Origin of the sequence: Allobosea sp., from assembly GCF_048595345.1 — a bacterium.
Classification (GTDB): domain Bacteria; phylum Pseudomonadota; class Alphaproteobacteria; order Rhizobiales; family Beijerinckiaceae; genus Allobosea.
In genome coordinates, this window is record NZ_JBMDWH010000007.1 from 1 (window position 1) to 54,873 (window position 54,873).

General features: G+C 67.8%; 57 protein-coding genes and 1 tRNA gene (1 of these 58 only partly in view). 29 read left to right on the plus strand and 29 right to left on the minus strand.

Annotated features, from left to right (window positions below; all coding sequences use genetic code 11):
- Positions 1-589 precede the first annotated feature (589 nt).
- Positions 590-1,237, plus strand: coding sequence for a transglutaminase-like cysteine peptidase (locus tag ACOJTB_RS00795; RefSeq protein ID WP_420100608.1), 648 nt, complete (start codon positions 590-592; stop codon positions 1,235-1,237).
- Between the two features lie 152 nt (positions 1,238-1,389).
- Here the strand turns inward: ACOJTB_RS00795 and ACOJTB_RS00800 are convergent, their stop codons facing one another.
- Complete coding sequence (locus tag ACOJTB_RS00800) at positions 1,390-1,920, minus strand: gamma carbonic anhydrase family protein (protein ID WP_420100609.1); 531 nt, start codon at positions 1,918-1,920, stop codon at positions 1,390-1,392.
- Between the two features lie 78 nt (positions 1,921-1,998).
- Entirely contained in the window at positions 1,999-2,325 is a 327-nt protein-coding gene (locus ACOJTB_RS00805; protein ID WP_420100610.1) for a DUF6949 family protein, read from the minus strand.
- A gap of 244 nt (positions 2,326-2,569) precedes the next feature.
- Between ACOJTB_RS00805 and ACOJTB_RS00810 the strand changes: the two genes are divergently transcribed.
- Positions 2,570-3,883: a GGDEF domain-containing protein gene (locus ACOJTB_RS00810; RefSeq protein ID WP_420100611.1), complete on the plus strand. Its 1,314-nt coding sequence runs from the start codon at positions 2,570-2,572 to the stop codon at positions 3,881-3,883.
- Between the two features lie 82 nt (positions 3,884-3,965).
- A complete protein-coding gene (locus ACOJTB_RS00815) occupies positions 3,966-4,715 on the plus strand; it encodes a hypothetical protein (RefSeq protein WP_420100612.1) in 750 nt (249 codons plus the stop codon).
- 102 nt (positions 4,716-4,817) lie between these two features.
- Here ACOJTB_RS00815 and ACOJTB_RS00820 read toward each other — a convergent pair whose 3' ends face one another.
- On the minus strand, positions 4,818-5,030 hold the full coding sequence (locus tag ACOJTB_RS00820) for a DUF3126 family protein (protein ID WP_420100613.1): 213 nt from the start codon (positions 5,028-5,030) through the stop codon (positions 4,818-4,820).
- Between the two features lie 152 nt (positions 5,031-5,182).
- On the opposite strand from ACOJTB_RS00820, the gene ACOJTB_RS00825 reads away from it, so the two are divergent.
- The 3 genes from ACOJTB_RS00825 (at position 5,183) to prmB (ending at position 8,039) form a co-directional block, all read left to right on the plus strand.
- A complete protein-coding gene (locus ACOJTB_RS00825) occupies positions 5,183-6,562 on the plus strand; it encodes a serine hydrolase domain-containing protein (RefSeq protein WP_420100614.1) in 1,380 nt (459 codons plus the stop codon).
- 59 nt (positions 6,563-6,621) lie between these two features.
- A complete protein-coding gene (locus ACOJTB_RS00830) occupies positions 6,622-7,035 on the plus strand; it encodes a GFA family protein (protein WP_420100615.1) in 414 nt (137 codons plus the stop codon).
- Positions 7,036-7,136: 101 nt separating this feature from the next.
- Entirely contained in the window at positions 7,137-8,039 is a 903-nt protein-coding gene (gene prmB / locus ACOJTB_RS00835) for a 50S ribosomal protein L3 N(5)-glutamine methyltransferase (RefSeq protein ID WP_420100616.1), read from the plus strand.
- Between the two features lie 90 nt (positions 8,040-8,129).
- Here prmB and cysE read toward each other — a convergent pair whose 3' ends face one another.
- Both cysE and ACOJTB_RS00845 read right to left on the minus strand, forming a co-directional pair.
- On the minus strand, positions 8,130-8,978 hold the full coding sequence (gene cysE / locus ACOJTB_RS00840) for a serine O-acetyltransferase (RefSeq protein ID WP_420100618.1): 849 nt from the start codon (positions 8,976-8,978) through the stop codon (positions 8,130-8,132).
- Between the two features lie 186 nt (positions 8,979-9,164).
- Positions 9,165-9,932, minus strand: a complete 768-nt coding sequence (locus tag ACOJTB_RS00845; RefSeq protein ID WP_420100619.1) for an alpha/beta fold hydrolase — start codon at positions 9,930-9,932, stop codon at positions 9,165-9,167.
- 110 nt (positions 9,933-10,042) lie between these two features.
- Between ACOJTB_RS00845 and ACOJTB_RS00850 the strand changes: the two genes are divergently transcribed.
- The 4 genes from ACOJTB_RS00850 (at position 10,043) to ACOJTB_RS00865 (ending at position 13,003) form a co-directional block, all read left to right on the plus strand.
- Positions 10,043-11,032 carry a heparan-alpha-glucosaminide N-acetyltransferase gene (locus ACOJTB_RS00850; RefSeq protein WP_420100620.1) on the plus strand — a complete coding sequence of 330 codons (990 nt, stop codon included), beginning with the start codon at positions 10,043-10,045 and terminating at the stop codon, positions 11,030-11,032.
- Positions 11,033-11,099: 67 nt separating this feature from the next.
- Positions 11,100-11,351, plus strand: a complete 252-nt coding sequence (locus ACOJTB_RS00855; protein WP_420100621.1) for a zinc-finger domain-containing protein — start codon at positions 11,100-11,102, stop codon at positions 11,349-11,351.
- 98 nt (positions 11,352-11,449) lie between these two features.
- The gene (locus ACOJTB_RS00860) at positions 11,450-12,625 is read left to right on the plus strand and encodes an FAD-dependent oxidoreductase (protein WP_420100622.1); all 1,176 of its coding nucleotides are present in this window, start codon (positions 11,450-11,452) and stop codon (positions 12,623-12,625) included.
- 57 nt (positions 12,626-12,682) lie between these two features.
- A complete protein-coding gene (locus ACOJTB_RS00865) occupies positions 12,683-13,003 on the plus strand; it encodes a hypothetical protein (protein WP_420100623.1) in 321 nt (106 codons plus the stop codon).
- Between the two features lie 3 nt (positions 13,004-13,006).
- Here the strand turns inward: ACOJTB_RS00865 and chrA are convergent, their stop codons facing one another.
- Together chrA and ACOJTB_RS00875 are read right to left on the minus strand one after the other, a co-directional pair.
- The gene (gene chrA, locus ACOJTB_RS00870) at positions 13,007-14,395 is read right to left on the minus strand and encodes a chromate efflux transporter (RefSeq protein ID WP_420100624.1); all 1,389 of its coding nucleotides are present in this window, start codon (positions 14,393-14,395) and stop codon (positions 13,007-13,009) included.
- A complete protein-coding gene (locus ACOJTB_RS00875) occupies positions 14,395-15,660 on the minus strand; it encodes a hemolysin family protein (protein ID WP_420100695.1) in 1,266 nt (421 codons plus the stop codon). The genes chrA and ACOJTB_RS00875 overlap by 1 nt, the downstream gene beginning before the upstream one ends.
- Before the next feature lie 195 nt (positions 15,661-15,855).
- Here ACOJTB_RS00875 and ACOJTB_RS00880 point away from each other — a divergent pair, with 195 nt between their 5' ends.
- From ACOJTB_RS00880 to ACOJTB_RS00890, 3 genes are all read left to right on the plus strand, one after another.
- Positions 15,856-16,443 (plus strand): DUF938 domain-containing protein, encoded by a 588-nt coding sequence (locus tag ACOJTB_RS00880; protein ID WP_420100625.1) that lies wholly within the window; start codon positions 15,856-15,858, stop codon positions 16,441-16,443.
- Between the two features lie 43 nt (positions 16,444-16,486).
- A tRNA-Leu gene (locus ACOJTB_RS00885) sits at positions 16,487-16,572 on the plus strand.
- A gap of 107 nt (positions 16,573-16,679) precedes the next feature.
- On the plus strand, positions 16,680-16,925 hold the full coding sequence (locus ACOJTB_RS00890) for a hypothetical protein (protein WP_420100626.1): 246 nt from the start codon (positions 16,680-16,682) through the stop codon (positions 16,923-16,925).
- Positions 16,926-16,995: 70 nt separating this feature from the next.
- Here ACOJTB_RS00890 and ACOJTB_RS00895 read toward each other — a convergent pair whose 3' ends face one another.
- The 3 genes from ACOJTB_RS00895 to ACOJTB_RS00905 form a co-directional block, all read right to left on the minus strand.
- Complete coding sequence (locus ACOJTB_RS00895) at positions 16,996-17,670, minus strand: DUF1190 domain-containing protein (RefSeq protein WP_420100627.1); 675 nt, start codon at positions 17,668-17,670, stop codon at positions 16,996-16,998.
- 13 nt (positions 17,671-17,683) lie between these two features.
- The gene (locus ACOJTB_RS00900; RefSeq protein ID WP_420100628.1) at positions 17,684-19,249 is read right to left on the minus strand and encodes an AMP-binding protein; all 1,566 of its coding nucleotides are present in this window, start codon (positions 19,247-19,249) and stop codon (positions 17,684-17,686) included.
- Between the two features lie 71 nt (positions 19,250-19,320).
- Positions 19,321-22,131 (minus strand): phosphoenolpyruvate carboxylase, encoded by a 2,811-nt coding sequence (locus tag ACOJTB_RS00905; protein ID WP_420100696.1) that lies wholly within the window; start codon positions 22,129-22,131, stop codon positions 19,321-19,323.
- Positions 22,132-22,309: 178 nt separating this feature from the next.
- On the opposite strand from ACOJTB_RS00905, the gene ACOJTB_RS00910 reads away from it, so the two are divergent.
- Positions 22,310-23,203 carry a DMT family transporter gene (locus ACOJTB_RS00910; RefSeq protein ID WP_420100629.1) on the plus strand — a complete coding sequence of 298 codons (894 nt, stop codon included), beginning with the start codon at positions 22,310-22,312 and terminating at the stop codon, positions 23,201-23,203.
- Between the two features lie 13 nt (positions 23,204-23,216).
- Here ACOJTB_RS00910 and gpt read toward each other — a convergent pair whose 3' ends face one another.
- The 3 genes from gpt to ACOJTB_RS00925 form a co-directional block, all read right to left on the minus strand.
- Positions 23,217-23,726 (minus strand): xanthine phosphoribosyltransferase, encoded by a 510-nt coding sequence (gene gpt / locus ACOJTB_RS00915; RefSeq protein WP_420100630.1) that lies wholly within the window; start codon positions 23,724-23,726, stop codon positions 23,217-23,219.
- A 123-nt stretch (positions 23,727-23,849) separates the two neighbouring features.
- Positions 23,850-24,617 carry a competence/damage-inducible protein A gene (locus ACOJTB_RS00920; RefSeq protein WP_420100631.1) on the minus strand — a complete coding sequence of 256 codons (768 nt, stop codon included), beginning with the start codon at positions 24,615-24,617 and terminating at the stop codon, positions 23,850-23,852.
- Positions 24,618-24,713: 96 nt separating this feature from the next.
- Complete coding sequence (locus tag ACOJTB_RS00925) at positions 24,714-25,565, minus strand: FkbM family methyltransferase (protein WP_420100632.1); 852 nt, start codon at positions 25,563-25,565, stop codon at positions 24,714-24,716.
- 141 nt (positions 25,566-25,706) lie between these two features.
- On the opposite strand from ACOJTB_RS00925, the gene map reads away from it, so the two are divergent.
- The 7 genes from map to ACOJTB_RS00960 all read left to right on the plus strand — a co-directional run bounded on the left by map (position 25,707) and on the right by ACOJTB_RS00960 (position 34,011).
- Entirely contained in the window at positions 25,707-26,531 is an 825-nt protein-coding gene (gene map / locus ACOJTB_RS00930; protein ID WP_420100633.1) for a type I methionyl aminopeptidase, read from the plus strand.
- Complete coding sequence (gene radC / locus ACOJTB_RS00935; RefSeq protein ID WP_420100634.1) at positions 26,528-27,298, plus strand: RadC family protein; 771 nt, start codon at positions 26,528-26,530, stop codon at positions 27,296-27,298. Before map ends, radC begins: the two co-directional genes overlap by 4 nt.
- 160 nt (positions 27,299-27,458) lie before the next feature.
- The gene (locus ACOJTB_RS00940) at positions 27,459-28,874 is read left to right on the plus strand and encodes a circularly permuted type 2 ATP-grasp protein (RefSeq protein ID WP_420100635.1); all 1,416 of its coding nucleotides are present in this window, start codon (positions 27,459-27,461) and stop codon (positions 28,872-28,874) included.
- 73 nt (positions 28,875-28,947) lie between these two features.
- Complete coding sequence (locus ACOJTB_RS00945; protein ID WP_420100636.1) at positions 28,948-29,889, plus strand: alpha-E domain-containing protein; 942 nt, start codon at positions 28,948-28,950, stop codon at positions 29,887-29,889.
- A 63-nt stretch (positions 29,890-29,952) separates the two neighbouring features.
- Positions 29,953-30,780 carry a transglutaminase family protein gene (locus tag ACOJTB_RS00950; protein ID WP_420100637.1) on the plus strand — a complete coding sequence of 276 codons (828 nt, stop codon included), beginning with the start codon at positions 29,953-29,955 and terminating at the stop codon, positions 30,778-30,780.
- Between the two features lie 40 nt (positions 30,781-30,820).
- A complete protein-coding gene (locus ACOJTB_RS00955; RefSeq protein ID WP_420100638.1) occupies positions 30,821-31,570 on the plus strand; it encodes a proteasome-type protease in 750 nt (249 codons plus the stop codon).
- Positions 31,571-31,851: 281 nt separating this feature from the next.
- Positions 31,852-34,011, plus strand: coding sequence for a putative bifunctional diguanylate cyclase/phosphodiesterase (locus tag ACOJTB_RS00960; protein ID WP_420100639.1), 2,160 nt, complete (start codon positions 31,852-31,854; stop codon positions 34,009-34,011).
- Positions 34,012-34,057: 46 nt separating this feature from the next.
- Here ACOJTB_RS00960 and ACOJTB_RS00965 read toward each other — a convergent pair whose 3' ends face one another.
- Both ACOJTB_RS00965 and ACOJTB_RS00970 read right to left on the minus strand, forming a co-directional pair.
- Entirely contained in the window at positions 34,058-34,645 is a 588-nt protein-coding gene (locus ACOJTB_RS00965; RefSeq protein ID WP_420100640.1) for an exopolysaccharide biosynthesis protein, read from the minus strand.
- Between the two features lie 240 nt (positions 34,646-34,885).
- Positions 34,886-35,155: an usg protein gene (locus ACOJTB_RS00970; protein WP_420100641.1), complete on the minus strand. Its 270-nt coding sequence runs from the start codon at positions 35,153-35,155 to the stop codon at positions 34,886-34,888.
- 151 nt (positions 35,156-35,306) lie between these two features.
- On the opposite strand from ACOJTB_RS00970, the gene bcsS reads away from it, so the two are divergent.
- Both bcsS and ACOJTB_RS00980 read left to right on the plus strand, forming a co-directional pair.
- A complete protein-coding gene (gene bcsS / locus ACOJTB_RS00975) occupies positions 35,307-36,044 on the plus strand; it encodes a cellulose biosynthesis protein BcsS (RefSeq protein WP_420100642.1) in 738 nt (245 codons plus the stop codon).
- A gap of 88 nt (positions 36,045-36,132) precedes the next feature.
- Positions 36,133-37,104, plus strand: a complete 972-nt coding sequence (locus ACOJTB_RS00980; RefSeq protein WP_420100643.1) for an omptin family outer membrane protease — start codon at positions 36,133-36,135, stop codon at positions 37,102-37,104.
- A gap of 10 nt (positions 37,105-37,114) precedes the next feature.
- On the opposite strand, the gene ACOJTB_RS00985 is transcribed toward ACOJTB_RS00980, so the two are convergent.
- From ACOJTB_RS00985 to ACOJTB_RS01035, 11 genes are all read right to left on the minus strand, one after another.
- Positions 37,115-38,716 (minus strand): NTP transferase domain-containing protein, encoded by a 1,602-nt coding sequence (locus ACOJTB_RS00985; protein ID WP_420100644.1) that lies wholly within the window; start codon positions 38,714-38,716, stop codon positions 37,115-37,117.
- A 10-nt stretch (positions 38,717-38,726) separates the two neighbouring features.
- Positions 38,727-39,419: an XdhC family protein gene (locus ACOJTB_RS00990; RefSeq protein WP_420100645.1), complete on the minus strand. Its 693-nt coding sequence runs from the start codon at positions 39,417-39,419 to the stop codon at positions 38,727-38,729.
- A 1-nt stretch (position 39,420) separates the two neighbouring features.
- On the minus strand, positions 39,421-40,050 hold the full coding sequence (locus ACOJTB_RS00995) for a LysE family translocator (RefSeq protein WP_420100646.1): 630 nt from the start codon (positions 40,048-40,050) through the stop codon (positions 39,421-39,423).
- Positions 40,050-40,394: an XdhC family protein gene (locus ACOJTB_RS01000; RefSeq protein ID WP_420100647.1), complete on the minus strand. Its 345-nt coding sequence runs from the start codon at positions 40,392-40,394 to the stop codon at positions 40,050-40,052. The genes ACOJTB_RS00995 and ACOJTB_RS01000 overlap by 1 nt, the downstream gene beginning before the upstream one ends.
- 89 nt (positions 40,395-40,483) lie before the next feature.
- Positions 40,484-41,683, minus strand: a complete 1,200-nt coding sequence (locus tag ACOJTB_RS01005) for a vWA domain-containing protein (protein WP_420100648.1) — start codon at positions 41,681-41,683, stop codon at positions 40,484-40,486.
- Positions 41,680-42,060 carry a nuclear transport factor 2 family protein gene (locus ACOJTB_RS01010; RefSeq protein ID WP_420100649.1) on the minus strand — a complete coding sequence of 127 codons (381 nt, stop codon included), beginning with the start codon at positions 42,058-42,060 and terminating at the stop codon, positions 41,680-41,682. The genes ACOJTB_RS01005 and ACOJTB_RS01010 overlap by 4 nt, the downstream gene beginning before the upstream one ends.
- Positions 42,061-42,183: 123 nt before the next feature.
- Entirely contained in the window at positions 42,184-43,104 is a 921-nt protein-coding gene (locus tag ACOJTB_RS01015; RefSeq protein ID WP_420100650.1) for an AAA family ATPase, read from the minus strand.
- 36 nt (positions 43,105-43,140) lie between these two features.
- Positions 43,141-43,728, minus strand: a complete 588-nt coding sequence (locus tag ACOJTB_RS01020; RefSeq protein ID WP_420100651.1) for a LysE family translocator — start codon at positions 43,726-43,728, stop codon at positions 43,141-43,143.
- 14 nt (positions 43,729-43,742) lie between these two features.
- A complete protein-coding gene (locus ACOJTB_RS01025) occupies positions 43,743-44,546 on the minus strand; it encodes an FAD binding domain-containing protein (protein ID WP_420100652.1) in 804 nt (267 codons plus the stop codon).
- A gap of 17 nt (positions 44,547-44,563) precedes the next feature.
- A complete protein-coding gene (locus ACOJTB_RS01030; protein WP_420100653.1) occupies positions 44,564-46,927 on the minus strand; it encodes a xanthine dehydrogenase family protein molybdopterin-binding subunit in 2,364 nt (787 codons plus the stop codon).
- Between the two features lie 109 nt (positions 46,928-47,036).
- Positions 47,037-47,537 (minus strand): (2Fe-2S)-binding protein, encoded by a 501-nt coding sequence (locus tag ACOJTB_RS01035; protein WP_420100654.1) that lies wholly within the window; start codon positions 47,535-47,537, stop codon positions 47,037-47,039.
- Positions 47,538-47,845: 308 nt separating this feature from the next.
- Here ACOJTB_RS01035 and ACOJTB_RS01040 point away from each other — a divergent pair, with 308 nt between their 5' ends.
- Positions 47,846-49,204, plus strand: coding sequence for a methyl-accepting chemotaxis protein (locus ACOJTB_RS01040; protein WP_420100655.1), 1,359 nt, complete (start codon positions 47,846-47,848; stop codon positions 49,202-49,204).
- A 3-nt stretch (positions 49,205-49,207) separates the two neighbouring features.
- On the opposite strand, the gene ACOJTB_RS01045 is transcribed toward ACOJTB_RS01040, so the two are convergent.
- Positions 49,208-49,660 carry an SRPBCC family protein gene (locus ACOJTB_RS01045; protein ID WP_420100656.1) on the minus strand — a complete coding sequence of 151 codons (453 nt, stop codon included), beginning with the start codon at positions 49,658-49,660 and terminating at the stop codon, positions 49,208-49,210.
- Positions 49,661-49,806: 146 nt separating this feature from the next.
- On the opposite strand from ACOJTB_RS01045, the gene ACOJTB_RS01050 reads away from it, so the two are divergent.
- The 3 genes from ACOJTB_RS01050 to ACOJTB_RS01060 are packed head-to-tail and all read left to right on the plus strand — an operon-like array spanning position 49,807 to position 51,906.
- Entirely contained in the window at positions 49,807-51,060 is a 1,254-nt protein-coding gene (locus tag ACOJTB_RS01050; protein WP_420100657.1) for an aconitase X, read from the plus strand.
- Positions 51,051-51,497, plus strand: coding sequence for an aconitase X swivel domain-containing protein (locus ACOJTB_RS01055; RefSeq protein WP_420100658.1), 447 nt, complete (start codon positions 51,051-51,053; stop codon positions 51,495-51,497). The genes ACOJTB_RS01050 and ACOJTB_RS01055 overlap by 10 nt, the downstream gene beginning before the upstream one ends.
- A 16-nt stretch (positions 51,498-51,513) precedes the next feature.
- A complete protein-coding gene (locus ACOJTB_RS01060; RefSeq protein WP_420100659.1) occupies positions 51,514-51,906 on the plus strand; it encodes a carboxymuconolactone decarboxylase family protein in 393 nt (130 codons plus the stop codon).
- Between the two features lie 5 nt (positions 51,907-51,911).
- On the opposite strand, the gene ACOJTB_RS01065 is transcribed toward ACOJTB_RS01060, so the two are convergent.
- The gene (locus ACOJTB_RS01065) at positions 51,912-52,469 is read right to left on the minus strand and encodes a flavin reductase family protein (RefSeq protein ID WP_420100660.1); all 558 of its coding nucleotides are present in this window, start codon (positions 52,467-52,469) and stop codon (positions 51,912-51,914) included.
- A gap of 92 nt (positions 52,470-52,561) precedes the next feature.
- Entirely contained in the window at positions 52,562-53,242 is a 681-nt protein-coding gene (locus ACOJTB_RS01070) for a GntR family transcriptional regulator (protein WP_420100661.1), read from the minus strand.
- Positions 53,243-53,351: 109 nt separating this feature from the next.
- Here ACOJTB_RS01070 and ACOJTB_RS01075 point away from each other — a divergent pair, with 109 nt between their 5' ends.
- Together ACOJTB_RS01075 and ACOJTB_RS01080 are read left to right on the plus strand one after the other, a co-directional pair.
- Entirely contained in the window at positions 53,352-54,254 is a 903-nt protein-coding gene (locus tag ACOJTB_RS01075; RefSeq protein ID WP_420100662.1) for a dihydrodipicolinate synthase family protein, read from the plus strand.
- Positions 54,255-54,368: 114 nt separating this feature from the next.
- Positions 54,369-54,873 carry the 5' end (the start) of an NAD(P)/FAD-dependent oxidoreductase gene (locus ACOJTB_RS01080; protein ID WP_420100663.1) on the plus strand. It continues 728 nt past the right edge of the window, so only the first 505 of its 1,233 coding nucleotides appear in the window; the start codon lies at positions 54,369-54,371; the stop codon falls past the right edge of the window.

The window sequence follows — 54,873 nt, forward strand, 5'->3', positions numbered from 1 at the left end:
GATCTGCCCATCGGCGCGGCCGTGCGCATCGGCTCGACGCCGGCCCGAATCGTCCGCCCCTTCGATGGCGGCTTCGGCCTGGAATTCCGCTTCCCGCTCTCTGCGGATCTGCTCGACGAGAATCTCGAGCTGTAAAGCCCCACGCACCGGATCGGGCGCGATCACGATGGCCTTTGACCGAGCCATCCGCAGCTCGGCACCGACCCTTTCCTGAAATCTCGGCCGGCGCCGCGTCAAGCGGCCATCCGCCGCGTTCGGCCTCATCCTGGAGGCCTAACACAGTCTCGCGCCGAAGCCGCGCCCGGCTGGTGAGGCCGCTGCCCATTTTGCGCGGGACAACCCGTCTGCCCCTCTCGCGCCGCCGCTAACGAACAAGTAAGTTTATCGAATTCGATGAGCAAACGAACCGTTAAGCGTTAATTTTGTGTTCCGCGGATGTCGAGAAAGATTACCCGGCGGTTGGATCATAGTTGATCCTGTTCTGCGGCGGAAGTTGTTACGCGGCCAATACAAACAATTTGACGCTTTCATTTCAAGGCAAGTCCATCGACGGCCAGCATGGTCTCCCCCGGGACAGAAAGGGGACCGCATGCCTGCCATTCGTTTTGATCGTCGCCGCATCGCCGCCGGGGTCGCGCTCGCTATCGCCTTCACCGCCTTCGCCAAAGGCCCGGCTCGGGCGCAGACCTCGCCGGGCATTCCGGTCGCCAGTGCGCCGGCCGCCGCGTCCGGCGAGGCGCGCGCACCCTATGCCTGGGTCGATTTCTGCAAGCGCATGCCGTCCGAATGCCGGCTCGACGCCCATGAGCCCGAGCGCATCGAGCTCAACGCCAAGAGCTGGAAGACGATTCTGGGCGTCAATGCCAAGGTGAACCGCGAGATCGAGCCGGTCACCGACGAAGAGCATTGGGGCGTCGTCGATCGCTGGGATATTCCGACGGACGGCAAGGGCGACTGCGAGGATTACGTTCTGCTGAAGCGCAAGCGCCTCGCCGAGGCGGGCCTGCCGCGCCGTGCGATGCTGGTCACGGTCGTTATCGATGAGGAGAACGCCGGCCATGCGGTGCTGATGATCCGCACCGACAAGGGCGACTTCATCCTCGACAACAAGCGCAACGCCATCCTGCCCTGGAGCCAGACCGGCTATGTCTACGTCAAGCGCGAGTCACAGTACCAGACAGGCTGGACCTCGCTGGGCGGCCAGCAATCGCCGACGGTCGCCTCGGTCCAGCGCTGAGATCTTCGGCAGCGTGAGACGGGCGCGCCTGCCGCTCGCCTGACGCCTCGCTTCGAACGACGAGGCCCGGTCACGTCCCCACCCACCCGTCCCAGACCGGGCCTCGTTCGCGGGCCGGCCCTTCCGATCAGGAAAGGCCGGCCCGTCGCTTTTCAGCCGAGCCGGCGTAGCCCCCGCGCGAACAGCTTCCAGCGCGCGACATAGGCCTTCGCCGACGCCGCGATGCCGTCCGCGGCTTTGTCGTCCAGCGTGCGGATGGCGCGGGCCGGCGACCCGACGATCAGCGAGTTGTCCGGGAACTCCTTGCCCTCGGTCACCAGCGCATTGGCGCCCACGAGACTGTTGCGGCCGATCCTGGCGCCGTTGAGCACGGTCGCGCCCATTCCGATCAGGCTGTTCTCTGCAATCGTGCAGCCATGCAGGATCGCGCGATGGCCGATGGTGCAGCCCGCGCCGATCGTCATCGGGAAGCCCATATCGGTGTGGAGCGCGCAGCCTTCCTGGATATTGCTGCCGGCACCGATCTCGATCCACTCATTGTCGCCGCGCAGCACCGCGCCGAACCAGATGCCCACCTCTTCGGACAGCCGCACGCGGCCGATGACATGTGCATCCGGCGCCAGCCACCATTGGCCCTCGGCGGCCGTCTCGGGCGCCGTTCCGTCGAGTTCGTAAAGCGGCATCGGCTCTGATCCTGCACTGGCGGCCCTGTTTTCTCGGGGCCGTGAGGCGGCAGGATTGCAGGGCCCCTGCCCGGGCCGTCAAGTCACCATGGCGGCGAGCAGGTCGAGCACCAAACGGCCGGACGCCATGCTCCACACCCCGGCGATCAGGCTGGCCAGCATCACGAAGACGAGGGGCCGCCTCTCGATGCGCCGGCCCCGCGCCGTATTCCGCAGGATCAGGAAGGGCGCGCAGAAGATGACGACGGGCACGCTCGCAAGGGCGGAGAGCCCACCGCCCTGCAGCAGCTGGAAGCCGGCGCGCCGCGCGGTGAAGAGTTCGAACGCACTGGCCAGCAGCCCGGCGAAGGAAAACCCCACCGCCAGAGACTTCAGGGCTTCGAGCGCGGCGGGTTGAACGGTCATGGGCAGCCTCGCTGCGGAAAGTGTCCGCACCCTGCCCCATGGTTTGAGAGCGGTGAAGAAAAGCCTTAACGACTGGTAAACGGAGATCCTTAACGCTGCTGCTGCAGCGGAATAAAGCTCGCTTTGTCGCGACGGCGAGACAGACTTCGTTCATTTTTCCGGGAGCACTATCCGCGCCCTCGGGCACCTGCGCCGCCGCGGCGACGACGCCCCCGCAAATGGCCACGCCTCGAACCGACCGATCATGTCCGGCATCACGCTTCTCGTTAGTCAGGCGCTGATCTATTTCATGGTCATGGCCGCGCTGCTGCGCCTGCGGCGCATCATCGGGCTCGGGCCGTTTCTGTGCGCGCTCGGCGTGATGCACTTCCTCGAGACCTATCTCGCGGCGGTGTTCTTCATCCAGCTGCCGTTCGGTTTGTTGTCTCCCGGTTCGACCGTGCTGTTTTCCGGCAAGCTCGCGATGATCCTGCTCTTCTACATCCGCGAGGATGCCGAGGCCGTCCGCCAGCCGATCTACGGACTCCTTATCGGCAATTTCCTTATGGTCGCCCTCGTCATGATGCTGCGGCTCTACGGTGCGCCGGTTTCGCTGCCGGGCTACAACCCCGATCTCGTGCTGATCGACCAGATGGGCGCCCTGATGATCTGGGGCACGTCGCTGCTCTTCATCGACGCCATCGCGCTGATCCTGCTCTACGAAAAGCTGCACCGCTGGCTGCCGCGCATGGTGATGCTGCGCGCCTGGGCCAGCCTCGCCGTCATCCTCAGCTTCGACCAGGTCGGCTTCTTCATCGGCCTGCACTACGTCTCCGGCACGCCGTGGGACGCGTTGACCGGCGGCTGGATCGCGAAGATGGGTGCCGCGCTGGTCTATAGCGGACTGCTGACGCTCTATATCGCGCTGTTCGAGCGGCGCGCGATCGACGGCGACATCGCGCCGCCCTCGCTGGCGGACATCTTCCACACGCTGACCTATCGCCGCAAATACGAGGAGTTGCTCGGCAAGAGCGGGCGCGATCCTCTGACAGGCGCCCTGACGCGGGAGCGTTTCGACACGGTCGGGCATGCCATGCTGGAGCGGGCGGCGGCGGCGCGCCGGCCGCTGACGCTCGCCATGGTCGATGTCGATCACTTCAAGAGCATCAACGACCGCTATGGCCATGTCGCCGGCGACGAGGTGCTCACCCGGATCGTCGCCTGCCTCCAGGCGGAGATTCGCGCCGAGGACCGGCTCTTCCGCTATGGTGGCGAGGAGTTCGTGATCCTCTTGGAAAACATGTCTCATGACGCCGCCCTCGCTTATGCCGAGCGCCTGCGCATGACTGTCGGCGACAGGCTCGCGGCACAGATCGAGGCGGCGCCGACCATCAGCATCGGGCTTGCGAGCTATCCCGAAAACGGAGCCGAGCTGCGCGCGCTGACCGCCCATGCGGATCGCCATCTCTACGAGGCCAAGCGGCGCGGACGCGACCAGGTGGTCGGCAACCCACCCGGCCGTTCCGCCCCCGCGACGGCCGACACCGGGCGTTGGCCGATGGACCCGGCCTTCCGCTGAGCCTGGCGCGAGGGCTGGCCAGCCGGCCGAAAGCCGGACAGGGCGATCATGGTTTACGGGCCGTTAAGCGCCCGGTGATTCAATGGCCGTGCGCAACGAGAACCCGTCCGACATGACCGCGTCCTATTCCCACCATCAGCCCGGACACCAGGCCGCCGCCCTGGCCGCCATGGTGAGGACCCGCCTCCAGCGTCCCGCCCCGCCCCTGCCGCGCGCCGATCTGGCGCTGTTCAAGGCGGCGACGGGCATCCTCATCGTGGGCGCCCTGGCGACGATGCTCGCGGTCTGGCTCACCCATCGCAGGGCGGAGACGGCATCGACTCTCCAGCCCGCCCGTGTCGGCGAGGTCTCGCTGATGATTCCCAGGGAACTGACCGGGACCGACCACGGCGATAGCGCCGAAAGGCTGGTCGGGATGGCGCGGCTGCGGCTGGCATGGCCCGATCTCGGCCCGGCCCATCCGCAGGACAAGCGCCGCCTGCTGATCACGCTCAGCCCCCCGGACAAGGTCAACGAGCCGGCGCGCCAGCTCGCCACCTATGCCCGCTTCCTGACGGCGACCGTCTGGTCCAATCCCGGCGGCCTCGTGGTCCGCGGCTTTCGCAAGGGTTCGCCCTTCGAGGGTGACGAATTCTACGTCTCGGTGCCGGACGGCCGAGGTTTCGCGGCGCGCTGCCCCGTCGATACCGGCAGCAATCTCGACGAGCCCTGCCGCGTCACCTTCCAGCATCGCGGCATGGACGTGAACATCCGCTTCCCCAGGGCCATCATCGCCGATTGGGCCGTGATGCTGGGCGGCGTGCGCCGCACGCTGGACGGGCTGATCCGCTAGCAAACAGCGTCTTTACCGGGGCGCAGGCCATGGAAGCTGGTTCGGTTCGGCGCCGAACACAAAAGACGCCCGGTGTGAGCCCGAGCATGACGGCCTCGCCGCTCAGCCCTCGAGATCGACGTCGAGGATCGCCATGGTGAAATTGAAGGACCGATCGCCGTCCTCGTCATCGACATGGATGATGCCGATATACTCTTCACCCATATAGACCTCGGCCGAATCGGTCTTCTTCATCCGCGCCCGGACGGTGATGTTGGTGTTGTTGAAGGTCTTGCGCAGATAGTCCTGCAGCTTGGCGAGTTCGGTCTTGTCCACGATGCATATCCTTTCGAATTGGCGCGAGCGATGCCACGGCAGGGCCGGCAGGGCAAGCGAAAGCGGGCTTGGCCGCCCTGCATGCGCGTCGCTTGCGCCCTCGCTCCCGCCGCTTAGCATGACAGCGCCCTGCCCCGAACGGATGCGCAATCATGACCGCCTGGCTCGCCCCCGCCCTCGCCTATGTCGAAGACTGGCTGGGCTTTCAGCAGCGCCTGCACGAGCAGCCGGGAGTCTCGGTCGCGATCCTCCAGGGCCGTGATCTCAAGCTGGAAGCCGCCTTCGGCAGCGCCGATCTGGCGACCGGCGAGGCCCTGACGCCGCGCCATGGCTTCCGCATCGCCTCCCACTCCAAGAGCTTCACCTCGGCCGGCATCCTGCGGCTGGTCGAGACCGGCAGGCTGCGGCTGGACGATCCCGTCGGCAACCATGTCGAGGGCCTGCACGCCGACATAGCGGCCGTGACGATCGGGCAGGTTCTCTCCAACAGTGCCGGCCTCACCCGCGACGGGCCCGATGCCGGCCAGTTCCTCGATCGCAAACCTTATTGCGACAAGGCCGAGCTGCTGCGCGATCTGGCCGAGCCGCCGGTGTTTCCGGCCTCGCAGCGCTTCAAATACTCCAATCACGGCTTCGCCTTGCTCGGCCTCGTGATCGAGGCGGCGACCCAGCGTCCCTATGCCGAATGGATCGCGCAGGAGGTCGTCGCCCCGGCGGGCCTCGGTGAGACCGCGCCGGATATCGGGTTCTGGGCCGGCAGGCCCCGCGCCAAGGGTCATAGCGGCAAGCTGCCGCTGGGCCGGCGCGTCGTCATCCCGGCCGACAATCCCAACAACGCCATGGCGTCCGCGGCAGGCTTCGTCTCGACCGCAGCCGACACGGCCCGCTATTTCGCGCAGCTTTCGCCGCTGGCCGAAACCTCGTTTCTCTCTCCGCTCAGCCGGCGGGAGATGAGCCGCAGGCTCTGGGCGGACGAGGAATCCGCACTGGGGCGTCACTACGGCCTCGGCACCATCTCCGGCGGCGAGGGCGACTGGCGCTGGTTCGGCCATTCCGGTGGTTTCCAGGGCTTCATCACCCGCACCGCCGTGTTCCCGAAGCAGAACCTGACCGTCAGCGTGCTGACCAACGCGATCGACGGCCTCGCCCATCCCTGGCTCGACGGCATCGCCCATATCCTCAGGACCTTCGCCGAGCGTGGCGCCCCGCCCGCCTCCAGCGCCGGCTGGCGCCGTCGCGGCTGGTCGCTCTGGGGCGCGCAGGATGTCGTACCAGTCGCGGACCGCATCCTGATCGCCAACCCGGCCTTGTTCACGCCCTTTCTCGATGCCGTGGAAATCACGCTGGACAGCGCGGACACCGGCCGGGTCACCCGTGCCTCGGGCTTTTCGAGCCCTGGCGAGGCCGCGAGCCTCGTGCGCGACGCGGCGGGCGCAGTGAGGTCCGTCAAGGTCGGTGGAGGCCGCCTCGATGAAGAGGAAGCGATCGGCGCCGAGATGCGGGCACGCTACGGGAACGGCCCCGCCGGCTGAAACCGATCGCCCCCGGCACGGGTTGGTGCGACAGGGCACAGCCGCAAGGGAGAACCATCATGGCGGGCATGAGCGGGGGCTGCCGCTGCGGCGCGGTGCGCTTCGAGGCCGAAGGCGAGTCCTATCGCGTCGGCATCTGTCACTGCATGGATTGCCGCAAGCAGCACGGCACGCTGTTTCAGGCTTCGGCGATCTTTCCGGAACAGGCCGTGAGGATCGAGGGCGAGACGAAGGCGTATGAAGGTCGCCATTTCTGCCCGCGCTGCGGCTCGCAGCTCTTCGCGCGCAGCGGCGACGAGACCGAGCTCAATCTCGGCGCCTTCGACGAGACAGATCGCTTCACGCCGACCTATGAGCTCTGGACGATCCGCCGGGAATCGTGGCTGCCACCCTTCCCGCTCGCGCGGCATTACGAGCGCGACCGCGAAGGCACCGCCCGCAGCGAGGGCGGGCCAGCTGTCGAGACCCCCTAAGATATTGCCGAATCGTAGAATTCTTCCGAAGAGTGAATGCGACTTTTAGGTCCTCGTGGCCTAAGATCCACGAAGGTCACCTCTCGCCCGCGAGGCACGCCATGTCCGCCCTCGACGATCTCACCACCATACGCGATCTGCTGCGCTTCTCCGTCTCGCAGTTCAACCGCAAGGGGCTGAGCTTCGGCCACGGCACCACCAATGCGCTCGACGATGCGGCCTTCCTGCTGCTGGAGGCGCTGAAACTCCCGGTGGACGACATCAACCCCTGGCTGGACGCCCGGCTGACCCATTCCGAACGCCGGCATGCCCTCGAGCTGATCGAGGCGCGCGTCACCACCCGCAAGCCTTCGGCCTATCTCGTCGGCCGCGCCTATATCCAGGGCCTCGGCTTTCGGGTCGACGAGCGGGTCATCGTGCCCCGCTCCTATCTCGGCGAATTGCTCATGAACGGCACGCTGGAGGCCGAAGGGCTCGGCCTCGTGCCCGAGCCGGAGGCCCTCGGCAGTGTGCTCGAACTCTGCACCGGCTCGGGCTGCCTCGCCATCATCGCCGCCGGCCGCTTCCCGCAGGCGAAGATCGACGCGGTCGATCTGTCGGCGGATGCGCTCGAGGTCGCGCGGCTGAACGTCGCCGACTACGCGATGCAGGAGCGGATAAAGCTTCACCAGGGCGATCTCTTCGCGCCCGTGGCGGGGCGCCGCTACGACCTCATCATTGCCAACCCGCCTTATGTCACCGAGGGCGAGGTCGCCGCCTTCCCGCCCGAATATGCCGCCGAGCCGGTGATGGCGCATGTCGCGGGGCCGGATGGCCTGGATCTGGTGCGTCGCATCCTCGACGGGGCTCGCGCCCATCTTACCCCCGGCGGCGCACTGCTCTGCGAGGTCGGCACCGGGCGCGAGGCGCTGGAAGCGGAATACGATCTGCCCTTCACCTGGCTCGATACCGAGGAGAGCCAGGGCGAGGTGTTCTGGATCGCGGCCGAGGATCTGGCGCGCTGAACCGCGGCTGCTGGGCGCTTTCGCCACGAGCACCCGTGACCGAGAGACGATCCGGGCGCGGCGCGATCCGGCCGAGGCCCTAAGCTCCGCTCAGATGAACGCCCCGCAATCGCCTTCGAGGATCTGATCCATGGAGCGCGAGGGTTCGGCACAGCCGGCCTCGCCGACCACCTTGGCGGGCACGCCGGCGACGGTCTTGTTGCGCGGCACGGCCTGGAGCACGACAGAGCCCGCCGCCACGCGGCTGCATTGACCCACCTCGATATTGCCGAGGATCTTGGCGCCGGCACCGATGAGCACACCCTTGCGAATCTTCGGATGGCGGTCGCCGCCCTGCTTGCCGGTGCCCCCCAGGGTGACGCCATGCAGCATCGACACGTCATCCTCGATCACCGCCGTTTCGCCGACGACGAGCCCGGTCGCATGGTCGAGGAAGACGCCCTTGCCGATGGTCGCGGCCGGGTTGATGTCGGTCTGGAAGATCTCCGAGGAGCGCCCCTGCAGATAGAGCGCGAAGTCGCGCCGATCCTGGCGCCAGAGCCAATGCGTCAGCCGGTGGCATTGCAGCGCGTGGAAGCCCTTGAAGAACAGCACCGGCTCCAGCACGCGGTAGCAGGCCGGGTCGCGGTCCAGCACCGCAAGGACATCGGCGCGCATGCCGGCGCCGATGTCCGCATCCCCGGCGAGGGCCTCGGTGAAAGCCTGCTCGATCAGGTCGGTGGGGACGGCGGCATGCCCGAGCCGCGTCGCCACCCGATGCGCCACCGCGGCCTCGAAGCTGGGCTGGTTCAGCACCGAGGCCATGATCAGCGTGCCGAGCGCCGGCTCTGCGGCGACCGCGGCCTCCGCCTCGGCCCTCAGCCGTGACCAGATCGGATCGACCCGGTCGAGGCCCGTCACGGGGTCACGGCGTTCTGCGACGGAGCGTGCGGCTGGCATGGTTGATCTCCGATACGGGCCCGCGGCGGAAGGAGCCTCTAGCACATCCTGCGAGGATATGCCTCGCCCCGGATGCGCCGCCGCGCCTCACCGATATGAGATCAGCTGAATCAAAGTCAAAGCCTGTCGCGGCAACTCACGAGAAAAGAAAGATTTTCTCCGGCTTCAACCGGGTCGGATCCGCGATCACAACCCGGCGAGGAACGCCACGACAGCCTGCTTATGCGTCTTGTCGCCGACCGCGAGATTGTGGTCGCGCCCTTCGATGGCGAAGGATTGCGCGCCGGGGATGAGTTTCGCCAGCGCAGGGCCGGAGCCGGAGACCGCATCCGTGGTGCCGACGCTGACCAGGGTCGGCACCGCGATCCGCCCCACCTGCTCAGCGCTCAGCGTCTGGCGCGAGCCTCGGATGCACGCTGCGAGCGCCGCAAGGTCGCTGCCCGTCTGCTCGGCGAAGGCGCGGAACATCCGCTGCATCGGGTCGCTGAGCGTGTCGAGCGAGGGCGCCTCCATCGCATCGGCGATGCCGAGCGGGAGGCCGACGCCCTCGACGAGATGGATGCCGAGCCCGCCCAGCAGCAGCGCGTTCAGCCGGCGCGGATGCGCCAGCGCCAGATGGGCGCTGATCCGCGCGCCCATCGAATAGCCCATCACCGCCGCACGCGGGATGTCGAGATGGTCCATCAGCCGGCGCACATCCTCGGCCATCAGCTCGGAGGAATAGGCGGCGGGCTCGTAGAGCTTCTCGCTCTTGCCATGGCCGCGATTGTCGAGCGCGACCACACGATAGCCGGCATGGGTCAGCGTCTTCGTCCACTGGGTGTTGACCCAGTTGACCGCGTGGTTCGAGGCGAAGCCATGCACGAGCATGATCGTCTCGTTCAGCGGCATCTCGGCCGTGGGTGCGAGATCGACATAGGCGATCGAGACGCCATCGGAGGAAAAGCTCTGCATCGGTCGGGCCCGGCTGGATTGTTCGGCTTCGTCCCTGCCATGGCAGGCCCGGTTTGAACAGCCGCGCCGGCAACGCTTGCTTATGAGCGGGCGCCATGGGAACGACAGGCATGACCGAGCCCGCCGCACCGCCGATCGAGACCGCGCCCGCCGTAAAGCCGGCGTCCGGCGGCCGTTTCGCCCTCGTGGATCTCGCCCGTGGCATCGCCCTGCTCGCGATGTTCGTGTTCCATTTCGCCTATGATCTCTCGAATGCCGGCCTGATCGAGACCGATGTCGCCTTCGAGCCCGGCTGGCGCTGGTTCGCCCGCTGCATCGCCGGCTCCTTCCTCGTTCTGGTCGGCGTCAGCCTCGTGCTGGCGACACGCCGGGGCCTGAACCGAACCGCGTTCCTGCGGCGGCTGGCCATGGTCTCGGCGGCGGCCTTGCTGGTTACGATCGGAACGGTCTTCGCGATGCCGGCGAATTTCATCTTCTTCGGCATTCTCCATCACGTCGCCGTCGCGAGCGTGCTCGCCCTGCCCTTTCTGCGCCTGCCGCTGGCGGGCGTGATCGTCGCCGCCGCGATCGCCTTCGCCCTGCCCTTCTGGGTGGCGAGCCCGCTGCTGGACCAGCCCTGGGCAGTCTGGCTCGGCTTCTCGCGCCTGCCCTTGCAGACGGCGGATTTCGTGCCGGTCTTCCCCTGGTTCGGCTGCGTTCTGAGCGGAATCGCCTTGGCAAAGCTCGCTTTGCCGCGCCTCGCGGACGGCCCGCTCGCCGCCTGGCGCCCGCGCACGCTGGCGGCCCGCATCGTCGCCTGGGGCGGGCGCCACAGTCTTCTGGTCTATCTGGTGCATCAGCCCGTCTTCATCGGGCTGATCATGCTGGCGGCGCAGATCATGCCGGCCCAGCCCCGCGAGGAGAGCCGCTTCCTTTCCGATTGCCAGGCCAGTTGCGTCCGCGCGAACGGCGACGCCACGCTGTGCCGCGAAGCCTGCGGCTGCACGATCGAGGGGCTGAAGCGCGAGAATCTGTGGCAGAAGGCGATTGGCAGCGAACTCTCGGCGGATGAGACCACCCGTATGAGCCGCCTCGCCCAGGCCTGCCTGCGCGGCCCCTGATGGCACTGGCATCCCGCAACGCGACAGGCTAGGTTGCGCCGACCATTCAGCCTGAAGAGCGACGATCATGGCCGAGCACGGCACCCCCCATTTCCACAACGACTCCGGCGTCTCGACGATTCATATCGGCGCGCGCGAGTTCATGTGCATCGGGGCCAAGCCGCCCTTCGACCATCCGCATGTCTTCCTCGACATGGGCGCGGACAGCGAGATCGTCTGCCCCTATTGCTCGACGCTGTACAAATATGATCCCGCGCTGAAAGCCGGCGACACCGAGCCTGCCGGCTGCGCCTGGCACGATACGCCGAAGGCGGCCTGATCCCGCCTCGCCGCTTCCGATCGCGCGGGCTCTGAGGGGCACTCGCGCTGGCCTTTTCGGCCGCGTCCGCGCGGCTGCCTTAGGAAAGACGTGTCGCCTTGTCCGCTCCTCATTGCGTCATCGCCGGGGCCGGCATCGCCGGGCTGACCGCCGCCCTGTGCCTTGCCCGCAGGGGCATCGCCGTCACTGTGGTGGAAAAGCGGACCGGCTTCGGCGAGCTCGGCGCCGGCCTGCAGATCGCACCCAATTCCGGCCGCATCCTCGACGATCTCGACCTCACCTTGCCGCTCAAGCGGGTCGCGGTCTCGTCGCGTGCCTTGACCATCCGCCGATGGGGCAGCGGCGGCGAGATCGTCGCCATGCCGGTCGAGCCCGAGCCCGGCCAGCCGCCCTATCGCCTGCTGAAGCGCAACGATCTTCACACCGTGCTGCTCGACGCCGTACGCTCCATGCCCAATATCCGCCTGCTGGTCGGGCGCGGCGTGCAGGAGACGGTGCAGGACGAGCAGGGCGTCACCGTCACGCTCGACGGGCGCAGCGGCGAGACCCTGAGCGGGATCGCCCTGATCGGCGCCGATGGCGGGCGCTCCCGCATCCGCGAGGTTCTGGGAGATGAGCATCCCCCGAGCTTTACCGGCTACGAGGCATGGCGCACCGTACTGCCCGCGACGGGCAAGGAGGCGCCGGGCGTGACGCTGCATCTCGGCAGCGGGCGCCATGCCGTGCATTACCCCGTGGCCGCGGGCCGCGAGATCAACCTGGTGATTATCCGGCAAGCGCAGGAAGCCCGCGAGGGCTGGTCCCGCGAGGGCGATCCGGCAATCCTGCGCGAGCATGTCGCCAAGGCCTCGCCGGCGTTGCGCGCGCTCGCGGCCTCCGCGCCGTCCTGGCTGGTCTGGTCCCTGTTCGACCGGTCCCCGGCCGCCATGGCGCAGGGCCGCGTCGCCCTCATCGGAGACGCCGCCCATCCCGTGCTGCCCTTTCTGGCGCAGGGCGCCTCGCTGGCGATCGAGGATGCGGCGGTGCTGGCGCGGCATCTCGCCGCGGCGCTCGGCAGCGCCGGAAACGCCGGAGTGCCGATGGCGCTCGCCGCCTTCGCCGAGGCCCGCGCCGCCCGCGCCGCTCGCGTGCAGGATGAAAGCCGCCGCAACGGTCGCACCTACCATCTCGGCATGCCGCTCAGCCTGGGCCGTGACCTCGTTTTGCGCCGCCTGGGCGCACGGGGCATGCGCGAGCGCTATCGTTGGCTCTATGACTGGCGCGACGCCGGCTGATCTCGCCATCGCCGCAATTCATCCCTATCTCTGGCACGAGGGAAGGGATGGAAGGACATGATCCGCGTCAATCTTCATGATCAGCTCAATGGCCGCGCTGCCCGGATGCCCCGCTGGGCGGCATGGCTGGCCATGGGGGCGAGCTTCGCCATCGGGATCACGCTGTTCCTCGTCGCAGCCAGCCTCGCGCTGATCCTGATTCCGGTCGTGGCCGTGGCGGGCGCGATCGCCGTCTGGCGGCTGAAGGCCAGGCTCAAGGCCGCCGGCTTCGACCGCCGCGCCGATCCCTTTGGGGGCCGGCCGCGTGGGCAGGAGCGGATCGAGATCATCGACGCCGAGTACCGCATCGTCGAGCCCGGCGAGCCGCCGCGCCGCTGATCGTCAGGCGAAGGTCTTCAGCAAGGCTCCGAGCGGCGCGCAGATCGCCAGCAGTGGCAGCACGCCCATTTTGAAGCGCTGCGTCGCCAGCAGGGCGAGGCTGGCCAGCGCCGCCGCACGCCAATCCACTGACGACAGCACCGGCAGATCGAGGCTGAGCCCCACCACCGGCACCGCCCTCACCTCCCCGAACAGTACATGCAGCCCGAACCACAAGGCGAGATGCGCGATCACCCCCACCACGGCGGCCGTGATCGCGCCGAGCGCGGCAGAGAGATCCGCATTCCTGCGCAGGGATTCGATGAAGGGCGCGCCGAGGAAGATCCACAGGAAGCAGGGCGCGAAGGTCGCCCAGACCGTCAGCAGCGCTCCCAGGCCGCCCGCCACCAAAGGCGGCAAGGCGCCGGGATGGCGGAAGGCGGCGAGGAAGCCGACGAACTGCAGGACCAGCACCAGCGGCCCCGGCGTCGTCTCGGCGAGGCCCAGCCCGTCCAGCATCTCGCCCGGCGCCAGCCAGCCATAGGTCTCGACCGCCGCCTGCGCGACATAGCTTAGCACCGCATAGGCTCCGCCGAAGGTGACCACCGCCATGGCGCTGAAGAAGCCGCCGATCTGCATCCAGACGCTGCCCGTCCCGGTGGCCAGCGCGAGAACGGCAACAGGCGCCAGCCATAGCGGCAGCCAGATGCAGAGCACCGCGACCGCGCGTACGGGAGAGGGGCGGGTATGGCTCAGCTGCCCTGACGACAACAGCCGGTCGACCAGGCCTTCGACCGGGGGGCCGGAAGCGCCATGCTGGCCGGCTTTCACGAAGAGCGCAGGAGCCAGCCGGTGTCCGAGCCAGCCGATCAGGCCGGCACCCAGCACCACCGCCGGAAACGGCAGCCTGAACAGGAAGAGCGCGAGGAAGGCGCCCAGGGCGATCACCCGCATCGCCCCGGTGCGCAGCGCCCGCCGCCCGATCCTCAGCCCCGCCTCGATGACGATCGCCAGCACCGCGGCCTTGATGCCGAAGAACAGCCCCTCGACCAGCGGCACCTCCCGCCAGACGACATAGAGGGCGCTCAGCCCCAGCATCACCAGCGCGCCGGGCAGAATGAACAGCAGCCCGGCGATCAGCCCGCCGACCGTGCGATGCATCAGCCAGCCGATATAGGTGGCGAGCTGCTGCGCCTCCGGCCCCGGCAGGAGCATGCAGTAATTCAGGGCATGGAGAAACCGCTCCTCCCCGATCCAGCGGCGCTGCTCGACCAGCTCCTTGTGCATCAGGGCGATCTGGCCGGCGGGCCCGCCGAAGGACAACAGGCCGATGCGCGCCCAGACCCGCACCGCCTCCCCCAGCGTCGGAAGAACGACGGGGTTGTCGGCGGCTGGCTCGGGTCTGGCGGACATCAGTCGATCCGGCTGAGCAGGATCTTGTCGATCCGGCGCCCGTCGAGATCGACGACCTCGAAGCGCCAATGGTCCTTCTCGAAGGTCTCGCCGACATTGGGCAGATGGTTCATCTCGGCGAGGATGAAGCCGGCGACCGTCTGGAAGTCGGCGTCGCGCGGCACATGAATCCCGAATTCATGCGAGAATTCGTCCACCTGCATCCAGCCCGCGACGAGATAGGAGCCGTCCTGCCGCACCACGACGGCCGGCTCGCTCTCCTCCTCCTCCTGGAAGGCGCCCGTGATCGCCTCCAGAACGTCGCCGGGCGTGATGATGCCCTCGAAATGCCCGTACTCGTCGAAGACCAGCGCCATATGCACCCGGCTGGCGCGGATCTCACGCAGCACCACGAGCGAGCTCGCCGTGTCCATCACGATCGGCGTCTCATGGACATGGCCGCGAAGCGTGGCGATGTCGCCCTGTCCCGCCAGGAAATCGAGCAGCTCCTTGACGATGAGCACGCCGATGATCGCGTCCGACTCGCCATCCTGCACCGGCAGGCGCGAGCGGCGGGTCTCGCGCAGCTGGGCGCGGATATCTTCCAGATCATCCGAGAGGTCGATGGTATCGACCTCGCGGCGCGGGGTCATCAGCGCTCGTGCGGAACGATCGGCGAGCCGCATCACGCCCGAGATCATGTCACGCTCGTCACGCTCCAGCACACCGGCCGTCTCGGCCTCGGCAATGATGGTGCGGACCTCCTCCTCGGTCACCTTTTCCTCGGACTCCCCCTTTTGCCCCAGCAGCCGCAGCACCGCCTTGCCGGAGATGTCGAGCAGGAAGACAACCGGCGCGCCGATGCGGGACATCAGCAGCATCGCGGGCGCGACGCGGGCCGCGACCTTTTCGGGATCGCGCAGGGCCACCTGCTTGGGCACCAGCTCGCCGAGGATCAGCGACAGATAGGTGATGCCGACGACAACGAGGCCGACGCCGAGCGTGTCGGACATCGAAGGCGAGAGGCCTTGGCCGGAGAGCCATTCGGACAGGCGCGCGCCGAGTGTGGCGCCGGAAAACGCGCCGGAAAGCACGCCGACCAGCGTGATGCCGATCTGGACCGTGGAGAGAAAGCGTCCCGGATCTTCGGCCAGGCGCAGCGCTGTTTTGGCACCGCCATTGCCCTGATCGCTGAGAACCTTGAGCCGCGCCGGCCTGGATGAGACGACCGCGAGTTCCGACATGGAGAGCAGACCGTTGATCACGGTCAGCGCCACGACGATCAGGATTTCGGTTAACAAAACCAGCCTATGAGCTGCGAGACTGCGACATCTGGCCGTCCGCTTCCGTGCCCCTTATACCGTATCGCCGCCCCGACGCGATGGGGTCGGCGCGTGATTCTTGATGGGTGTGCGGTTTTGGGCCCGACTTCGTCCTTCTGGGTGCCTTCGGAGCAAGGACAGGCCGGGCCGGATCCCCGGTTGCGCGCCCCTGCCGCCGCGCGCAACCGGGACCCGATCCTCGCCGTCTTGCGGAACGTGCTGCCGCAATCCGGGCTCGTGCTGGAGATCGCCAGCGGCTCGGGCGAACACGCCCTGCATTTCGCCCAGGCCTTCCCCAACCTCGTCTTCCAGCCGAGCGATCCGAGCCCGGAGGCCTGCGCCAGCATCGCCGCCTGGAGCGTGCAGGCGCCGGGCGACAGGCCGCTGCCCCCGCTGCTGCAAGACGTGACGGCGCAGGACTGGCCGCCTCTGGCCCCCGCAGCGATCCTCTGCATCAACATGATCCATATCGCGCCGTGGAATGCCGCCGAGGGTCTGTTCCGCCATGCCGGCCGGCTGCTTCCGCCCGGCGCGCCGCTCTATCTATACGGCCCGTTCCGCCGCCCCGGGCGCCCGCTCGAGCCCGGCAATCAGGCCTTCGACGACAGCCTGCGCTCGCGCGATCCGCGCTGGGGGCTGCGTGATCTCGACGCGGTCGCTATCTTGGCCGAGGCTCACGGTTTTGGGTCGCCCGAGATCGTCGAGATGCCCGCCGATAATCTCAGCGTCATTTTCCGCAAGGCCTGAGCCCCTTGCATCCCCGCCGCCCGGCCTTTACCGCTCGAAAGATGCGGACGTGGCGAAACTGGTAGACGCAAGAGACTTAAAATCTCTCGGCCTCTGGCCGTGCGGGTTCGATCCCCGCCGTCCGCACCAAGCTCGGTTGAGATCGAGCGAGCGGCAGGATGCGGGAACGCAGCTGCCCCTTCGGCGTTCATGTCGCGAAGCATCGCATTCGCGAAAAACGCCCGAAGGAGGCCCCCGTGATCCGTTCATCCCTGACGAGCCTGGCAGGCATCGCCGTTGCGCGCGCGGTCGAGAAGGGCTCGATCCCGACGGCCCTGTCCGTGCCGCTCACCGTGATGATCGCAAGGCTGCCCTTCCCGGCCCTGCTGCTCGGCGCCGCCGGCTATGGCGCCTACAAGCTCGCCACCGGGTCGAAGCGTGGCAAGGCGTCCAGCGCCCGCAGTGGCGCATCCCGGAACGCGAGGGCCGTCGCCAAGGGTTGAGGCCCCGGATGCCGTCAGGGACTCGGCAAGGCCATGCCCCGATCTCTTCCCTGGACCCGTCGCCGGTGCGTCAGCGCCGATGGGCCGGCTTGTACCATTCGACCCCGTCGGGATCGACATAGAGCCCCGGCGGCACATCCGCGCCGATCGATTCTTCCTTCATCGGCACACGCACGCTGTCGTCATGAATGCCGGCTGGCCGCGTCTCGGTCTCGGGTGTGTCCTTGATATGACGCCGCGAATGGCGCGAGGCGTGGCTCGCCGCCCCGGTGACAGTGACGCGGCCCTGAACCTGCTCCTGAAGCGCGTGCACAGGGCGCCCCGAGAAGGCGACCATCGTCTTGCCCTCGATCACCGGAAGCGCCCTCGCCGCCGGGCCTTCTCCCGTGATGCGCAATCCGACGAAGCGCGGCACATAGCTCGCCCCGCCCTTGCCGAAGCTCTCCCAACCGCCGGTCGAGACCATCTGCGCCGCGCAGCGGCCATGGGCCCGCTCGCAAGCGCCGCGAGAAGCGTAACGGGGTGCCTTCTGCAGGAACTCGGCCCGCGCATTGCGATAGGCAAATTCGCATTGCTCGGCGCTCAGCTTGCCGGCCTCGATGCATTCGTCGCGGCGGACATAGACGCCACCGGGCGATTGCGCCGCCAGATCCGAGGGGCCTGCCAGGGACAGCGCCGGCGCAAGCGTCGCGACACGCAGGATCGAAAGGGCGGATGCCGGGATGATCATGCGCTGCAACAACATTACAATTGTGTCTTTAAAGCAGCGATCGCCGCGAGGCCGCCAGCTCGCGCGTCGCGCCATAGTCGATCTTGCCGTTGCCCAGAACCGGGATCGCCTGCGTCACCAGAATGGCGCGCGGCACCCATAGCTCGGGAAAGCCCATCTCCTTGGCCGCATCCTGCAGTGCGGCGCGGTCTGCATCCGGCTTCTCGGTGACGAGCACCAGCTGCTCGCCCTTGCGTGGGTCCGGCAGGCCGACCACGACATGGTTCTGGTCCGGCCAGAGCTTGGCGACCATCGTCTCCACCGCCGCCAGCGAGACCATCTCGCCGCCGAGCTTGGCGAAGCGCTTGGCCCGGCCCCGAATGGCGACGAAACCGTCCTCGATCACGACGATATCGCCGGTGTCGTGCCAGCCGCCCTCGGGCGCCACCAGCCGGCCGGGTTGCTGCGGGTCGAGATAGCCGGCCATGATGTTGGGCCCGCGCACCGTCAACCGCCCGCCCTCATGGATGCCCTCGACAGGCTTCAGCTCTGCTTCGATGCCGGGCAGGAGCTTGCCGACGGTGCCTTCGCGGAGGGTCTGCGGCGTGTTCACCGCGATGACCGGCGAGCATTCGGTGCAGCCATAGCCTTCGAGGATCGTGGTGCCATAGGGCTCCCACATGCGCTTGGTTTCCGCCTTCACCCGCTCGGCGCCGGCGACGACATAGCGCACGCTTTTCAGGTCCTCGGGATCGGCGGCGCGCGCATAGCCCTGCAGGAAGGTGTCGGTCGCGAGCAGAAAGCTCGCCTGCATGTCGCGGATCAGCTTGGGCACCTGCTTGTAATGCAGCGGGCTCGGATAGAGCACCACCTTCATGCCATGCAGCAGCGGCACCAGCAGGCCCGCCGTCAGGCCGAAGGAATGAAAGGCCGGCAGCGGGTTCATGAAGACGTCGCGCTCCGAGATCGCGCCGGCGGCATGGGAAAACACCTGCCGGGCGTTGGAGACGAGATTGGCGTGGCTCAGCACCACGCCCTTGGGCGTGCCCTCTGTGCCGGAGGTGAAGAGGACCACGGCCGGATCGTCCGGCTTGGCCTCGTAGCGCTGGTGCAGCAGCCCCGCGGCCAGGCTGCCGAGCGCCCCCAGTGCCTTGTCGAGGCTGGTGATCTGCTTGCGGACGTCTTCGAGATAGATGACCCGGCGCCCCTCGCCGAGCGCGGCGATCTCGTCGTCGAGTTCGCCCTTCTCGATGAAGCGGCGGGAGGTGACGATGGTCTTCAGCTGCGCCAGCTCGCCGGCCGCGCGCAGATTGCGCACCCCGGCGGTGAAGTTCAGCATCGCCGGCACGCGGCCAAAGGCCATCAGTGCGAAGACGGTGACCGGCATGCCCTGCATGTTCGGCAGCAGCACGCCGACCGTCTCGCGCTCGCTCGTCATGCCGGCAAGCTTGCGGCCGAGCACCAGCGCGCCCAGCACCAGCCGGCCATAGGTGATCGGCTGCCGCTCGGGGTCTTCCAGCGCGATCCGGCTCTTGCCATGGCGCGAGACGGCCTGAAGCAGGGCGCGAAACACGCTGATCCGCGCGCCCGCGGCGTCGAAAGGGGTGGCGGCCATGCCGGCTCGTCTCCGTCGGCGTTTCCTTCGGCGCTCAACGTAGTGGCGCCGGCGCCGGTTGCAATCCAGCGCTACCCGAAAGCACCGATCTCGTGCTGGATCGCGCCGGAAATCTCGCGGATCAGCGTGAAGGATTGCAGCATCGGCTCGAGCACGTCGCGGTGCAGCGCTTCATAGGTGCCCCCGTCGCGCGGGCCGGGCGGCTCGCCGAAATCGAGCCCCAGGGTCGGGTCGGGGTCGCGCGGGAAGATCTCGGAGAGGATCTTCAGCGAAGCCGGAACATCCAGCGTCAGCAGCCTTTCGAGCAGGCTGTCCCGCGTCATGCCGCCATGCGGGCGGAAATCCGGGATATGCGCGAAGGACAGCCAGATGCGATGGATCGCGGCCAGCCTGAGCGCATGCAGCGCCGCCATCCGCACCGGCATGACCGGAACGTCGTTGGCCACCCCGCGCAGCTTCAGCGCGTCGGAGGAGAGCCGCCAGAACAGTCGCCGCAGCGCCGGTGCCAGCTCCAGCCGCGTCAACGCGTCCGCGACGCCGAGCAGCTCGTCCCGGCGGGTTTCACGCAAGGTGCGCCTCGCCCGGTCGAACCAGCTGCCGGGATCGAGCGTGTCGAGATAGGCGCGCAGCACGTCGAGATCGCTGTGGCGCATCGCTGCGGCGGCGAGGCGAAAGGCCCGGTCGAAGCGGGGGCTCTGCTCCCGCATCGACCGGAAGAGGTCCGGCGCCCGCGAGGCGGCGTGGCCGAGGCCGTGCAGGCTGTTGGCCATCCAGCCGAGCTGTTGCAGGATCGCGTTGTTGGGAATGGCGCGCAATTCGCGCGGATGGCGGATGCGCGAGGGCCCCGCCCCTTCCGATTGCCGCGCGGCGGGACGCGAGCCGGTCTTGTCGAGCAGGGCCGGGCCGAAAGTGCCGATCAGCGCCGCATAGCCCGGATCGTCGACGAGGGCGTTCATCTCCTCGCGCACGGTCTGGAAGAATTCGCTGGCGAAATCCGGCTCGTCATAAATCGGATCGCCCGTGCCGGCAGGCGCGGCGAAGACCGCCTCCGCGATGCGGGCGACGGTCGCCCCCGCCAGTTCCGGCGTGCCGAAGAGCAGATAGCCGTCGCTGCCCTGGAAGCTTGTCTCCCGCACCATCCTGATGCCCGCCTTGGCGAAGGCGGCCCGCGCATAGGCGGGATCGAGATAGGCCAGCCGGTCGGCGAGGCTGTCCGGATGCGCGCCGCGACCGACCGACTCGCCATGGGTGTCGAAGATCACGAGCTCGACCTCGCCGAGCCCGTGGCGGGCCAGCAGTTCCGCGATGCGGATGCGCAGCCGCTCGACCCAGAAGGTCGCCGCGACCTGACCGATATAGCGGCCGGAATCGGAGTAGCCGAACTGGATGCAGAGCCGCCCGAGCCGCTTCAGATAGGCGCGGAAATGCGGGCTGCGCAGCGCCTCGTCGATGATGCGCGGGCCCTGCTCCAGCGCATCCGAGGTCTCGAACAGCGGCGAGATCTCGACCTTGTCGGCGATGCCGAAGCGGCTCGCCAGCCAGAGCGCGCAGAGCAGCGTGTACCCGGTCTCGGTTTCCGCGATCAGGAAGCGCACCGGACGCGAGCCGTCCAGATGCTTCACGATCTGCGCGATCGTCATCATCATGCGCGCGGCCGAGGATCGCTCGGCAGCCAGCGCGCCGAAATCGATCGCCACCGGCGTCACCGAATCGAGCGCGCCATTGGCGGCCGCGAGGAAGGCGCGTCGCTGCGCCGGCTGGCCCGGATCCTCGTCGGAGGAAATCACCGCGCGCAGCGCATTGTGAAGCTGAGAGGCGTTCAGCCGGAAATGAGGCAGCGCGATCGAGACGCCATGGGCGACGACGCCTGCACGGATCAGCATGAGCGGCTCGCCTACCGCATCGTCCGCACTCGCCGCCAGCGCCTCGTCCAGCGCGGCGAGCAGCGGCTCGGCCTGAGGCAGCGCGGCTTCGCGCTCCCGCACCAGCGCCAGCGAAAACGCCTGCAGCGCCTCCAGCGTCGGCTGCGTCCCGATCGGCGGCGCCAGAGCGAGCTGGCGCCTTACCGCGGCCAGCGCCTCCCATACGAGCTTGCGCACCCCGTTGCAGGCTTCCGCCTCCGGCAGTTTTTCGAGAATGCGCGCGAACTGGCCGTCCTTGGACTCCAGCCGGTAGCGCAACGTGTCCCACCAGCCGATATCGGTGCGCCCATCGGTGTCGCAACCGACCCAGGAGGCGAGGAAGACCGGGCATGGCGCGAGCCGGATCCAGTCCTGCGGCCAGCGTGTCCGAGCCTCTCGCAGCAGCGCCGCGTTGAGCCGGTCGATCGCGTCCCGCGCCTGGCGGACGGCGAAGCGCGCCTGCTCGAACTCGTCCTGCAGGGTGATGCGCCCGTCGGGGCGAAAACTGAGATCGGTCGCCGCCAGTACGGCGTCGTCGCGCCGGCCGCTGGCGAGGGCCGCGAGATGATGGGCGAGCTTGCGCTGCATTCCGAAGGTGGGATGAGCGGTGAAGACCGCTCCGAAGCGCGGGCGTTCCACCGTAGCGGCGAAGGCGCCGAACGCTCCTCCTGCCGCCTCTGCCGTCGCGCCGGCCAGCACGGCGAAGGCCGCGTCGCTATCGGCGGACAGGCCGACATAACCGGCGAGCTTGCCGGCGCGCTCGGCGATCGCCTGCCGACCATAGCGGCGAACCAGCGCGAGTGCGCCCTCGGCGGTGAGATCGCCGCGGTCCATCAACCGCGTCAGCCACAGCGCGACGCGCAGCACGGGATTGCCGAAAGGATCGTCGCGCGCATCGAGCCGCGCCTGTTCGATCTTGTCCTGAAGCTCGTCGGCGAGGCCGACGATGTCGAGTTCGGCCACCGGCCGCTGGTCCACCATCTGCGCCATCGCCCTGCTTCCTTCCGGCCCGCTGCTGCATTGCAGCATCCGGAGCGGGCGCCCGCAAGCGCAAGCTGCGTCCTTTCACGTCGCGGGGCTGCCCTGCGTCGCGCGCCATTGCCGGGCTCGGCGCGGCCCGGCATAGCCGCGCCAGCATCGCCGCGATCTGAAGAGCTCCATGCCTGCCCGCACACCTTGGCTCGGAATCCTCTGCGGACTGGCCTGCGCCCTGATCTGGGGTGTGCAGGCGGTCGTCTCGCGCCATGGCATGCTGGTCGGCCTGTCGCCGGCCGATGTCTCGATCCTGCGCTTCGTCGCGGCGGCACTGGTGCTGCTGCCCTGGGCTGCGCGCCATATGCGCCCCTTCCCCGTCGGCGGGCTGGGCTGGCGCCGCGGCTGGACCATGGCGCTGCTGATCGGCCCGTTCTACAGCCTGATTCTCGTCGGCGGCGCCTATTTCGCCCCGGCGCTGCACTCCTCGATCATCTCGCCGGGGCTGATCCCGGTCTTCACCGCAGGGCTGGTCGCGCTCCTCACCGGCGAGCGTCCGGGGCGTATGCGCCTGATCGGGCTCGTCGTGATCGTCGGCGGCATCGCGGTGTTCTCGCGCGACGCGCTGCTCGAGGCTCCCTCTCGCCCGGATGCCTGGATCGGCGACCTGCTTTTCGTCCTGATCGCGCTGCTGTGGTCGATCTTCGGGCTGCTGGCACGGCGCTGGGGCGCGAGCTCCATCGAGATCACCGCCGCTTCATGCATCCTGTCGGTGCCGCTTCTGGCCGTGATGGCGATCGCGCTGCCGATCCACATGGCCTCCATGCCGATCGGCGAGCTGCTGCTGCAGGCGCTGTATCAGGGGGTCATCGTCGGCGTCGTGGCGCTTTACCTCTATTCCCGCTCGGTGGAGGCGCTGGGTGCGGCCCGTGCCACGCTGTTCCTGCCGCTGGTGCCGATCATGACGGCAGCCAGCAGTGCGCTTCTCCTCGCCGAACCCGCGACCAGCATGGAGATGGTCGGCATGGCCATCGTTGTCGCCGGGATGCTGATCGCGTTCCGCTCGCCCTCGACCGGTTGAGCGCGGGCCAGGCTCAGCCCTTATGGCCCTTGGCGATGGGCTCGACATAGGTCAGCGCCATGTCCCAGGGGAAATAGATCCAGGTGTCCTGGCTGACCTCGGTGACGAAGGTGTCGACCACCGGAACCCCGGCCGGCTTGGCATAGACCGTGGCGAAATGCGCGTTGGGAAGCATGTCCCGCACCACGCGGGCGGTTTTGCCGGTGTCGGTCAGGTCGTCGACCACGAGCACGCCCTTGCCCTGCCCGTCGCCGATCGCCTTGATGCCGGGCGCGATGTCCTTCAGCACCTTGAGCTCGGACTGGTTGCGATAGTCGTGATAGCTCGCGATGCAGACCGTCTCGATCATCCGCAGGCCGAGTTCCCGGCAGATGATCGCCGCAGGCACCAGCCCGCCGCGCGTGATGCAGACCATCGCCTCGAACGGCCCCTTGTCGGCCAGCCGCCACGCCAACGCCCGCGCATCGCGGTGAAACTGATCCCAGGAAACGGGAAAGGCCTTGTTGGAGCTGGGTTCGGCCATGGCGGGATCTCCGGCGCTGATCGCGGCGAAGGAGGCACCGCCACGCCGGAAAAGCCGAAATACAGGGCGATGGCAAGGGCCGCGAGGCGATTTTGCCCAGTCGCCGCCGCGCTCGTCGCTGGCTCAGTGAGGCTCGCCGGCGCCGGCAGAATGGCTGGCGATCATCGCCTTTACAGCCGCCATCGCGGCCTCCAACTTGTCCGCCTCGCGCGACCGGACCACGATGTTCGTGTCGGGTCCGGTCTCGCTCCAGAACGGATAGGAGCCGATCGAAACATCCGAATGGGCTTTGGCAATTTCGCCCAGCGCGCTGCCGATATCGCCTTCCTTGAGGCCGGCGCGCACGGTTTCGGAGAGCATTTTCACGCCTGTCTTCAGCGTCGGCGCCACCGCGTCCAGCATCGCCTGCATGATCGAGGGCACGCCGGCCATGACATGGACATTGCCGATCCTGAAGCCCGGCGCCTTCGACACCGAATTGGCGATCAGGTCCGCACCGGCCGGGATGCGCGCCATCCGAAGCCGCGCCTCGTTCAGATCCGCCTCCGAAAAGCGCTCGCGCAGCATCGCCACCGCGCGCGGATCATGGTCGATGGAAACGCCGAAGGCCGCAGCGACAGCATCGGCGGTGATGTCGTCATGTGTCGGGCCGATGCCGCCGGTGGTGAAGACATAAGTGAAGCGCGCCCGCAGCGCGTTGAGCGCGGCGACGATCTCTTCCATCACATCCGGCACCACGCGCACTTCGCGCAGTTCGATGCCAATATTGGTCAGGTATTCGGCGATGTAGCCGATGTTCTTGTCCTTGGTCCGGCCCGAGAGGATCTCGTCGCCGATGACAAGGATCGCGGCCGTGACGACCGCCTTGTCGGAAGAAGATGCGTCGGTCATCCCGGTCTCCAGCTTTTGATCCACGCATAGCTAGGCATCGCCCGGCCGGGGTGAAACGGCGTTTTGTGCGACCCGCTCATGCGGCGATGCGCCGGCTCAGGCCGCCTGACGCTCGAACAGCATGTTGAGTCGGGTCTGCAGCACGAGCCGGTAGCCGCTACGCTCCAGCAGCCCGACCAGATCGCTCTGCCAGCGCTGGCGCGAATCCTCGATCACGATAAAGCCGGGCCACAGCTCCGGCGGCGCATCGCGCAGGAACGGCTCCAGGATCAGATCCTCGGCGCCCTCGACATCGAGCTTGATCGCGTCGATGCGCTCGAAGCCCTCGCTCTCGACCAGCGCCTTCAGCGTCGTCGCCGGCACCTGCACGCTGCGCCCGGCGCTGGAATTCAGGATCCGCACGCTCGATTCGCCGCGATTGGTCGGGTCGATGAAGAGGGTGAGCTCCCCCGGCTTGTCCGCCAGCGCGCAGGCGACGGCCTTGACCGTGCCGAACGGGTTCTGGGCGATGTTGAAGGCCAGCCTCGCGAACACGTCCGGCTGCGGTTCGACCGCCAGGATACGCGCATTGCGCCCGGCATGGGCCGCCACGAACAGGGAATAGGCGCCGATATTCGCGCCGATATCGATGAAGGTGAAGCCGTCGCGCAGCCGCTCCAGCAGCATGCGGCGCTCGACCGGGTCGAAATATTGCGGCGTGAACAGCACCCGCTTTTCGCAGACATTCCCGTCCGGATAGAGCCGCATGCGCGCGCCCAGCGATTCGATGTCCACCGGCTCACCGCCGAGGATGCGCAGGCCCAGGCGCCGCAGCGCATAGGCGCTTTTGCGCCCCAGAAAGGTGTCGGACGCGCCGCGGGTGCGCGCGATGATGCCCGAAAGCAGGGATTTCGGCGCGAAGGAGCCGAAAGGCCGGTCTTCGGCGGTAGCGTGTTCGGTATTGGCCATTGCGCCAGCCTGATACACCGCGCCGCGTCCCGACACCAGCGCCGGGCGGAGAGGCGCAGCCCGGTCCGGCCTGCGGCACGCAAGCGGCTTGCCTACGCCGGCAATCCCCAGCAATAAGGGAGCAGGAGTTCTCCCCTCGCGATGACATTCGAAGACAGCATCGGCCGCTCGCGCCCGCGCGATCCCGCCATCAAGATTCATGGTCCGGAGGCCTTTGCGGCCATGCATAAGGCCGGGCGGCTGACGGCGGCAGGGCTGGACATGCTCGGCTCCCACGTGAAGCCCGGCGTCACGACCCAGCGGCTCGACGAACTGGCCTTCCAGTTCGCCATGGACAACGGCGCCTATCCGGCGACGCTGTTCTACCGCGGCTACACCAAGTCGATCTGTACCTCGATCAACCACGTCGTCTGCCACGGCATCCCGGACGACAAGCCGCTGCGTGAAGGCGATGTGCTGAACATCGACTACACCCTGATCGTCGATGGCTGGCATGGCGACTCCAGCCGCATGTACGGCGTCGGAGAGATTTCGCGGAAGGCCGAGCGTCTGATCGAGATCACCTATGAGAGCCTGCTGCGGGGGATCAGGACGGTGCGTGCCGGCGCCCATACCGGCGATATCGGCTTCGCGATCCAGCGCTATGCCGAGGCGGAGCGCTGCTCGGTGGTGCGGGACTTCTGCGGCCACGGCATCGGCCGCCTGTTCCACGACGCGCCGAACATCCTGCATTACGGCTCGCCCGGCGAGGGCGTCGAGCTCAAGCCAGGCATGGTCTTCACCATCGAGCCGATGATCAATCTCGGCAAGCCGGGCGTGAAGATCTTGTCCGACGGCTGGACCGCCGTGACGCGCGACCGCTCGCTCTCGGCCCAGTTCGAGCACCAGATCGGAGTCACCGAAACCGGCTGCGAGATCTTCACGCTTTCGCCGGCCGGCCTCGACAATCCGCTCGCGCCCAAATGAGCGAAGGCGCGGGCAAGAGGCAGCGACGCGCGCCCTCGCCCACCGGCCTGCCGTTTCCTGATTCTCCGCCCTCGCCCCCGGGGCCCGCTGGCGACGCGCCGCATTATCACGGCCATCGCGACCGGCTTCGCGCCCGCTTCCAGGAGGCCGGCGCCGAGGCGCTGCCCGATTATGAATTGCTGGAGCTGCTGCTGTTCCGATCCATCCCCCAGCGGGATGTGAAGCCGCTGGCGAAGGCCCTGATCCAGCGTTTCGGCTCCTTCGGCGAGGTACTGGCGGCGCCGATCGCGCTCCTCACCGAGGTCAAGGGCGTCGGCGAAGGCGTGGCGCTGGACCTGAAGATCGTGCAGGCCTCGCTGCAGCGCATGGCCAAGGGCGCGGTCGCCAAGCGGCCGGTCCTGTCCTCATGGTCCTCGGTGCTGGATCACTGCCGCATGGCGATGGCCTTCGCCGAACGCGAGCAGTTCCGCATCCTCTTTCTCGACAAGAAGAACGTGCTGATCGCCGACGAGGTGCAGCAGACAGGCACGGTCGATCACACCCCTGTCTATCCGCGCGAGGTGATGCGGCGGGCGCTCGAACTCTCCGCCTCGGCCATCATCCTGGTCCACAACCACCCGTCCGGCGACCCGACGCCCTCCGGCGCCGACATGCGCATGACGCGCGAATTGGTAGACATCGCCAAGCCGCTGGGGGTCGCCATCCACGACCACATCATCGTGGGGCGGGATGGGCACGCCAGCTTCCGCAGCCTCGGCCTGATCTGACCTCGAGCCGGCGGCGGCATCTGGTTCGATAGCCGGCAAATCCTATGCGGGCACCTCTGCCCAAATAAAAGGCAGCGGCGGCAAGTCCCTGATCAAACGGCCTCTTCCCCAACGCAAGCGAATGCGCATAGGTTGATGGAAACAGGGGAATCCAGGCCAGATGGTCGCGTTCGACGAGATGACCGGCTCCGGCGCCGAATTGAGGCCGGCCTATGAGGTGCTCGACCGCTGGCTGAAGGAATCGCCTGCCGATCAACTGGCCTTGCGGCGCTCGCAGGCCGAGCTGTTCTTCCGCCGCATCGGCATCACCTTCGCCGTCTATGGCGACGATGAATCGACCGAGCGGCTGATCCCCTTCGACATCATCCCGCGGGTGCTCACCAAGCCGGAATGGACCAAGCTGGAAAAGGGCCTGCGCCAGCGCGTCACGGCGCTGAACATGTTCCTGGCGGATGTCTACGGACCGAAGGAGTGCCTGAAGGCCGGCATCATCCCGCCGGATCTGGTCTACCGGAACGCCTGCTACCAGCTCGAAATGGTCGATTTCAAGGTCCCGCACGGCGTCTATTGCCATATCGCGGGCATCGACGTGGTGCGGGTCGACGCCGACACCTTCTATGTCCTCGAGGACAATGCCCGCACCCCCTCGGGCGTCTCCTACATGATGGAGAACCGGGAGGTCATGCTGCGGCTCTTCCCGGAGCTGTTCTCGACCCACCGCGTCGCCCCGGTCGATAATTATCCCGACCAGTTGCTGGCGACCCTGCGCTCGGTCGCGCCGCGCAGCGCGCCCTCCGATCCGACGATCTGCCTGCTGACGCCCGGCCAGTATAATTCGGCCTTCTACGAGCACTCCTTCCTGGCCGACAAGCTGGGCGTCGAGCTGGTCGAGGGGTCCGATCTGCTGGTCAAGGACGACGTGGTCTATATGCGGACCACCCAGGGCCCCAAGCGCGTCGATGTGATCTACCGCCGCATCGACGACGATTTCATCGACCCTCTGGTCTTCCGCGGCGATTCCGTGCTCGGCGTGCCAGGCATCATCGGCGCCTACAAGGCCGGCAACGTCACGCTGGCCAATGCGGTCGGCACCGGCGTCGCCGATGACAAGGCGGTCTACAGCTACATGCCCGAGATCGTGAAGTTCTTCACCGGCGAGGAGCCGATCCTGAAGAACGTCCCGACCTGGCGCTGCCGCGAGCCGGAGGCCAACGCCTATGTGCTCGACAATCTCGAAAAGCTGGTGGTCAAGGAGGTCAACGGCTCCGGCGGCTACGGCATGCTGGTCGGCCCCCACGCCAACAAGGCGCAGATCGAGACCTTCCGCCGCAAGCTGAAGGCGAGCCCGGACGGCTTCATCGCGCAGCCGACGCTGGCACTCTCCACCTGCCCGACCTTCGTCGCCTCGGGCGTCGCGCCCCGCCATGTCGATCTGCGGCCCTATGTCCTCTCCGGCGCGAACGGCATTTCCTGCGTGCCGGGCGGCCTGACCCGCGTGGCCCTGAAGGAGGGGTCGCTGGTGGTGAATTCGAGCCAGGGCGGCGGCACCAAGGACACCTGGGTGCTGGATGCATGACCTGCCCTCCGCCCCTTCGCCCGCCTTGCCCACAGACGCGCCGCGAGACCTCGCGAGAAGGCCAGAACTGACCATGCTTTCGCGCACTGCCGACAGCCTCTACTGGGTGTCCCGCTATGTCGAACGGGCCGAATACCTCGCCCGCATTCTCGACGCGACGACCCGCCTGACCAACCTGCCTTCCGCCTATGGCGGCGCTGGCACCGAATGGCAGAGCGCCGTCTCCACCGCCGGCTGCGAAGAGGCGTTCGCCGCCGCCTATGGCGAGGCCACGGAGCGCAATGTCTGCGACTTCCTGACCTTCAGCCCGGACAACCCGTCCTCCATCCGCAACTGCCTCGCCCAGGCCCGCTCCAATGCGCGTGCGGTGCGTACCGCCCTCACCTCCGAGATGTGGGACGCGATCAACGGCGCCTGGCTGGAATTGCAGCGTTTCGAGAAGAAGCGGATGGATCGCGAGGAGTTCGCCCGTTTTCTCGACTGGGTGAAGTCTGTCTCGCTGGCCTATGACGGCTCCGCCTACCGCACCATGCTGCGCGACGACGGCTACTGGTTCTCGCGTCTGGGCGTCTATATCGAGCGCGCGGACAACACCGCACGCATCCTCGACGTGAAGTATCATGTCCTGCTGCCCGCCAATGAGCGCGTCGGAGGCTCGCTCGACTATTTCCAGTGGACCACGGTGCTGCGCGAGGTCTCGGCGCTGACCGCCTATCACTGGGTCTATCGCGAGGCGGTGAAACCGATCCTCATCGCCGACCTGCTCATCCTGAACCGCCGCATGCCGCGCTCGCTCGCCGCCTGCTACGAGAGCATATCGCGCTTTCTGGATGCGCTGGGCGACGCCTATGGCCGCCAGGGCGCGGCCCAACGCCAGGCCCGCAAGATCATGGCGAGCCTCAGCAACACCCGCATCGAAGGCATCTTCGAGCACGGTCTCCATGAATTCATCGAGGACTTCATCACCGAGAACAACCGCCTCGGGAACACCATCTTCGATCAGTACCTGCAATGAAAGGCTCGCCTCCGCGGCGATGCTGACATAAAAAGCCGACGCGACCCTCGCTCGGACGGGACCATGCGGATCAGGATTTCCCACGCGATCAGCTACGACTATGCCGAGCCGGCTCGCCAGATCACGCAGATCCTGCGGCTGACGCCGCGCGATCATGATGGTCAGCACGTCATGTCGTGGCGCATCGAGCCGAGCATCGACGGGCGGATGCGCGCCGCGCAGGACGCGCATGGCAACATCGTCCACTCCTTCTATGCGGACGGCCCGATCTCCTCGCTCGCGATCCGCATCGACGGGCTGATCGAGACCACCGATCTCGCCGGCATCGTTCGCGGTGGGCTGGAGCGCGTGCCCTGCGAGGTCTATCGCCGCGACACGTTGCTGACCGAACAGGACGACGCCATGCGGGCCTTCGCCGAGGCGGCGGTCGCAGGGACCGAGACTCCGCTGGCGGCCATGCACGCGCTGATGGCGGCGGTCGCCGAGCGCATGACCTGGATCGACACCACCGGCCGCGTCGGCGTCGGCGCGGTGGCCGCCTTCGAGGCTCGCGACGCGATCGCCCAGGACATCGCGCATGTCTTCATGGCCTGCGCCCGCCATCTCGGCTTACCGTCCCGCTACGTCTCCGGCTACGTCGCGCGCAACGAGGCGCTGCGTCACGACGACGGCGCCCATGCCTGGGCGGAAGTCTATCTCGCCGATTACGGCTGGATCGGCTTCGATTGCGCGAACGACATCTGCCCGATCGACACGCATGTGCGCGTCGCGGTCGGGCTCGACTTCGCCGATGCCGCGCCCGTGCGCGGCGCCCGCCAGGGCGGCGACGGCGAAACGCTGAACGTGCTCGTCAGCGCCCGCCAGGCCGAAGGCCGCCAAGCGAACCAGTGATGCGTGCCTCGCGCGGCATCTTCAGGACAGGGACAGCGCCGTGACCTATTGCGTCGGACTCCTCGTGCAGGACGGCCTCGTGATGATCGCCGACACCCGCACCAATGCAGGGCTGGACGACATCTCGACCTTCCGCAAGCTGCATGTCTTCAACTGGCCCGGCGATCGCAGCTTCGGCCTGATGACCGCGGGCAATCTCTCGATCACCCAATCGGTCGTGAGCCTGCTGCAGGAGGGGCTGCCCAATCCCGAAACCGGCGAGATCGACACGCTGGAAGGCGCGACGTCCATGTTCCGCGCCGCGCAGCTCGTGGGCCGCAGCATCCGCCACGTCCGCGAGGTGGATGGGCCGGCGCTCAAGGAGGCGGGCGTCAAATTCGAGGTCTCGATGCTGTTCGGCGGCCAGATCAAGGGCCAGCCCATGCGGCTCTTCATGATCTACGGCGCCGGCAACTTCATCGAATGCGGCGTCGATGCGCCCTTCCTGCAGATCGGCGAGCACAAATACGGCAAGCCCATCCTCGACCGCGCCGTCACCTACAAGAGCCATCTCTACGACGCCCTCAAGGTGGGGCTGATCTCGATGGACTCCACGATGCGGTCCAATCTCGGCGTCGGCCTGCCGATCGACCTCCTGCTGATGCGGCGTGATGCCGACGATCTCGAGCTCAACCGCCGCATCGAGGCCGGCGAGCCCTATTTTCATGACCTGCGCGAACGCTGGTCGGCGGCGTTGCGGGCCGCCCATACCGCGATCCCGCGCCCGCCTTACGGCCCGAAATCGGGCTGAGCAATAGGCCCGATCGTGGCCGGTTCGGTCCATCGCTCTAGCGTGGCACGATCCGCGAAGCACAGAGCCGAGGCGAGCGCCAGTTTTCCGAAATATCGGCTAAGCCGGCTGACGATGTGAGCATCGTCTTCGCCCGAGGGCGAGGGCGAGATGCTTCGCGAGCGTCAAGTCAACGGGATATCAATCTTTCATCGGTTAGGTGGGTTGGTCGAATCAGCACCGGAACCGGGATGCCGCAGCCTGCAGCCGCCAGAATGACGAATGCAGGCTCGTCCGCCCGGATGTTCGCGAGCTCAGTGGCAACCCTGGGCATCGCCTTCCTGCTGCTGATGCTCGCCGGCGCGGGCGTCGTGATCGCGATCACGCGTGAGGCCAATCGCCTCGAAGCAAAACGGCAGCATGAGCGCATCGAAGCGGCGTTGCAGAGCCAGATCTCGTTCGAGCAGCTGCGTCTGGAAAAACTGGCGATCGCCAGCGATCTCCAGCAGGCCCTGAACGAACCCACCACCCAGCAGGCCGTCGGCAGTGCCTTCGCTCAGTTGCGCGGCCGCCTCGCTGATTTCGACGGCGCCTATCTCGTGACGGCGGAAGGCACCGTGCTGGCCGGCATGGACCGCCGCAACGCGGCCGGGCCCGCCGGCTACGCGACCTTGCGCGAATTCAGCGACCAGTTGCCGGGCCTCAAACCGCTCGCATTCGACCGCGGGGGGGACCTGCGCGCGTCCAACTGGTCTGCCCTCATGGCGAAAGGCGACGACGCGATCCTGCTCGTCGTGATCGACCTCAACCACCTCGCAACCCCGATCGTTTCGCCCTGGCTCGGCCAGCTCTTTTTCGTGGCTTACCGCCGTCTGACCCCGGCAATGCTGGCCGAGGTCTCGGCCGGCTTCCATGTCGAAGGCATGCGCCTTACGACCATTCGCCCGCCCGATACGCTCGCGAGCCTCGCCATTCCCTTCGCCGATGGCCGGGTCGGCGCCTGGCTGACATGGACGCCGTCACGCCCGGGCGACGTGATGCTGGAGCGTTTTCTCTGGGCGATGATCGCCGTGGGGCTGCTGTTCTCCGGCATTTTCGCCTTCGTGGTGCAGCGTCTGCGTGCCTCGGCCATCCAGATCGCCTTGCGCGAGGGCGAAATCCAGCGCCTCGCCGGGCAGGACGAACTCTCCGGCCTGCCCAACCGGCGCAGCTTCGACCTGGCACTCGATGCAGCCCTTGCCGATTGTCATCGCGAGGGCTCGGGCGTCGCCGTGCTGCTGATCGATCTCGACCGGTTCAAGGCCGTCAACGACACTTACGGCCACACGGCGGGCGACGCCCTGATCCGCCAGGTCGCGCAGCGACTTCTGGCCCTGGCCCGCCCCGGAGACCTCGTCTCGCGCTTCGGCGGCGATGAATTCGGCATCATCCAGGTCGGCTCGGCCTCGCAGACGCATGCCGGCGCGCTCGGCGCGCGCATTCTGGCCGCATTGACCGAGCCCTTCGATGTCGATGATGTCGAGATCGGCATCGGCTGCTCCATCGGCATCGCCTTTGCCCCGCTGAACAGCGACGAACGGGACACGCTGCTCAAGCTCGCCGATACGGCGCTCTACGAAGCGAAGAACGGTGGGCGCAACCGCTATGCCACGTTCGAACCGCAGATGAACCGCGCGCTCCAGATCAAGCGGATGGTCGAGGACGACCTGCGTGAGGCGATCGAGAACGACCGGCTTGAACTCCATTACCAGCCCCAGGTCTCGGCCGATGGCGAGACGATCACCGGCGTCGAGGCGCTGGTCCGGTGGCCCCATCGCGAACACGGCATGATCCCGCCTTCGGAATTCATCGCCATCGCCGAGGAGCGCGGGCTGATCGTGCCGCTGAGCGAATGGGTCCTGCGGCGGGCCTGCACGGACGCGCTGCGCTGGCCCGGCCTGCGCCTGGCCGTCAACGTCTCGCCGATCCAGTTCCGCCACAAGAACTTCGTCGCCAACGTGCTGGAGATCCTCGCCGAGACGGGATTCGATCCCTGCCGGCTGGAACTGGAACTCACCGAAGGCGTCCTGATCGAGGATGCCGATGCCGCCGAGAGCGCGATGATGGACATTCGCGCGAACGGCGTCGGTCTCGCGCTGGACGATTTCGGCACCGGCTATTCGAGCCTGATCTATCTGCGGCGCTTCGCCTTCGACAAGATCAAGATCGACCGCATCTTCCTCGAATATATGGAGCCGACCGGCGAATCGGCGATCCTCGTCCACTCCATGGCGCATCTGGGCAGGGCTCTGGGGCTGCGCGTCTGCGCCGAAGGAGTCGAGACCCGCGACCAGCACCGCTTTCTGCAGGCCGTCGGCTGCCACGAACTTCAGGGGTTCCTGTTCTCCAGGCCGGTACCGGCGGCGGAGATCGACCGGCTCCTGGGCCTCAGCAAGCCCTTCGCCGAAACTCTGGCGGCCTGAACGCGGCTCGATTAACCGGCTGCCGTCGGGAAAAGCGCGCGTCGCCTCAGAACAGCAATTCGTGGATGCCGCTGAAGATGGCGTAGGCGAAGCCGGCGCTGAGCGCGAGGCCGATGGCGCCCACGCCGGCCCCGGCGATGATGAGCACCCCGTCCCGCTCGACGAGGCCGAGCCCGACGAGGCACACCGCGACGCCCAGCGGAATCTGGCCGATGAAGGGGGCGGCCACGATCAGCCCGAGGGCGAGGACCAGGATCAGCAACCCCAGCACGGGCATGGCATGGCGCCCCCCCAGCACCGTGAGCCGCGGCTTGGAGAAGCGCTCCAGCCAGACGAGCGGCGGCAGCGCCCGGCCGATCGCCCGCGTCAGGTCCGGCTTGGCGATGCTGCGCGAGAGCAGCGCCTGGGGCAGCCAGGGCAGCCCACGGCCGAACAGCATCTGCAGCCCGACGAAGGCCAGAACGAGCCCGCACACCAGCGGAATCGGCGGAGGCATCGGCAGGCAGTTCGGCAGGCCGAGGAGCACGACCAAGAGCGCATAGGCGCGGTCCTGCAAGGCCGCGACGATCGTGCCGACGGCGATCCGCTCCCCCGGCAACTGGTCGAGGGCCCTCAGCAGGCCCGATGTGCGCAACGGGAAGGACAAACGCTAGGGCCGTGCCAGGATGAGCGTCCGCCCGGTGAGGGCCGAATCGGCGCCGATCATTCCGATCGATCGCGACATCCGCCCTGACCCTCGCTGGAAACGCATGAACGAACGGGCGCGCGACGCGCCCCGCAGGCCTGCGCTCTAGCATGTCCCCGGCGCCCGCAACAAGCGCGCCCGGCGAAACCGCGGCAACAGGCCGGAGCAAGGCTCGGCCGCGCCAGCCGCTCAGTGCAGCGTCAGGACGCCGTTGACGGTTCTGATCTCGGCGGGCTTCAGCAGCCGCGCATGGGCGATCGTCACCGAATGCAGCGGGCCCTCGAGCTCGCGGCGCCAGAAATCCAGGAATTTCTGCAGGATGGGGAAGCGCGGCGCGAGATCGTATTGCTGCCAGATATAGGTTTGCAGAACGCTGCGGTGATCCGGGATGCGGTAGAGGATCGTGGCCGTGGTCAGGCCGTATCCTTCGAGCTGCCGGATGAAATCCTCCGAAACCATTGCCAACTCCTTCTTCCACGCGATGAAAGCTTAGCCGACATTCCGTCAGGCTGCGCCCGTCTGGTTAACAAAGGCTTGCCAACTCGCGAGCAGGCTGTTGAATTTGGCGGGTCGGCAGGGGCGCCGGGTTCGGCGCGTCGGGGAGTGTGGCGTGGCGTATCGATGGGCCGGGCTCGCGAAAGCCGGGCTGGCACTGGCATTGGCGAGCCTGCCGCTGGCGCCCGCCTGCGCGGAAGACGATGACGCCGAGCGCGAGCCTTCGCCCGTCTCGCTCGTCATCTTCGGCTCGATGGAGGCCGGGCCGCAGAAGACGTTCGGATCGCTCGGCTTAAAGCGGGCCATCGGCGGCGGGCTCGCCCAGAGCGGCTTTCGTCTCTTCGTGAAATCCGGGGCCTCGCGAGAGCCGCTGCGGCGGGCTTCCCCGCGCGGAACGCTGGTCAAGGCCGAAAGCCAGGCCATGCTCGGCTATGAGTGGCGCCTCGGAAGCACCTTCGTCGCGCTCTATGCCGGGTCGGACGGCGAATCTGTCCAGGCGCGCGGGCCCTTCGGCGTGTCCACCCCGCTGACGCGCTATGGCGGCCGCATCCAGGCCGATCTCTGGTCGAACCCGGTCGAGGGGATGATGGTCCAGGCCGGCGCGTCCGTTTCATCGCTGAACGGCCGGGTCTGGGGCCGGCTCGCGACCGGCTGGCAGATCCCGTGGAATGTCTATCTCGGCCCGGAAATCGAGGGCTATCGGGAGAAAGACTACAGCAAGCTGCGGCTGGGCGCCCATCTCACCGGGCTGCGGCTGCTCGGCGTCGAATGGCGGCTGTCGGGCGGGTGGGAGCGGTCGACGGCACGCGCCCCGCAACTCTATGCCTCGCTCGGCGCCCATTGGCTGCACTGACGATCAAGGCGCCGAAAGCGCCGCAACATCATGGTTAACCCTTCCTTGAGGGCACGCGGCTCTACTGCGGGCATCAAGGGAGCTGATGATGCTGCATCGATTCGGATGGCCTGCGCTGGGTCTGGCGCTGGCCGCGGCGACCCAGCCTGCGAGCGCGCAGGGCCTGTTCGATTCCGCCTCCCTCGCCGCTCCCGCGCCTTCCGGCGAGATCGTCAGCTTTACCCCCTCGATCGGCATCCTGCGCGGCAAGGCGACGGAACTGGTCTATGATCCGACCAGCGGCGAAAAGCTCAGCCAGCTCGACTGGAAGAGCAACGCCACCACTGTCGGTGGCCGCCTCGCGGTCAGGCCGCTGGAGAGCGTCACCCTGCGGGGCAGCCTCTGGGCGGCCGTCTCCGGCGACGGCGACATGACGGACCGCGACTGGCTCTACGGCTATTTCGGCAAGGATTCCTGGTCGCACCAGTCCACCCATCCCGATACCCGCGTCGGCAAGGCCTGGCAGGGCGATATCAGCCTGTCCTACCTCCTTCTGGACAGCGGCGACATGGCGTTCTCCGCCCTTGCCGGCTACCGCCATTATGACATCAAGCATCGCGCCTATGGCGGCGATTACATCTACTCGGTCTACGGCTATCGGGACGTGGCCGGCAGCTTCGATCCGGGCGTCATGGGCATCGCCTATCGCCAGGTCTGGGATACGCCTTATCTCGGCTTCGGCGCCTATTTCCGTGGCGACCGCTTCAACGTCTCGACGGAGTTTTATGGCAGCCCGATCACCTTCGGCCGCGATCAGGACTATCACGGGCTGCGTTACACCTCCTTCAACGGGCGCTTCACTCCCACCGCCATGGTCGGCGCCAATCTGGCGGTCGAATACCAGCTGACTCCGAACTTCTCGCTGGTCGGCCGGGCCGATTACACGCGATACTCCGAAGCCAAGGGCAATACGCGCATCTATGATGCGGCGAACGGGGCCTATTATCGCATTCCCCGGCCGAGCTCCGGCGCGGATTCGCAGACGGTCAACCTGACGCTGGGCGTTAAGGGCAAGATCTGACGCGGCTGGCTCAGTCGCGCAGAGCCCGCAGCGCCTCCGGCGTATCGACATCGAGCGCAATAGCGGGATCGTCGAAAGCGATCTCGACGACGCGGTCTCCCGCCTCCTCCAGCAGCCGCCGCGCCCCGCGATCCCCACTCAGCAATGTCACCGCCGGGAACAGGTCCCGCGCGAGCAGCACCGGATTGCCCCGGTTTCCGAGCAGCGTCGGCACCACCGCCAGCGCCTCCGGCCGCTGCGCGAAGCCCTCGACCAGCCCCTCGATGACCTGCGCCGTGACATTGGGCATGTCGCCGAGCGAGACGAGGACGGCAGGCGCCTGCGCCGGCAACGCCGCCACGCCTGCGCGCAGAGAGCTGGAGAGCCCCTCCGCATAATCGCGGTTATGCACGCAGGTCACCGGCAGGCCGACGAGCACCGCCTCGACCTGCTCCCGCTGGTGGCCGGTGACGACGATGACGGGATCGAGCCCGGCCGCGAGTTGCGCCTCCACCGCATGGCGCAGGATCGGCTTGCCGCGCAGGTTCTGCAGCAGCTTGTTGTCCGGCCCCATCCGCGTCGAGCGCCCGGCGGCGAGCACGATGCCGGCCGGCAGCCGAGGCGTCCCGGCGCCCGGCAGACGCGGCTGCGGACGCGAGACGATCTCCATCAGCAACCCGCCGACGCCCATGCGCTGCGCATCTGCGCGCGTCACCGGGATGCCGGCCAGATGCCGCTGCAACACCCAGTCGAAACTGTTCTCCTTCGGCGAACGGGCGCAGCCCGGTGCGCCGATCACCGGCTTCCCGGCGATCTCCCCCAGCATCAGCAGATTACCGGGGTCGACCGGCATGCCCAGATGCGCGACGCTGCCCCCCGCCTCGACGAGCGCCTGCGGAATGACGTCTCGCCGGTCAGTGATCGCAGAGGCGCCGAAGACGACGATGATGCCAGCCTCCCCGTCGGCATGCTTCGCGATGGCCTGCGCCAACGGCCCCGCTTCATGCGGCACACGATCATCGGCGCTGAGCAGGGCCTGTGCCGGCTGCAGCCGTTCCCGCATCACCCGCAGCGTCTTATCGACGACGCTCGGCTTCAGGCCCGGCAGCAGGGTCGAGATCACCGCGACCTTGGTCGCTCGATAGGGCGCGACGGAGACCGCTGCATCAGCGTTCAGCGCCGCGATCGCCCGCTCCACCTGTTCCTGAGGCACCGCATAGGGAATGATCTTGACGGTGGCGACGAGTTCGCCCTCCACCACCGCCTTCAGCGCCGGCAGCGTCGCGACGGTGATCGCCTCGTCCACTGAGTTGAAGGCGTCGATCGCAGCGACGTCGATCCGCAGGACACCGGCCGCTTGAGCGAAAAGATTCACCCGGCCGGTGAAGGGCTTTTCGGCGCGGATGAAGGAGCCGGACAGCCGCGAAGCGAGCCTTTCGGCCGCCGCGTTCTCGTCCACGTCTCCGGGCTCGAGCCGAACCGCGACGATCTCGGCGACGCCCGCCTCGGCGAGCCCAGCCGCGATCGCGTCGGTCACGGTCGCGCCCTTTCGCAGGCTGATTGCGCCGGCCCTGATGCTGTGGGCCGCGACCGCGCCGACCGCCTCTCCGACCGGGACCGTGCCGAACTTCATGCCCGGAAGCTCAAGCCGGCTTGCGGCGTGGGCCGCGCAGCGTCGATACGATCTCCGCGAGGATCGCGAGCGCGATCTCGGCGGGCGAGACCGCTCCGATATCGAGCCCGATCGGCGCATGGATACGCGCCAGCGCCGCCTCGTCGAACCCGGCCGCAGAGAGCCGCTCCAGCCGCTTGCCATGCGTCTTCCGGCTGCCGAGCGCGCCGACATAGAAACAGTCCGAGCGCAGCGCGGCCGTCAGCCCCGGATCGTCGATCTTCGGATCATGCGTCAACGCGACGAAGGCGGTGTAGCCGTCGAGCCCGACGCGGGGCAGCGCCTCGTCCGGCCATTCCGGCAACAGCGTCACGCCCGGAAAGCGTTCCGGCGTCGCGAAAGCCGTACGCGGGTCGATGATGACGAGGTCGAGATCGAGTTCCTTGGCCATCGGCGCCATCGCCTGCGAGATATGCACTGCGCCCGTGAGCACGATGCGCGGATGCGGCGCCTGCACGGTCAGGAAGAGGGACGCGCCCTCCACCTCCACCATGCCGCTTTTGCCCATGCGCAGCTGCCTGTCGAGCGGAAGCGCGAGCGGGTCGGCGTCGATCTCGTGCTGGCGCACGAGGCGCTGAGCGCCGCTGGCGATATCCGTGACGAGGATGGCGGCGCGGCGGGCCTGCCGTTCGGCATTGAGTGCCGAGAGAAGGGAAAGCTCCATCTCAGCCCCGATCCGTCGCGAGCTTGAGCCCGAGCGCGATCATCATCGAGCCGCCGATCCAGCGGCCCAGCGCAAAGCCGGCTTTCGTCTTCTTCATCGCTCCGACGACGAAAGACGCGCCGAACACGGTGACGAGATCGGCAGAGGAGAAGGCGAAATTCACCAGCGTTCCCAGGATCAGGAACTGCACCCAGACCGGCAGCGACCCGGCCGGGTCGACGAACTGCGGCAGCAGCGCGATGAAGAACAGCGCCACCTTCGGGTTGAGGACCTCGACGATGAAGGAATCCATCAGCGCCCGCTTGACCGTCTTGGGCGGCGCGACCGGCTGGTCGACTGCGCTCAGCCGCGAGCGGATCATGCCGATGCCGATCCAGATCAGGTAGAGCGCGCCGGCGATCTTCACCGCCATGTAGAGTTCCGGCACATGCTTGAACACGGCCGAGAGGCCGAAGGCCGCCGCCAGCACATGCACATAGCAGCCCAGATGAATGCCGAGCATCGCCATCAGGCCGGCTTTGCGGCCATGGCTGATCGTCTGCGCGGCGGTGTAGAGCAGCGCCGGCCCCGGAAAATAGGCGACGAGGATCGTCACCGTCGCGAAGGCCAGCAGGGTTTCCCAGGTTGCCATCAGCCTTGCGCCCCCGCGCCGTTTCTCACCGGCTCGACATAGACCCTGATGCGCCCGCCGCAGGAGAGCCCGACCTTCCAGGCGGTCTCGTCGGCGACACCGAATTCCAGCATGCGCGGCTGGCCGTCTGCAATGACGTCCACCGCCTCCGACACCACCGCCCCCTCGACGCAGCCGCCCGAGACCGAGCCGAGAAAGTTGCCTTCCGCGTCGATGACGAGATGGGAGCCCACCGGCCGCGGCGCCGAGCCCCAGGTCTCGACCACCGTCGCAACCGCGACGCCCCGGCCGGCCCGCGACCAATCCTCGGCCGCGCGCAGGATGTCGGTGTCTGTGCTGATCATGACCGGAGCCTCCCCCAGCCCCCGTCCTGAGGAGCCGCGCAGCGGCGTTCGCTCCTCAGGATGAGGGCTGCATCGAGCCATATCATGCCTCACCCGGCGCGCTTCAACCACAGGCGCGGATCGCTCTCCCGCCCTGCGTCGCGCGAAAGCGCCGCGCAGAGATCGGCCATCGCCGCGAGGTTGTGGATGGGCCGGAAGGAATCGACATGCGGCAGCATCGCCCTGATCCCGCTGGCGCGCGCCGCAAAGGCGTCGTAGCGCAGCAGCGGGTTGAGCCAGACGAGTTGTCGACAGGAGCGGTGCAGCCGGTCCATCTCGAAACCGAGCTCGTCGTCGAGATGCCGCTCCAGCCCGTCGGTGAACAGCAGCACGACCGCCCCACCCGCCAGCACCCGCCGCGACCAGATTCGGTTGAAGTCATGCAGGGCGGTGGCGATGCGCGTGCCGCCCTCCCAATCGGGCGCGGCCTTGCCAGCGAGCGCCAGAGCCTCGTCAGGATCGCGGGCCTTGAGCATGCGGGTGACGTTGGTCAGCCGCGTCCCGAAGACGAAGGACTGCACGCGCTGCCGCTTTTCCGTTAGCGCGTGCAGGAAATGCAGGAAGATGCGCGAATACTCCGCCATCGACCCCGAGATATCGACGAGCGCGACGATCGGCGGATGCACCTGCCGACGCTCGCGGAAAGCGAGATTGATCGAGCCGCCCCCTCCGCGCAGCGAACGCCGGAAGGTGCGTCGCGGATCGATCCGCTCGCCGCGGGAGGCTGCCACGAAGCGGCGGGTGACGACCCGATCCTCCGGCAATCTCAGCTCCGCCATCAGCTGCTTGGCGCGCGCGATCTCGGTTGCGCTCATCTGCGCGAAATCGCGCGATTTCAGCGTTTCGCGATCGGAGACGGTAAGCCGAGCTGTCAGCTCCGTCAGTTCGCGCGGCGTCTCGTCGGCGCGCGGCGGCGGCGCGAAGGCCTCGGCCACGCGCAGAGCCCCGGCCTGCGCCTTCTGGGGCTCGTTGGGCACTGCCGGCGAGGCCGGCGACATCTGCGCCATGATCTTCTCGATCAGGTTGCGGCGGCGCCAGAACAGCCCGAAGGCCTGGTCATAGACCGCGCTGTCCTCGTGCTTCTTCACGAAGATCGCATGCAGCGTCCAGTAAACGTCGTCGCGCCCGCCCAGCGCCCCGGCCCCCAGCGCCTCGACTGCCTCGGCAACGGCGCCCGGCCCGACCGGCAACCCCGCGCCCCGCAGCGCCCGGGCGAAATAGGCGACGTTTTCCGAAAGCTTTCCGGTCACGAGCCGGCCGTCTCCGTCATGAAGACCTTCTGGACGATCTGCCAGCGGCTCTCGATCTTCAGCAGGCTGAGCAGATCGGTGAAGTAACGCGGCGGCATCTGGCACTTCACCTTCACCAGGGCGAGCGTCGGCCCGACGAGGTCCAGCGTCAGGATATGGTCCTCGCGATGCAGCCCGGCCGCATGCGGCGAGGGACGGTTGCGGACGAGCTTCAGCCATTCGTCGCGCGTGACGATCTGGATCGTTCCGTCCTCGCGCGCCGTCGTCAGCGCGCTGCTCGGGTGGAAGACATGCGAAAGCTTGTCGGCATCGCCCTCATAGAGCCCGTCCAGATAGGTTCGGACCGTCGCCTCGACCGCCTTGATGTCAGCATTCATCGCTCTGCCCTTCCCTGAACGTGTTCCCGGCTCGATCCAATCCGACGCGCCGCAGCCTCAGCCTTGGCCGAGCGAGGCCGTATCCGCCATGACCAGGATCAAGCGCCGAAGCCGGCAGGGCTTCTAGCGCCCAGCCTCGGCCTTGGCCTCGTCGAGCAGTCCCTTCACCTTCGAGCCCTGCATCGCCTGGATATCGTCCTGGTACTTCAGCAGCGCGCCCAGCGTATCGGAGACCAGCGCCGGGTCGAGCGCCACCGCATCGAGTTCGACCAGCGCCGTCGCCCAATCCAGCGTTTCGGCGACACCGGGCGCCTTGAACAGCTCCTCCTTGCGGATCGCCTGCACGAAGGACACCACCTGCTTGGACAGCTTGCCCGGCGCATCCGGAACCTTGGCCTTCAGGATAGCGAGTTCGCGCGGCGCATCCGGATAATCGACCCAATGATAGAGGCAGCGGCGCTTGAGCGCGTCATGGATTTCGCGGGTGCGGTTCGAGGTCAGGATCACGATCGGCGGCTCTGCCGCCCTGATCGTGCCCAGCTCCGGGATCGTCACTTGGGCATCGGCCAGCACCTCGAGCAGAAACGCCTCGAAAGCCTCGTCCGTCCGGTCGAGTTCGTCGATCAGCAGGATCGGCGCCCCGCCCTCCTGCGGCTCCAGCGCCTGCAGCAGGGGCCGCTTGACGAGATATTTCTCGGAGAAGATATCGCCCTCCAGCCGGTCACGATCCGCCGCCGCCCCGCCGGCTTCCGCGAGGCGGATCGCCATCATCTGCCCAGCATAGTTCCATTCATAGACCGCGGAGGCGAGATCGAGCCCCTCATAGCATTGCAGGCGGATCAGCCGGCGCCCAAGCCCGGCGGCGAGCACCTTCGCGATCTCGGTCTTGCCCGTCCCCGCCTCGCCCTCCAGCAGCAGCGGCCGCTTCATCCTCAGCGCGAGAAACAGCACCGTCGCGAGCGGGCGGTCGGCCACATAGCCCTGGGCTTGCAGCAGCGCGAGGGTGTCGTCGATGGAGCCGGGGAGCGAGCGGGTTTCAAGCATCGACGAATGGTCCTGACAGAGGCGCCCGGGCTCGGCTCATCGCGTCGACCAGGCAAACCACAGTGCAACCGCAGCCATGCTGAGCGCGGCACAGCGACGGATCGCACGCTCGCGATCCGGATGGAAGAGCAGAGCCCGCACCTTGCTGGCGCACAGGACCAGCACGGCATGAACCGCCGTGGCGATCGCCACGAACACCGCCGTCAGAAACAGAACCTGCTGTTGGCTCGCCGGTGTCGGCAGGAAGAGCGGGATCACTGCGACATAGAAGATCGCGGCCTTGGGGTTCAGCAGGTTGGTGACGAGGCCACGCCGGAAGGACACCGCCATATCCGCCCTTCCATCCGCTTGGTCATCTCGCCAGGAATCAAAGGCGAGCCAGAGCAGATAGAGGACCCCGCACCAGCGCAGCGCGAGCGCCAAGCCGGGGACGGCCTCGCTCAACAGGCCCATGCCGAAAGCGGTGGCGCATCCGAGCAAAGCCAGACCGAGCGCGACACCGGCTACGGCTGCGAGGCCGGCGCGGCGCCCCTGAGCGAGGCTCAGCGCCACCAGATAGCCCATGTTGGGCCCTGGTGTGACCTCCGAAACCAGCGCCGTGAAGACGAACTCCCAGAAGCGCACCGTTGTGGCGGAACTTACTTCCCCACCGCCTGCGCCACGGCCTGCTTGGCCATCACGCCGATCAGATGGGCGCGGTAATCTGGATCGGCATGCATGTCGCCATTGATGCCCTCGGCGCCATGCTTCAGCCCATCCAGCGACTTCGGCGCGAAGCGGGCCTTCAGCGCAGCCTCCGCCTCCGCCCAGCGGAAGACGCCATTGGCGCCGGCGCCGGTGACCGCCACGCGCACCTCCGGCCCGCGCTTGGCGACGAACACGCCGACCATTGCATAACGCGAGGCCGGATTGCGGAACTTGGCGTAGCCGGCCTTCGACACCACCGGGAAGATCACGCGGGTGACGATCTCCCCCTCCTCCAGCGCGGTCTCGTAGAGCCCGGTGAAGAACTCTTCGGGCGAGAGCTTGCGCTTGTTGGTGACGACCATCGCCCCTAGCGCCAGCAGCGCGGAGGGATAATCCGCGGCCGGGTCGTTATTGGCGACCGAGCCGCCGATCGTGCCGCGATGGCGCACATGCGGATCGCCGATATGCCCGGCGAGATAGGCGAGCGCCGGAATGGCCTCCTGCACCTCCGGCGAGGCCGCGACCTCGGCATGGGTCGTCATCGCGCCGATGACGATGGTGCGGCCCTTGCGGGCGATGCCCTTGAGATCCGCGCAGGCGCCGAGATCGATCAGCGCGGTCGGCGCGGCCAGCCGCTGCTTCATCGTCGGCAGGAGCGTGTGCCCGCCCGCGATGAGCTTGGCATCCTCCTTCTTGGAGAGAAGCGTCGCGGCCTGCCGGGCGCTGGTCGGCTTGTGATATGTGAAAGCGTACATGGTCCTGTCCCCTCAGCTCACTCTGCCGCCAGGCGGCTGATCGACTTCTGCGCGGCGCGCCAAACGGCCTGCGGCGTCGCCGGCATCGCGATGTCCTCATGGCCGAGCGCGTCGGTGATGGCGTTGATCACCGCCGGGGGCGACGCGATGGCGCCCGCCTCCCCGCAGCCCTTGATCCCGAGCGGGTTGGAAGGGCACGGCGTGACGGTCATCCCGACATCGAAGGACGGCAGGTCGTCGGCGCGCGGCATGCAGTAATCCATGAAGCTTGCGGTGACGAGTTGGCCGTCGGCCGTGTAGCGCGCCCCTTCCAGCAGGGCCTGGCCGACGCCCTGGGCGATGCCGCCATGGACCTGACCCTCGACGATCATCGGGTTGATGATATTGCCGAAATCATCCACCGCCGCCCAGCGCTCGATCGTGGTGACGCCGGTCTGCGGGTCGATCTCGAGCTCGCAGATATGGACGCCGGCCGGGAAGGTGAAATTGGTCGGGTCGTAGAACGCCCCCTCCTTCAGCCCCGGCTCGAGCTCCTGCCCGTTGAACTTGTGCGCGATATAGGCCTGAAGCGCGCAGGAGCCGAAATCGAGCTTGCGATCGGTTCCCTTCACCGAGAAATGCCCGTCGGCAAAGTCGATATCCGCCTCGTCGGCCTCCAGCACATGGGCGGCGACCTTCTTGCCCTTCGCGATCACCTTGTCGAGCGCCTTGAAGATCGCCGACATGCCGACCGCGCCGGAGCGCGAGCCATAGGTGCCCATGCCCATCTGCACCTTGTCGGTATCGCCATGGACGATCGAGACATTGTCGATCGGAATGCCGAGCCGGTCGCTGACGAGCTGCGCGAAGGTCGTCTCATGGCCCTGGCCATGGCTATGCGAGCCGGTCAGCACCTCGACCGTGCCGACCGGATTGACCCGGATCTCCGCCGATTCCCACAGGCCGACGCCGGCGCCGAGCGAGCCCACCGCCGCGGAGGGCGCGATTCCGCAGGCCTCGATATAGGAGGAGAAGCCGAAGCCGCGCAGCTTGCCGTTGCGGGCCGAGTCGCGCTTGCGCTTCGGAAAGCCCTTGTAGTCGATCATCTCCAGCGCCTTCTTCATCGAGGCGCCGTAGTCGCCGGCATCGTACATCATGATGACCGGCGTCTGATGCGGGAAGCTCTTGACGTAGTTCTGCATGCGGAACTTCGCCGGATCCTTGCCGAGCTGGCGGGCCGTGACTTCGATCAGCCGCTCGATCACGAAGGTCGCCTCCGGCCGCCCGGCGCCGCGATAGGCATCGACCGGCGCGGTGTTGGTGTAGACCGCATCGACCTCGCAATAGATCGCGGGAATGTCGTACTGCCCCGAGAGCAGCGGTGCATAGAGATAGGTCGGCACCGAGGAGGAGAAGGTCGAGAGATAGGCGCCGAGATTGGCGGTGGTATGGACCTTCAGGCCGAGGATTCTGCCGTTGGCATCGGTGGCCAGCTCGGCATGGGTGACATGGTCGCGCCCATGCGCGTCCGAGAGGAAGGCCTCGGTGCGGTCGGCGGTCCATTTCACCGGCCGCCCGACCTTCTTGGCCGCCCAGACGCAGACCGTCTCCTCGGCATAGATGAAGATCTTGGAGCCGAAGCCGCCGCCGACATCCGGTGCGATCACCCGCAGCTTGTTCTCCGGCGCGATGCCGATGAAGGCCGAGAGCACGAGGCGCGCCACATGCGGGTTCTGGCTCGTCGTGTAGAGCGTGAAGATACCGTCGCCGGCATCGTAATCGCCCACCGCCGCCCGCGGCTCCATGGCGTTCGGGACGAGGCGGTTGTTGACGAGATCGAGCCTGGTCACATGGGTGGCGGCCTTGAACGCAGCTTCCGTGGCATCCTTGTTGCCCAGATGCCAGTTGAAGACCGTGTTGTCCGGCGCCTCGTCATGGACGACGCTTGTCGCGCCGGCCGCCGAGCCCGTATCGACCACGGCCGGCAGCTCCTCGTAATCGACGGCGATCACCTCGGCGGCGTCCTTGGCCTGCGCCAGCGTCTCGGCCACCACGACCGCGACATGGTCGCCGACATAGCGCACCTTGCCCACGGCCAGCGCCGGATGCGGGCCGGCGCGCATCGGCGAGCCGTCCTTGTTGTGGATCATCCAGCCGCAGATCAGCCCACCGATCTTGTCGGCGGTCAGATCGGCCCCGGTGAAGATGCCGAGCACGCCCGGCATTCCGGCCGCCATGCCCGTGTCGATGCTCTTGATCCGCGCATGCGCATGCGGCGAGCGCAAGAAATAGGCATGGGCCTGGCCCGGGCGGTTGACGTCGTCGGTATAGCGGCCCTGGCCGGTGATGAAGCGGTGGTCTTCCTTGCGCCGGACTGCGGCGCCGATTCCGGTGGCTGACATGGTGTTCCCTCCAGAACGCCTCTTTGCGGGCGTTAAGAACCATGAAGTCGGGGAGCCGGACCCTGATGCAGCGCCGAGCGCCGCATCGGCGACCAGCGGCGGAACGCTCTTACTCGGCGGCGGCCTGGACGGGCGCCGCGCCCTTGCCCATCGCTTCGGCGCCGGCTGCCACGGCCTTCACGATGTTGTGGTAGCCGGTGCAGCGGCAGATATTGCCTTCGAGATCCTCGCGGATGGTCTTCTCGTCGAGCGCATGGCCGCGACGGTTCACCATATCGACGGCGGCCATGATCATGCCGGGGGTGCAGTAGCCGCACTGGAGACCGTGATGCTCGCGGAAGGCCTCCTGCATCGGATGCAGCACGTCGCCCTCGGCGAGCCCCTCGATCGTCGTCACCGACATGCCCTCGCAGGCAATGGCGAGCGTGGTGCAGGACTTCACCGCCTTGCCGTCGAGATGCACGACGCAGGCGCCGCACTGGCTGGTGTCGCAGCCGACATGCGTGCCCGTCAGCCGGAGATTTTCGCGCAGGAACTGCACCAGCAGCGTGCGCGGCTCGGCATTGGCCGTCACCGGCTTGCCGTTCACTGTCATGGAAATGGTGGCCATGTCTTAACCCTCCCTCGCTCCGGATCTGCCGCCCGGCTGCTGACGTCCGGATACCGTCCCGATTCCGCCACGGTGCCTCGGAGCAGGAACTGTCTGGAACAGCACTAAATCGAATGTGGACCCGCCAAATCGCGGGGTCAAGCGCGTGGCGCATTTCGGTGGGGCCCGATTTCGCATCGGTTTGAGCACTTTTTGGCAGCCCTGCAAAAACGTGCCGAGGACACAACCGGAACGTGCGGAGACCCATTCCCATTTCCAGATTTTTAAGAGGGCGGCCTTACGCTTCGTCAGAATCAGGGATGAACACCGTGCCAGATCGCCCTCCGCTGTCGACGGCAGAGCAAATCCGCAACCGGCTCGCCACCATCGGTTGGGACGAGCCGCGCAGACATATATTAGCCAGCTACGCACCAATCGCCGAGCGATACATCGACGAACTGGTCGAGGCCGACTTCGAGCGCGCGCGGATCATCAATCCGACGATTGCGCGGAAGATCGAAGAATTGCGGGACGAGTTGCGGACCCGCGAGAAGTCGCATCTGCGCCTCGTCTTCGCCGGACACTTCGCGGCCGACTACATCGCTTCGGCGGAGGATCTCTGCTTGCTGGAACTGCGGGCCGGCCTGGGGCCCAAACCGCGCGTGTCGATCGCGATGGCGTTGATGCAGCGCATCGCCCGGGCGTCATGGCTGCGGCAGGCCCTGCAGCCCAAGCGCCTGGCCGCAGAACTCCACCTCGTGGAGCGGGTCCTGACCTTCGACGTCACCACCGCGGTCAGCATTTCCGATGAGGTCAGGGCGCATCAGGCCGGCCAGCGCGCCAGGATCCTGCACCAGACCACGCAGGAACTGGGCAGCCATATGAGCGCGCTGGAGAGCGACATCGCGGTCGCGGCCGGCCAGTTCGGCACCACCGCCGAGGAAACGGTCCAGGCGACGGACTTCATTCGCGGCGCGCTCGGCGAGGTCGCAAACGCCTCCATGCTGGTGCGCGAGAAATCCGTGCAGACGGCCTCCGCGACCGAGGAGATGTCGGCCAACATCGCCGAAATCGGCCAGCGGGCCCATACCAGCCTCGTGGTCGCCCAGCGCGCCGTCGCGGATGCCGACCAGATGAACCAGGTCGTGGCGCGCCTGCAGCATGCGACCGGCAGCATCGGGGCCGTCGTCGGGATGATCGCCGATATCGCGGCCCAGACCAATCTGCTCGCGCTGAACGCCACGATCGAAGCCGCTCGCGCCGGTGAAGCGGGGCGCGGCTTCGCGATCGTCGCGGCGGAGGTGAAATCGCTCGCCACCCAGACCGCCACCGCGACCAGCGACATCGCCGGCCAGATCGCTGAGCTGAAGGCCAGCGCGGAGGCCTGCGGGGTTCACGCGCATTCGATCTCGACGACCATCAGCGAAATCCGTCTGGATTCCGAAGCGATTTCCGAAGCGGTGTCGCAGCAGAGCGCGGTCACCTCGGCCATCGCACAGGATGCCGCCGCCGTGGCGCATAGCTCGGACATCGCGATCGAGCGCGCCACCGCGGTCAGCAGCGGCCTCGACCAGACCGCGCAGGCCATGGAGCGCGCCCATGCGGCGGCCGACGACATCGCAGCGCGTGTACGCTCCGCCGAAAAGACCGTCGCCGGCACCTTGCGGGCCCTGCGGGAAGCGTCCTGACGGTCAGCCTTCGCTGACCGCCTTGGCGAAATTGGCGAAGAACTCGTCGGCCAGCTTCTTCGACACCGAATCGATCAGCCGCGAGCCGAGCTGCATCAGCTTGCCGCCGACCTGCGCCTCCACCTCGTAGCGCAGCAAGGTCTGCCCGGCTTCGGCGTCGGACAGCATGACCTTCGCCCCGCCCTTGGCGAAACCGGCGATGCCGCCCTCCCCCTCGCCCTGAATGCGATAGCCGTTCGGCGGATCGAGATCGGCCAGCTCGACCTTGCCCTTGAAGGTCGCCTTCACCGGGCCGAGCTTGACCTTCACCACGGCGGACAGATGCGTGTCGTCCTCCTTCACCAGCTGGTCGCAGCCGGGAATGCAGGCCTTCAGCACCTCGGGGTCGTTCAGCTTCGCCCAGACGACCTCCTTGCCCGCCGGCAGGGTCGCCTCGCCGCTCATCGTCATCGCCATGGCGCGTCTCCATCCTGTCCCCCGCGGGTGCTGCTTGCAGCCGGTCTCGTGCGGGCGTTATCCAGAAAGCCTATCCATGCTCGCAAACCAAGCCGATTCACAAGAGGCGACGGCGCAGCCGGAATGCGGCCCCAGCACGAGGCACCATGCTCGAACTGACAGCCCGGGAGGCCGCCGTCGCGGCGGGTGAGGCCGGCCAGGGAGCGGCGATGGCGATGCGGATCGTCGCCGAAGCGGCCCGTCTGATGGGGGCGCCTCGTCTGCTGCCGGTCGCCTCCGCCCATATCGACGGCGCGCTCTATCACGGCGATTCCGGCACGCTGTTCGCCGAAAGCCTTGTGGCCGGCGGCGCCCGAACCGCCGTGCGCGCGACGCTCAACGTCGGCTCCCTGACGCCCTCCGGCTGCGCCGCCGTGCGGCTGCCCCCGCACCAGCACGAGATGGCCCGCCGGATGATGCGCGCCTATGAGGCGATGGGCTGCGAGCCCAGCTGGACTTGTGCGCCTTATCAGGCGGGGCACCGGCCGGCACGCGGCACGGATGTCGCCTGGGGCGAATCCAATGCCGTCGTGTTCTGCAACTCGGTCCTCGGCGCGCGCACGAACCGTTACGGCGATTTTCTCGACATCGCCTGCGCGATCTCCGGCCGGGCGCCGGATTACGGCCTGCATCGGCCCGAGAACCGGCGCGCGCGCCTCCTTCTCGACATCTCCGGCCTCTCGGTGCCATTGCGCCGCTCGGATGTGTTCTATCCGGTGCTGGGCACATTGCTGGGCCGGCGCGCCGGCAGCGCGATCGCCGTCATCCAGGGCCTGCAGGGCTGCACAGACGAGGACCGGCTGAAGGCGCTGGGCGCCGCGGCGGCTTCGGCGGGCGGTGTCGGGCTGTTCCACGTCGCCGGGGTCACGCCGGAAGCGCCGGACGTGGCGACGGCACTGGGCGCGGAGCCACCGCAAGAAACGATCATCGTCTCGCCGCAGGACATCGCCGCCACGCTCGCCTCGCTCTCGACCATCGCCGGCGACCGCATCGACGCGGTCGCGATCGGCTCGCCCCATCTGTCTGTGGCGGAGGTCGAGGCCCTGGAGCGGCTGATCGGCGGCAGAACGCTGGCCCGCCCGATCTATGCCAACACCGGCCGGCATGTCCTGGCGGCCTTGCCCGCCGGCCAACGCCGGGCGCTGGAGACCCGAGGCGTCGTCTTCGTCGCCGATACCTGCGTCGTCGTCACCCCGATCCTGCCGGAGATGGCGGGCGCGGTGCTGATGACGAATTCGGGCAAGTTCGCCCATTACGCGCCGGGAAACACTGGCTATGCGGTCGTCTACGGCTCGCTGGCCGAATGCGTCGAGAGCGCCGTCGCCGGGCGGGTGAAGCGGGAGGCGCGCGCATGGCACTGATCGCCGAACCGCTCATCCCCGGCGCCGCCTCGCGCGGGCTCGGCCTCGCCTTGCGCGCACCGATCAGTTTCTGGGGCGGCGTCGATCCCGCCACCGGCACGATCATCGACGCTCGCCATCCCGATCGCGGACGCAACATCGCCGGCACGGTGCTGGCGCTCCCCGGCACCATTGGCTCATCATCCGCCTCGGCGGTCCTCCTCGAACTGGTCCATGCCGGCCGCGCGCCGGCGGCCCTGCTGCTCGACCAGCCGGATGCGATCCTGCTGCTCGGACTCGTGGTGGCTCGCGAGATGGGCTGGCCTTGCCCGCCTGCCTTCCGCCTCGCTGCCGCGCTTCAGGCAGAGCTGGACGCAAAGCCCCTGCGCATCATGGCGGACGGCGCCATCGCGCTTGACGAGGAGCCCGGCGACCGGTCCATGACTGGCGGGCTCTGACCCCGGGAGGATCACCATGGACGACCAGTCTCGTTACGATGCCGGCATGAAGACCCGCCGGGCCGTGCTCGGCGAAGCCTATGTCGACAAGGCCACGCAGGGCGTCACCGATTTCAACCGCGACTTTCAGGCCTTCATCACCCGCACGGCCTGGAACGACATCTGGAACCGCCCGGGCCTCGATCGGCGCACCCGCTCGGTCATCGTGCTCTCGGTTTCATCGGCGCTGGGCGCCTGGGGCGAGTTCCGCATCCATGTCCGCGGCGCGCTCAACAACGGGCTGACGCGCGACGAGATCGCCGAGCTCCTGATCCAGGTCGGCGTCTATGCCGGCGTGCCGGCAGCGAACCACGCCTATAAGGAAGCGGCGGCCGTCTTCGCGGAGATCGACGCCGACAAGCCGGCCTGACGCACTCAGACCGACTCGAACCGGCGCCGGCGGTAGATCAGACTGGCTCCCGCACCTTGCCCGCCCAGGGCCGCGACCTCTCCGATGAGGACCCGGTGGCTGGCGATGTCATGCGTCGCAACCAGCCGGCAGTCGAAGGCCGCCAGCGCCGTTTCGAGCACCGGGGCGCCCGTGGCCAGCCCGGCCCAGCGCCGTGTCGCGAAGCGCTCCTCGCCGAGAATGCCGCGCCGGCTGGCGAAGATTTCGGCGAGTTCGACGTCGTCGGCCGCCAGCGTGTTGACGCAGAAGATCCCGCTTTCGAGGATGGAGGCCAGGGTACGACTCGTCCGCGCCACGCAGACCAGCACGGTCGGCGGCGCATCCGACACCGATGAGAACGCCGTGGCGGTCAGCCCGAACCGGCCGGCCTCCGTCGTGGTGGTGACGAGATGGACGGCGCTCGCCACCTGCGCCATCGCCTCGCGGAACACCGGCCCCGCGGATTCGTCGATGTCGGGCGGCATAGGATGGACCGTCTTCGTCATGACCTCGGCCGGCATGCCGCGCAGGCGGCGCGCTGCCATGCGACGAGATGTAGGGCTTTCGGCGCCGCGGCGCCACCTGCGCGTGAGGCCATTGCCGCCGCAAGCGCGCCTTACAGATATATCAACCAGGCTCAGAGCCGCGTCAGCGTGGCCAGCAGTCCCTCGCGCAAATGCGCCATCAGCGTATCGCTGGCCCGCGCTGCCGCCGGCACGTCGGCGGTCGCGATCGCCTGCGCTAGTGCCGCGTGGAAGCCCGCGGCCGGAACGAGATCGTCCTGCCGCTCGAAATGATACCAGGCCCGGCGGATCAGCGCCTGCAGGGGCTCGACGGCGCGGGAGGCGTAAGGGCTGCGCGCAGCGGCGGCCACCGCCGCATCGAGCTGCTTGTCGAGCCGCATATAGGCGGCGGCGTCGCCGCGCTCGGCGGCCGCGCGCATCGCCTTGGCGAGGTCAATGATGGCGATGCGCTCGGCCGGGCTCCCGCGCCGGGCCGCATCGCAGACAACGAGCCTTTCGAGCGCTTCGCGCGCATCCAGCGCCGCCATGACGTCGATGGCGTTGATCGCCGCGACGACGACGCCCTTGCGCGGCAGGATGTCGACCATGCCGTGCTGGGCGAGCCGGATCAGCGCCTCGCGCACCGGCGTGCGGCCGAGCCTGACGAAGGCGATCAGCTGGGCCTCGGTCAGGGCCGAGCCCGGCTCCAGTTCCAGGGTGACGATGGCTTCCTCGAGCCGGCGATACGCGGTTTCGGCCTGGCTCAGCGCCCCGCCGGCGCGTGCCGGCCCGCCCTTTTCCGCCTCGTCCTCCATCCGGCCCCCCGATGCGCTTGACCCTGCGCCAACACTGATATATCAAACACCCTAGAAGCGCGTAACCTTAATGCGCGATCCCGCACCGACTGTGCAACAGGAGCATCCCATGACCAAGTGGACGGGCGTCCTGCCCGCCGTGACGACCAAGTTCACGGCCGATGACAAGCTCGACATCGCCGAGATGGAGCGCTGCTTCAAGTTCCAGCTCGATGCCGGCGTGCATGGCCTCATCGTCGCTGGCTCGCTGGGCGAAGCCTCGACGCTGGAGCCGGAGGAGAAGATCGAGGTCCTGAAGACCGCGATCCGCGTCGCCGAGGGCAAGGTGCCGGTGCTGCTGACGGTGGCGCAGAGCTCGACCCGCAATGCCTGCAAGCTGGCGGAGGATGGTGCGAAAGCCGGCGCGGACGGCTTCATGGTGCTGCCGGGCATCCCCTACAAATCCGAGCCGCGCGAGACGCAGGCGCATTACCGCACGGTCGCCAAGGCCGGCGGCCTTCCGGTGATGATCTACAACAACCCGGTCGGCTATGGCGTCGACATCCCGCCGGCGATGCTTGCCGATATGGGCGACGAGCCGCTCTTCACCGCCATCAAGGAATCCTCCGACGATGTGCGCCGCATCAGCGAGATCAAGTCGCTCTGCGGCGATCGCTTCGCGGTGCTGACCGGTGTCGACAACCTCGCACTGGAAAGCCTGGCGCTGGGTGCCGATGGCTGGGTCGCCGGCCTCGTCGTCGCCTATCCGGCCGAGACGGTTGCGATCTACGAACTCGCCAAGGCCGGCCGCATGGCCGAGGCGATCGCGATCTATCGCTGGTTCCGCCCGCTGCTCGACCTCGACGTCTCGACCCGCCTGGTGCAGAACATCAAGCTGGTCGAAGCGGTCGCGATCGGCTCCAATGATCGCTGCCGTGCGCCGCGCATCGCGCTGGAAGGCGCCGAGCGCGCGCGCATCACCGCGATCGTCGAGCAGGCCAACGCCAAGCGCCCGGCCCTGCCGAAGCTCTGAGAGGAAACCGCCCTTGGCCCCTGCCCGCCTCGCCCGCACCGCGACCGACCCTGCGCCGAGGCGCGGCGGCGTAGATCGGGCCGGCGCAGGGCCGAGGCGGCGCGGAGCGGCGGCGTGAAGGTCGCCATCGTCGGAGCGGGGATCGTCGGCGTCGCCATCGCCCACGCGCTGCTGGACGAGGGCCATGAGGTTCTGCTGATCGACCGCGAGGGACCGGCCTTCGGCCCCTCGCGCGGCAATGCCGGCTGGATCGCCCACACCGACATCCTGCCGATCGCGAGCCCGAAGATCCTGCGGCAGGTGCCGAAATTCCTGGCCGACCCTCTGGGGCCGCTCAGCATCCGCCCTGCCTATCTTCCGAAGCTGCTGCCCTGGCTCGCGCGCTTCGTTCTCGCCTCCCGCCCCGGCCCTTACGAACGCTCGATTTCCGGCCTGGCGGCCTTGCAGCGGCTGGCCCTGCCCGCCTGGCTCGCGCGGGCCGAACAGGCGCGCCTCGGCCATCTCATCCATCGCAAGGGCGGGCTCTACGCCTTCACCGATGCCGGGGCGATGGCGGCGGCGACCGAACTGGTGAAGCGGCAGAACGCTCTGGGCATCCGCGTCGAGATGATCGACGGGC

Excerpts from the sequence above, each read along its gene's own strand:
- ACOJTB_RS00795 (WP_420100608.1), top strand. The coding sequence starts at position 590 with ATGCCTGCCATTCGTTTTGATCGTCGCCGCATCGCCGCCGGGGTCGCG.
- ACOJTB_RS00800 (WP_420100609.1), bottom strand. The coding sequence starts at position 1,920 with ATGCCGCTTTACGAACTCGACGGAACGGCGCCCGAGACGGCCGCCGAG.
- ACOJTB_RS00805 (WP_420100610.1), bottom strand. The coding sequence starts at position 2,325 with ATGACCGTTCAACCCGCCGCGCTCGAAGCCCTGAAGTCTCTGGCGGTG.
- ACOJTB_RS00810 (WP_420100611.1), top strand. The coding sequence starts at position 2,570 with ATGTCCGGCATCACGCTTCTCGTTAGTCAGGCGCTGATCTATTTCATG.
- ACOJTB_RS00815 (WP_420100612.1), top strand. The coding sequence starts at position 3,966 with ATGGCCGTGCGCAACGAGAACCCGTCCGACATGACCGCGTCCTATTCC.
- ACOJTB_RS00825 (WP_420100614.1), top strand. The coding sequence starts at position 5,183 with ATGACCGCCTGGCTCGCCCCCGCCCTCGCCTATGTCGAAGACTGGCTG.
- ACOJTB_RS00830 (WP_420100615.1), top strand. The coding sequence starts at position 6,622 with ATGGCGGGCATGAGCGGGGGCTGCCGCTGCGGCGCGGTGCGCTTCGAG.
- prmB (WP_420100616.1), top strand. The coding sequence starts at position 7,137 with ATGTCCGCCCTCGACGATCTCACCACCATACGCGATCTGCTGCGCTTC.
- cysE (WP_420100618.1), bottom strand. The coding sequence starts at position 8,978 with ATGCCAGCCGCACGCTCCGTCGCAGAACGCCGTGACCCCGTGACGGGC.
- ACOJTB_RS00845 (WP_420100619.1), bottom strand. The coding sequence starts at position 9,932 with ATGCAGAGCTTTTCCTCCGATGGCGTCTCGATCGCCTATGTCGATCTC.
- ACOJTB_RS00850 (WP_420100620.1), top strand. The coding sequence starts at position 10,043 with ATGACCGAGCCCGCCGCACCGCCGATCGAGACCGCGCCCGCCGTAAAG.
- ACOJTB_RS00855 (WP_420100621.1), top strand. The coding sequence starts at position 11,100 with ATGGCCGAGCACGGCACCCCCCATTTCCACAACGACTCCGGCGTCTCG.
- ACOJTB_RS00865 (WP_420100623.1), top strand. The coding sequence starts at position 12,683 with ATGATCCGCGTCAATCTTCATGATCAGCTCAATGGCCGCGCTGCCCGG.
- chrA (WP_420100624.1), bottom strand. The coding sequence starts at position 14,395 with ATGTCCGCCAGACCCGAGCCAGCCGCCGACAACCCCGTCGTTCTTCCG.
- ACOJTB_RS00895 (WP_420100627.1), bottom strand. The coding sequence starts at position 17,670 with ATGTTGTTGCAGCGCATGATCATCCCGGCATCCGCCCTTTCGATCCTG.
- ACOJTB_RS00900 (WP_420100628.1), bottom strand. The coding sequence starts at position 19,249 with ATGGCCGCCACCCCTTTCGACGCCGCGGGCGCGCGGATCAGCGTGTTT.
- ACOJTB_RS00905 (WP_420100696.1), bottom strand. The coding sequence starts at position 22,131 with ATGGTGGACCAGCGGCCGGTGGCCGAACTCGACATCGTCGGCCTCGCC.
- ACOJTB_RS00910 (WP_420100629.1), top strand. The coding sequence starts at position 22,310 with ATGCCTGCCCGCACACCTTGGCTCGGAATCCTCTGCGGACTGGCCTGC.
- gpt (WP_420100630.1), bottom strand. The coding sequence starts at position 23,726 with ATGGCCGAACCCAGCTCCAACAAGGCCTTTCCCGTTTCCTGGGATCAG.
- ACOJTB_RS00920 (WP_420100631.1), bottom strand. The coding sequence starts at position 24,617 with ATGACCGACGCATCTTCTTCCGACAAGGCGGTCGTCACGGCCGCGATC.
- ACOJTB_RS00925 (WP_420100632.1), bottom strand. The coding sequence starts at position 25,565 with ATGGCCAATACCGAACACGCTACCGCCGAAGACCGGCCTTTCGGCTCC.
- map (WP_420100633.1), top strand. The coding sequence starts at position 25,707 with ATGACATTCGAAGACAGCATCGGCCGCTCGCGCCCGCGCGATCCCGCC.
- radC (WP_420100634.1), top strand. The coding sequence starts at position 26,528 with ATGAGCGAAGGCGCGGGCAAGAGGCAGCGACGCGCGCCCTCGCCCACC.
- ACOJTB_RS00940 (WP_420100635.1), top strand. The coding sequence starts at position 27,459 with ATGGTCGCGTTCGACGAGATGACCGGCTCCGGCGCCGAATTGAGGCCG.
- ACOJTB_RS00945 (WP_420100636.1), top strand. The coding sequence starts at position 28,948 with ATGCTTTCGCGCACTGCCGACAGCCTCTACTGGGTGTCCCGCTATGTC.
- ACOJTB_RS00950 (WP_420100637.1), top strand. The coding sequence starts at position 29,953 with ATGCGGATCAGGATTTCCCACGCGATCAGCTACGACTATGCCGAGCCG.
- ACOJTB_RS00960 (WP_420100639.1), top strand. The coding sequence starts at position 31,852 with ATGTTCGCGAGCTCAGTGGCAACCCTGGGCATCGCCTTCCTGCTGCTG.
- ACOJTB_RS00970 (WP_420100641.1), bottom strand. The coding sequence starts at position 35,155 with ATGGTTTCGGAGGATTTCATCCGGCAGCTCGAAGGATACGGCCTGACC.
- ACOJTB_RS00980 (WP_420100643.1), top strand. The coding sequence starts at position 36,133 with ATGCTGCATCGATTCGGATGGCCTGCGCTGGGTCTGGCGCTGGCCGCG.
- ACOJTB_RS00985 (WP_420100644.1), bottom strand. The coding sequence starts at position 38,716 with ATGAAGTTCGGCACGGTCCCGGTCGGAGAGGCGGTCGGCGCGGTCGCG.
- ACOJTB_RS00990 (WP_420100645.1), bottom strand. The coding sequence starts at position 39,419 with ATGGAGCTTTCCCTTCTCTCGGCACTCAATGCCGAACGGCAGGCCCGC.
- ACOJTB_RS00995 (WP_420100646.1), bottom strand. The coding sequence starts at position 40,050 with ATGGCAACCTGGGAAACCCTGCTGGCCTTCGCGACGGTGACGATCCTC.
- ACOJTB_RS01000 (WP_420100647.1), bottom strand. The coding sequence starts at position 40,394 with ATGATCAGCACAGACACCGACATCCTGCGCGCGGCCGAGGATTGGTCG.
- ACOJTB_RS01010 (WP_420100649.1), bottom strand. The coding sequence starts at position 42,060 with ATGAATGCTGACATCAAGGCGGTCGAGGCGACGGTCCGAACCTATCTG.
- ACOJTB_RS01015 (WP_420100650.1), bottom strand. The coding sequence starts at position 43,104 with ATGCTTGAAACCCGCTCGCTCCCCGGCTCCATCGACGACACCCTCGCG.
- ACOJTB_RS01025 (WP_420100652.1), bottom strand. The coding sequence starts at position 44,546 with ATGTACGCTTTCACATATCACAAGCCGACCAGCGCCCGGCAGGCCGCG.
- ACOJTB_RS01030 (WP_420100653.1), bottom strand. The coding sequence starts at position 46,927 with ATGTCAGCCACCGGAATCGGCGCCGCAGTCCGGCGCAAGGAAGACCAC.
- ACOJTB_RS01035 (WP_420100654.1), bottom strand. The coding sequence starts at position 47,537 with ATGGCCACCATTTCCATGACAGTGAACGGCAAGCCGGTGACGGCCAAT.
- ACOJTB_RS01045 (WP_420100656.1), bottom strand. The coding sequence starts at position 49,660 with ATGGCGATGACGATGAGCGGCGAGGCGACCCTGCCGGCGGGCAAGGAG.
- ACOJTB_RS01050 (WP_420100657.1), top strand. The coding sequence starts at position 49,807 with ATGCTCGAACTGACAGCCCGGGAGGCCGCCGTCGCGGCGGGTGAGGCC.
- ACOJTB_RS01055 (WP_420100658.1), top strand. The coding sequence starts at position 51,051 with ATGGCACTGATCGCCGAACCGCTCATCCCCGGCGCCGCCTCGCGCGGG.
- ACOJTB_RS01060 (WP_420100659.1), top strand. The coding sequence starts at position 51,514 with ATGGACGACCAGTCTCGTTACGATGCCGGCATGAAGACCCGCCGGGCC.
- ACOJTB_RS01065 (WP_420100660.1), bottom strand. The coding sequence starts at position 52,469 with ATGGCAGCGCGCCGCCTGCGCGGCATGCCGGCCGAGGTCATGACGAAG.
- ACOJTB_RS01070 (WP_420100661.1), bottom strand. The coding sequence starts at position 53,242 with ATGGAGGACGAGGCGGAAAAGGGCGGGCCGGCACGCGCCGGCGGGGCG.
- ACOJTB_RS01075 (WP_420100662.1), top strand. The coding sequence starts at position 53,352 with ATGACCAAGTGGACGGGCGTCCTGCCCGCCGTGACGACCAAGTTCACG.